Source organism: Corynebacterium sp. HMSC27B11 (assembly GCF_001815985.1).
In the GTDB taxonomy this organism is placed as follows: Bacteria; Actinomycetota; Actinomycetes; order Mycobacteriales; family Mycobacteriaceae; genus Corynebacterium.
In genome coordinates this window covers 1-57,671 of sequence record NZ_KV823564.1, presented here as the reverse complement: position 1 = coordinate 57,671, position 57,671 = coordinate 1, and the positions used below count along the sequence as shown (strand labels likewise).

The window sequence follows — 57,671 nt, the reverse complement described above, 5'->3', positions numbered from 1 at the left end:
TCCCCCACCCGGGCGATATTCGGGGTACCGGCGAGAATGAGCCGATCATTGGGTCGCTCCACCATGGTCTCCATCAGCACGGTCGCCACCGCGATGAGAGCCGGCCGTAGCTCCGCGGGTACCGTCTTCGACCTGGCTTCCTGGGCCAGGGAGGCGATCTTCGCGCAGGCCTCCTCCAGGGTGAGCCCGACGACGCTGTGGTTGACCAGGTCGCGGACGCGCGGCAGGTCAGACTCGGCGAGCGGTTCGGCGAGGTCGACGTTGCGCTGGTCGACCCGCCCGGTGTCCGTGATGAGGACGACGAGCAGACGGTGGGTGGTCAGGTGCACGAGCTCGCAGTGCTTCACCCGGCCGATGCGCATGTCCGGCAGTTGGACGACCGCCACCTGACGGGTCAGTTGGGCGAGCAGCTGAACGCTGCGGCGCAGGACGTCCTCCAGGTCCACCCCGTGCTCCAGGAAGTCCAGGATCGCCCGCCGCTCCGGCATGCTCATCGGCTTGACGGCGTGGATGCCGTCCACAAAGTGGCGGTACCCCTTCGCGGTGGGGATGCGCCCGGAGCTGGTGTGCTGCTGGGTGATGTAGCCATCCTTCTCGAGGGCGGCCATGTCGTTGCGGATCGTCGCGGAGGACACCCCCAGCTGGTGCCGGTCGAGGAGCATCTTGGAACCCACCGGCTCCTGCAGGGAGATGTAGTCCGACACGATGGCGCGCAGCACCTCGCTGCGGCGTTGCTGGGTCGACAGCGACGCGCGGTTCTTCGGCACGCGATTAGTCACGGAAAAAGCTCACCACCATCTATTCTGTTTCTCCCCCAGCCTAGGCGAAAGGCTGGATTCACTCCATGATCACTCCATGGCGAGCAGCAGATCGGTGACGATGCCGTCGACCAGGTAGCGGCCCTGCTCCGTGACCCGCAGACGCTGCGCGTTCGCGTCAACCGCGAGCAGCCCCATGCTCTGGTAACGCTCGATTTCCGCCTCGGCTCCCGCCAGCCCGGCGAGCGCGACTCCCTCTCGCAGTCGTAGCCCCAGCATCAGGTGCTCGGTGGCCAGGTCGGCTCGGCTCAGCGGCTCGAAGGTCACCGCGGGCAGGGCGTGGCGCTCCATGAGGGCCTCCCAGTAGCGGGCGGGGTACTTGACGTTGACCAGGCGGGTGATGCCAGAGAAGTCTTCCGCTCCCACGCGCTCCGCAGCCTCGGCAGGCAGGTACTGCGCCGCCACGTCCTCATGCAGTCGCACGCATCCGTGAGCTCCCGGGCCCGCGCCCCACCACTGGCCATCTCGCCAGTAAATGAGGTTGTGCTCGCACTCCCCGCCCGGCTTTGCCCAGTTGGAAACCTCGTACCACTGGAAACCAGCTTCGACGAGGCGTTCATCTATCATGCGGTAGCGGTCGGCGTAGACGTCCTCGTCCGGAGCGGGCAGCTCCCCGCGGCGGACCTTGCGGGCCATCGCGGTGCCGTCCTCGACGATGAGAGAGTAGGCGGAGACGTGGTCCACATCCGCCTCGATGACAGCGTCCACGCTGCGGGCCAGGTCCTCGTCGCGCTCGGTGGGTGTGCCGTAGATCAGATCCAGGTTCACGTGCGCGAAGCCCGCGGCCTTGGCCTCCGCCACCGCCTGCTCCGGACGGCCGGGCGTGTGCTGGCGCTCCAGGACCTTCAGCACGTGCCCAGCCGCCGACTGCATACCAAGGGAGATCCGGTTGAAGCCAGCCTCGCGGAGTTGGGAGAAGAATTCCGGGCTCGTGGACTCCGGGTTGGCCTCCGTGGTGACCTCCGCTCCCGGAGCCAGGCCGACGGTACGGCGCACCGCATTGAGGGCGCGCACCAGCCCCTCAGCGCCCAGCATGGAGGGGGTACCGCCGCCGAAGAAGACGGTGCTTACCCCGGGGTCGGAATCCCCTTCGTAGAGTCCCCGCCGGTCCCAGGCCGCTGCCGCCAGCTCGAGTTCCACCTCGAGCGCGTCGAGGTAGCCGGCCGGAGTGCGCCCCTGCGCGGAACCCATGCTGGCTGGATCGGTGGCCAGCTCTGCGGGGGTATAGGTGTTGAAGTCGCAATAGCCGCAGCGCGAGGCGCAGAACGGCACGTGAATATACAGCCCGCTGGTCATGCCCAGCTACACTACCCGGCCGCGCCGCTTCGTCAGCTTTGCGATGAGCTGCTCGATGCGGGCCCGCTCGGCGAGGAACTGCGGTGGGGCCTCCCCCCGCATGGCTTGTGCCACGGCGGGTTGCTTGGCCACGCCCTCCTGCCAATGCGCCACGATCTCCCGAGTACGCTTCTCCGCCTCGTTGAAGACCTGCGGCAACAGTACGGCTTGCGCGTTGACGGCCAGGTCGGTCTGCTGGACGACCCACTCGGCGAGCTCCTCGAGTTCACCGATGAGTTCCTCGTTGCGCTCCCGCAGCCACAGCCGCCAGCCGACGGTCGTCGCCATCTGCGGCTGGGCTCCGTCGTCCGCGTCCTGAGTTGAGGAGGTTTCCCCATTCTGAGCGCCGCTCCCCTGGGACGGCGGTGTGGGTGCACCCTTGCGCAGGAAGGACAGGGTGCGTCCGGGGTGCTGGAAGGTATTAGACATTTCGCCGCTGCGTACGCCGGAGACGAAGGCCTGACGCAGGCCGTTGAGCTCCGCGAGCCCCGGGCGGACCTCCTTGCGCCCCTGGCGGACGACGGAGGTGAACTCGAGCAGGCAGTCCTCGACCAGCTCGCCGTCCCAATCCGCAATGGCCTGGGAAATGTGCTCGATGTGCTCGGCGATTTCATCGCCGATGTCGTAGATGTTCTGGGTGAGGTCGCGCACGCGCAGCGACGCATCGTAGTGCACGTGACCTCCCTGTTTTCGCTTCGTCCACGACATCCGGCACTTCGCCTTGTAGCTTCCGGTTCCCTGTAGGGCGGCGCATAAAAGGCTGTACCCGCATCACATTATGTGAGTGATGCGGGTACGTCCGGGAGGCTTGGCCGTGTCCGGGGATTTATATGAGCTTTCGAGCCCCCGGCGCCGCCACCCCGTGGGGCGGTAATTGGGGGCCGGGCAGCTACTTCTCGGAGTAGATCCAGGCGATGTCGTCGGCGAAGTTCTTCTCCACCATGAAGCGCTTGAGCTTCATCGACGGGGTCACCTCGCCGCGATCCTCCTCGAAGTCGCGGTGAACGATGCGGAACTTCTTGATGCCCTCAGCGTGCGAAACCGACTGGTTCGCCTCGTTGATCGCGTCCTGGATCTCGCCGCGCAGGTTCGGGTTCTTCGCCAGCTCGCGGATCGAGGTATTGGCGGAGATGCCGTTTCGGGCCTTCCAGCTCTCCACCGCAGCCTCATCCAGGGAGATCAGTGCACCGATGAACTTCTGGTCATCGCCAACGACCATGGCCTGGGAGATCAGCGGGGCGGAGCGCAGGATGTCCTCCAGCGGGCCCGGGGAGACGTTCTTACCGCCCGCGGTGACGAGGATTTCCTTCTTGCGGCCCGTGATGCGCAGGTGGCCGGTCGGCAGCAGGGCACCCAGGTCGCCGGTGGCGTAGAAGCCGTCCTCGTCGAAGGCCTCCTTGGTGGCCTCCTCGTTGTTCCAGTAGCCGCCGAAGATGACGTCGCCCTTGAGCAGGATCTCGCCGTCGTCGGCGATGCGGACGGTGTTACCACCGACGGGGCGGCCCACGGTGCCGATGATGTTATCCGGCTCGAAGTTCACGGTGATGGCGGCGGTGGACTCGGTCAGCCCGTAGCCCTCGTAGATGTACACGCCGACGCCGCGGAAGAAGTGCATAAGCTCCGCGTTGAGTGCCGAGCCACCCGAGATGGCGTACTCCAGCTCCCCACCCGTGGCCTCGCGGACCTTGGAGTAGACCAGCTTGTCGAAGATGGCGTGGCTGGTCTTCAGTGCGAGGCTCGGGCCCTGCGGGGTGTCCAGCGCCTTGGAGTACTCCACGGCGATCTTCTCGGCGCGCTCGAAGAGCTTCTCGCCGATCTTGGAGCCATCGGAGGCCTTAGCGCGCACGCCCGCGTGGACCTTCTCGAAGACGCGCGGCACGCCCAGGATCATGTTCGGGTTGGAGCGCTGGAACTCGGTGACCAGGGTGCCGAAGTCAGACCAGTGGGTCTGGGTGCAGCCGGTGGTGAGCAGCAGGTAAGACACTGCGCGGGAGAGCACGTGGGCCAGCGGGAGGAAGGTCACCGCACTCTTGCCCGGCCTGCCCAGACGGCCGATCGGGTGGGTGCCCAGGCCTCGGGCCTCGCTGAGCCAGTTGGAGTGCAGCACCATGCAGCCCTTCGGGCGACCGGTGGTGCCGGAGGTGTAGACGATCGAGCAGACATCGGAGGTCCGCACATCAGCGATGCGGGCCTCGACCTCGTCCTGGGAGATCTTCTTGTCACGGCCATCGTTGATGAGGATGTCGACGGCACCGCGGTTGATCCCCAGCACGCGGGTCAGCGGCTCCTTCTCGGTGGGGGTGCCGTCCTCGGGGATGAAGTTCTCGAGGCGCTCGCAGTGCTCCTGGGTCTCACCGACAGCGAAGCTGGCGCCGGAGTCCTGCACGATCCAGGCGCACTGGGAGGTCGAGGAGGACGGGTAAATCGGCACGGAGATCGCGCCGGCCGCCTGGATCGCCAGGTCGAGCAGCGACCACTCGTAGCGGGTTTCCGACATGATGACGACGCGATCCTTGGCCTTCACCCCGTTGGCGATGAGGCCACGGGCGACGGCGTAGACCTCGTCAAGGAACTGGGTGGTGGTGACGTCTTCCCAGTCGAAATTCTTGGGGCGACTGAAGGAGACCGCGCTCGGATGTTCCTTCTGCAGGTCGCGCAGCGCGGTGAGAATCGTCTCGTTCTCGCCGATGGTATACAGCGGTTCTGAGGTGTATTCCGTCCTCATCATTCTCCTTTGTGGGCCGTAGCTCAGGAATAGTTTTCGCTACAGCTATAAAAACACACATAAGTGGTGTAGATCACTAAAACGCCAATTTTCCCGAGTCGTGCATCCCTGCGGGCCTCCCCCACCGCCGAAGGGCGAGGACCCTAAAGGACGTTAGTCACGAGCCACGCCACGAGAAGGAGCACGAGCAGCAGGGCAAGGGCCTGCCGAACCTTCGAATGGTGCTTCATGGTTTCCTAAACACTCTCCTGTTCACCGCCACGCCCATCCTCGGCGCTGGCGACGCTCTCTAGCTGAACACCCGAGGATTGCTGGGCATGCCCCGGGGGCGCAGATTTTTCAACCTGTACTGCCAGCAGCTTCACGCTCTCCGGCCCCAGGACCTCCGCCTCCTCGGCACTGCGTGGGATGATCCCCCAGAGCACCTTGTTGAGCAGCCAGGAGGCACCCCCGGCGAAGGCAAGCAGGAATGCCACAACCACCGGAGCCTGGATCCATACCGAGGCGTTGATCAGCCAATTCATGTTCTCACTACCGAGAATCTACTCGTTGCGGGCGCTTAGCCGTTAACCGCACCCGACAGACCGCGGCGGCGCAGCAGCGGTTCGACGCTGCGCTGGCGGCCACGGAACATCCAGAATGCATCCTCGTAGTCGATGGTCGCACCGCGCGAGAGGATCATGCGGCGGAAGCGTTCCCCGGCGAAGCGGACGTCGTCCAGATCGATCTCCTCGGCGTCGGCCTCGTTGCTCGTCGCTTCCCCGTCCGCATCCAACGCAGCCTCCCGGGCGGCACCGGTGTCAACGAAAGCCTGGAAGCCATCGGCGTCCAGCACCTCCGCCCAGAGGTAAGACCAGTAGTCCGCCGAGTAGCCACCGGCGAAGATGTGGTTGAAGTAGGCGGAACGGTAGCGCGGGGCGATCTTATCCGCGATATCGATGCCAGCCTCCTCGAGCGCGCGGCGTTCGAAGGCGGCGATGTCCGTAACCTGGGCGGCCTCGTCCTCAGTCAGCTGGTGCCAGGCCAGGTCCACCACGCAGGCGGCGACGTACTCGGTGGTGGCAAAGCCCTCGCCCCACTGCGCCTGCTTCTGGACGGCGGCGACCAGCTCGGCGGGCAGCACCTCGCCGGTATCCACGTGCTTGGCGTAGTTGGCCAGAATCTCCGGCTGCAGGGCCCAGTTCTCGTTGATCTGGGAGGGGAACTCCACGAAGTCGCGCGGCACAGAGGTGCCGGACAGGCTCGGGTAGCGAACCTCGGAGAGCAACCCGTGCAGGGCGTGACCGAACTCGTGGAACACGGTGGCCACCTCGTCGAGGCTGAGCAGCGCCCGGCCCAGCTCGCCCGGCGCGAGTTCGGCCGGCTTGGCGACATTGAGGACGTTGACGACGACCGGCTTGGTTCCCAGCAGGTCGGACTGGTCCACGAAGCTGCTCATCCACGCGCCTCCCCGCTTGGTGGGGCGGGCGTACATGTCCGTGATAATCAGGCCGATGCCCTCACCGGGGGTCGCTCCCGGGTAGCTGCTGTCCGCGCCCTCGCGAACCTCCCAGACCAGGGCCTCCGGGTGGTAGCCCTCGAGATCCTCGCGGCGGACAACCTCGATGCCGTAGAGGCGCTGGGCGGCGTAGAAGGCACCGTCGACGAGCACCTGATCCAGCGGGAAGTAGCTGCGCAGCTCCTCCTCGTCGACCGAGAGTTCCTCCTGCTTCAGCTGGGCGGACCAATAGGCCCAGTCTGCACCCGTGAGCTCGGAGTTTTCCTCACCGGAAGCTCCAGCGGAGACGGCCTGCTTGTCCAGCAGTCGCTTGTACTCGCCGTGGGCATTGCTCACCGCGGCGGGAATCACCTGGTTCAGCAGCCCCTTGACGGCCTCGACGGAGCCAGCGGTTTCCTCCTCCGCCACGAAGTCAGCGTGGGAGGCGTAGCCCAGCAGCTTGGCGCGGCGGGCGCGCAGGCGGGCGATCTCCTTGAGGGTCTCATCATTGGCCGTTCCGGCACGCTGCAGGGAGGCTTCGTAAACCCGGCGGCGGACCTCCGGGTTCTCGAGGGATTCCAGAATGGGCTGCACGCTGGGCAGGCCGAGCCGGATGAGCCAGCCCTCCTTGCCGGCTTCCTTCGCGTCGGTGGCCAGGACCTCGCGGGTGGGCGAGCTGAGGCCAGCGAGCTCCGATTCCTCAGTGATCAGCACGGCGGAGGCCTCGGTCTGCTCCTGCAGGACGCGGCCGAAGCGGGTGGACAGTTCGGCGAGGCGCTCGTCGATCTGCTTGAGCTCATCCCGCTGCTCCGGGGCGAGCTCCGCCCCTCCCCGGCGGAACTTGCGGCGCCAGTGGTCCATGAGCGCGGCCTCCTCGCTGCCCTCCTCGATCTGGGTGTTCTCGTCGACCCGCTTGATGCGCTCCCACAGCGCCTCATTGAGGTAGAGCTCGGAGAAGTGCTTCGCCAGTGGCGGGGACACCGCCTCCTCCACGTCGCGGATCTCCGGGGTGGCCATTGTGCCGGCGTAGTTGAAGATCACCGCGAGCACACGGTCGAGCATCCGACCGGAGGCCTCGAGGGCCTCCAGGGTGTTCTCCCAGGTCGGCTCCTCGGGGTTCGCCGCGATGGCTGCGATCTCCGCGGCGTGGTCGTCCACCGCGGTGAAGAAGGCCGGGACGAGCTCGTTGACCTCGACTTTGGCGAAGTCCGGCAGCTCGTAGGGAAGGCTGGAAGGCGTGTCGAAATCTAACATGCGCTCCAGTGTAGCGACCTGCCCGGACACGGCTGTGGGGCCGGTGGCGGGCGCTAGGAACTTCGGCGCTGGGGCTTGGCGCTAGGGGCTTTGGCGCTAGTCATCCTTGGATACTTCCTTGGCGATGATCTCCAGCGGCTCGAGGGAACGCACGGAGGGGTCCAGGCCAACGCCCGGGACGACGATGAACTTGTTCTCGCGCACCGCCTTCATGTTCTTGGTCGCGGGCTCGCGCTTGAGCTCGTCGATCTTTTCCTGCGCGGTGTCCATCGGTAGTCCACGGCCGGAGATGTCGGCGACGACGATGTAGTCCGGGTCTTTCTCGGCGAAGGCCTCCCAGCTGACCTCGTTGCGGGCTTCCTTGAGGTCCTCGAAGACGTTGGTCGAGCCGGTGAGCTTCGCGATGTCGTTGGAGATGCCGTAGCGGCCGTCGACCCACGGGGCGGCATCGTTGATGTTGAAGAGGAAGGCGAGGGACTTGCCGGAGTTCACGTCCGCCTTATCGATGGCTTCCTGGGTCTGGTCGATGAGCTTCTTGGCTTCTTCCTCCGCGCCAAGAATTTCACCCAGCTGCTCGTAGTCCTTCTGGAGATTCTCGAAGCCAGTCGTGCCGTCCTCCGGGCAATCCGTGTTGGAGACGAAGGTGCGAACACCGTTTTCTGCCCAGAACTCGCGGGCCCCGGTGAGGCTTTCAACGAAGCTGCCGCGCTGGGTGGCGACGATGAAGTCCGGGTCCACCTCGAGCACCTGCTCCGCGGTCGCGACGGTCTTGCTCAGCACGGGAATGCTGTCATAGGCCTCCTGCCACTTCGGCTGAACCTTGTCTCGCAGCGAGCTGGTGCCGACCATCTTGTCCTTCTGGCCCAGCTCGAAGAGATTTTCGGTGGTCGCCTGGCGCAGGGTGACGATGCGCTCCGGCTTCTCATCGATCGAGATCTCCGTGCCGCAGTTGTCAATGGTGCGCCCACCCTGGGCGGTGGTGTCCTCCTCCGAACACGCAACGAGCCCTGCCGCCAGGGTCAGACCAACGATGCCGGCGCCGATCCGCAGAGTTTTATTCTTCATATTGATCTTCCTTCATCAGTCACGGGAGGGATATTCACCGGGTCGCGACCGGCTGGTCCGCATCCGAGACACCCATCGCTCTGGCGTTCAATGGATACTTATCCTAGCTAAACGCTAAAAACCAGCATATAGACAGAGTTGTCTATACCCCCGACGGGGCGAGTACACTGTTGGCCATGACTAGCCACAACTCCAGCACACTCGAACTGCCCACCCTGGCGGAACTGCGACGCCGCGGTACGAAGAAGTGGCGCGGCTATCCCGATGACGTCATCCCCATGTGGGTCGCGGAGTCCGACTTTCACACCTGCCCGGCCGTTGCCCGCGCCATCCAGGACTGCGTGGACCGCGAATACTTCGGCTACTCCGCTGACGACGAGGAGCTGCGGGAAGCACTCGCCGGCTTCTACGAACGCCGCTTCGGATGGACCTTCTCCCCCGGCTGGGTTCGCTCCGTCCCCGACGTGGTCACAGGAGTGAAAATCGCCGTCGAGGAACTCACCCCCGCGGGATCCGCGATCGTGCTGCCCGTGCCCGCCTATAACCCCTTCTTCGAAATCCCGGACGTCACCGGTCGCCCCTCGATCGAGGTGCCCATGACTCCGGAGGGAGGCTTCGACCTCGCCGCCCTGGAGGAGGTCTTCGCAGCCGGCACCGCAACCACGCGCGGACGCGTCGTCGTCGATAAGGGAGCGGGAAACAACGGACAGGCGGAAGAGGGAAGCACAGCCGCGCCGGCCGGGTCGCTGATCCTATGCAGTCCCTATAACCCGCTCGGCCGGGTGTTCAGCGAGTCTGAACTGCGCGACGTCGTGGAGCTGGCGGCGAAGTACAACGTGCGGGTCATCTCCGACGAGATCCACGCCCCCATCGTCTACCCGGGGCACCAGCACACCCCGGCCGCCTCGATCAGCGAGATCGCGGCGGAGAACACCATCACGGTCACCGCCACGTCGAAGGGGTGGAATACCGCCGGCCTCCGGTGCGCCCAAATGATCCTGAGCTCCCCGCGCGACCGCGAAATCATGGCCGGAGTGCACAAGCTGCGCACCGGGGAGGCATCCACCATCGGGATCGCCGCCGCGACCGCCGCCTACAGCGACGAGTCCGGCTGGCTGGAGGAACAGATCGACTACCTTAGCGGCAACCTCGAACTGCTCGAACGCCGCCTGCCCGAGGTTCTGCCCGGCGCGACATTCCATCGCCCGGAGGGGACCTACCTGCTGTGGGTGGATGCTCGCGACGTCCCGGGGCTGGGTGCGACCACGGGCGCGGACAGTGAAACGTCGACGGACCCAGCGGGGCCAACAGACCCAGCAGAGCAGATCCTGCAGCGGGCGAAGGTGGCCTTCAACACCGGAGCCATCTACGGCGCCGGTGGGGCCGGACACCTGCGGATCAACTTCGCGACCTCGCGGGAGATTCTCACTCAAGCGTTGGATCGGATCGCTGCGGCGGGCTTCGGAGAGAGCGCTTAAGACTTGTCTGCCCTCTTGACTAGGCTTCTTGGTTGTTAGACCTCAAGCCCAACGAAGGAGCACGCGAGTACATGATTGCCGCTTTCGGCAGGATTCTACGGTCCACGAAGGAGCTCATGCCCTTCTACGTGATCGTGATGATCTCGAGCATCCTCACCGCCGGCCTGGCTCTGGCCGCACCATTCCTGGTGAAAAGCGCCACCGACACGATCGTGGCCTCGGTGCAGGGCGAGCTCTCCCGCGACGCCGCGCTGCAGACCGTGATCTGGCTGGCAGTGGCCCTGCTCGGCGTGGAGCTGGCCAGTAACCTGGTTCGCAATATCGGCGGCTGGTTCGGTGACGTGATGGCCACCCGGATGCGGCAGATCCTCTCCAACCGCTACTTTGCGAAACTGCTCAGCCTGCCTCAGAGCTACTACGACAAGCAGGTCACGGGCACCATCATCTCGCGATTGGACCGCTCGATCCTGGGGCTCACCCAGTTCCTGCAGTCCTTCGCCAATGACTTCTTCTCCATGCTGCTCACGGTCGCGCTGATCCTGGTGATCACCGCGATCTACTACTGGCCATTGGCCCTGCTGCTGGCCGTGATCTTCCCGATGTACCTGTGGCTCACCGCGCTAACGAGCCGAAAGTGGATCGTCTGGGAGAAGGAGAAAAACGAGCACATTGACACCGCCCAGGGCCGGTTCGCCGAGGTCATCGGCCAGGTGAAGGTAGTCAAGTCCTTCGTCACGGAGCTGCGCGAGCTGCGCATCTTCCAGAAGCACTTCGACGAGACCGTGCAGATCACCCGCGTGCAGTCCCGTTACTGGCACATGATGGACACCCTCCGCATGGGCGGGATGAACATCATCTTCTTCGCCATCTACCTCACCCTGTTCTGGCAGACGATCAGCGGGCGCTTCACCATCGGCGACATGGTCCTGCTCCTGCAGCTTGTGGTCATGGCCCGCCAGCCGGCCAGCATGATGAGCTGGCTGGTGGACACCGCCCAGCGCGCCGCCGCCGGTTCCCGCGAATACTTCGAAGCGATGGAGGAGCTGGAGGAGCCAACAACAGCACCCGCCTTGCAGCAAGCCTCTCGCCCAGGCGGCAGCATGCTCGTCGACCAGGAGGATGTGAACGCTGCTCTCGTCCCGCAGCTTTCAGCCCCGCAGTCGGGGCCGGTCTTCGAGTTCCGGGACGTGGACTTCGAGTACCTGCCCGGCGAGCCCGTCATTCACGATGTGAGTTTCAGCGCGCAGCGGGGCCAGACGGTGGCGCTGGTCGGCGAGTCCGGCGGCGGTAAATCCACCCTGGTGAACCTCCTGCTGGGCCTGTACCAGCCCACCGCTGGGACGCTCACCGTCTGCGGTGAGGACGTCTCGACGTTAACCAGCGCGGAACTACGTTCCTCGGTGGGCGTGGTCTTCCAGGAGCCGGCGCTGTTCTCCGGCACGATCCGCGAGAACATCGCCTACGCCACCCCGTATGCCAGCCAGGCAGATATCGAGGATGCCGCCAAGCGTGCGAATGCGCACGAGTTCATCGTGGGCTTCACCGACGGCTACGACACGGTCATCGGAGAACGGGGCCTGCGGCTGTCCGGCGGCCAGAAGCAGCGCATCGCGGTAGCCCGAGCGATGCTGAAGGACGCCCCCGTGCTGGTATTGGATGAGGCCACCTCCGCGCTGGATACCAAGGCAGAGCGCGTGGTCCAGGCGGGCCTGGAACAACTGATGGAAGGGCGCACCACACTCGTGATTGCCCACCGGCTGTCGACGATCGCAAACGTGGACACCATCGTCACCCTGGACGAGGGCCGCGTCGACGAGGTTGGCTCCCCCGCGGAGCTGGCGACCTCCGGGGGTATCTACTCCGAACTGCTGAAGCTCACGGGCTCGACCTCGGCTGCTGACCGCGAGCGGTTGAAGCGCTTCGGTTTCTGGGAGGGCGAGCCGGAGGAGGAGCCCGCGGAGGGCTAAGCCCCCGGGCTGGCCGAGGAACTCAGGCAACGTGGCAACAAGAAAGGCTCCCACCGGAAAACCGGCTGGGAGCCTCAAAAATTTTCAGCCTAAGCGCCGGGGCTTATGCCCAGGGGCTTAAACGAGGGAAAATTCTTTACTTGTCGGTCGCGTCGTTGAAGGCCTCAGCAACCTTGTCCTTGACCTCGTTAGCCTTGTCCTGCAGATCGGACTTAGCCTGATCGATCTTGCCCTCAGCCTTGGTGGACTCGTCGCCCGTTGCGTCGCCGAAAGCTTCCTTTGCCTTGCCCTTGATGTCGTCGATAGACATGTGCTTCCTCCTAGAAGTTGGAATGTTCCGTTGCCCCTCCCACGATACAGAAAAACCGCGGGCGGCGGAGATAGTTTTTAGTACTCGTAGAAGCCCTTGCCGGACTTGCGGCCGAAGTGGCCGGCCTGCACCATGCGGCGCAGCAGCGGCGGGCAGGAGTAGGTCGGGTCGCCGAACTCCTCGAACATCACGTCCGCGATGAACGCGCAGGTGTCCAGACCCACCATGTCAGCCAGGGTCAGCGGGCCCATCGGGTGCGCGGCGCCCAGCTTCATGCCGGTGTCGATGTCTTCTGCGGTGGCCACGCCCTGCTCCACCATGCGGATCGCGGAGAGCATGTACGGCACCAGCAGGAAGTTCACGATGAAGCCGGAACGGTCCTTCGCACGGATGGCGGTCTTGCCCATCTTCTCGGTCGCGAAGGTCTGCGCCTTCTCCACGGCTTCCTCAGAGGTGGTCAGCGCCGGGATGACCTCCACGAGAGGCAGAACCGGAACCGGGTTGAAGAAGTGCAGGCCGAGCACGCGCTCCGGGTTCTTCGTCGCCGAGGCGATGGTTTGGATCGGCAGCGACGAGGTGTTGGAGCACAGCGGCGCGGTCTTGTCTTCGACGATCTCGTCGAGCTGCGCGAAGACGTCCTTCTTGATCTTCTCGTTCTCGACGATGGCCTCCATGACCATCTCGCGGTCCGCGAAGTCCTCCAGGTTGGTGGTGTAGCTCAGACGGGACAGGGTCGCGTCCCGGTCCTCTGCGGAGAGCTTCCCGCGCTCCACCGCCTTATCCAGGGACTTCTCGATTCGCGCCTGGCCGGCGTCGACGGCCTCCTGCTTCAGCTCCCAGACGAGGACGTCCGCGCCAGACTTCGCAGCAACCTCTGCGATTCCAGCTCCCATGAGTCCTGCTCCGACGATGCCTACTCGCTGCACCATGTGAAACCTCCGTTTTGTCGGTAGATAGTTATATTTTTCAGCATAGTGACGCAGGCTACATTTCGCCGTCTTTTCCTCCTCTCCGCTGCCGCTCCCCTCGCCTCATTTCGCGCGATCTTCCGACACGGGCGTTGCTAGGATGATCGGCGTGAATATCGGCGGCCAAGAAGTCACGGTCCAACGCATCGATTCGCTCATTGACGGGCTCATCGACGTGCGTTTCCACTGGGAGGCCACCACCGAGCGGGTCAACCGGCTCCGCGAGGGCGGCCCCGCCCCCACTCTTTGTTCCGAGAACTCCGCCCGCCTCTTCGGCTTTGGCCAGAATCTCAGCACGGCCGCCTTCCTGCGAACCCTCGCACCAGGCCAAGCCCCGAGCATTCCCTGGAACGAGCTCAACTCCTCGCTGCAGTCCGTCGGCACGATCCCGAGCCGCGACGAGCTTGAAGCGCAGCGTCCTGAGCTGAAGAAGCTCGCCGAGTACCGGGGCCTGCGCCGCCTCTTCCGGTCCCGCCCACAGGCCCAGATCGACACCTACCGCAGGTACGCCGCCATCGACGGCGCCACGGTGCACTCGGTGCTGACTGGCGTGGACGCCGCCCTGGGTTCCACGGACCGCGGCCAGTTCCTGGGGATCGATCTGGCGGCGATGCGCCCGGCGATCACCGCCGAGCTGGAGCGCCTCACGGGCTGGGATGTGCACTGGCACCAGCCCGCGGAGCTCGATGTCCACCGGCAAGCACTCGCGCGGCTGGCCGAGGTCGACGCCACCGAGAAGTCCCTGCTGGCGGAGGTCGAGAGCCAGCAGCGTTCTCTGAAGAGCACGCTGGCGGACGCGGAGCTGAGGCAGACCGACATCCAGATCCTCGACCAGCTCACGCCGTCGACCTCCCTGCGCCTAGGCCCCCTGCATCACCTGAACCTGCTGGATATCGAGGCCGCCACTGTCAGCGACCTCACCCGCTACGACGGCGTGGGCGAGCAGACCGCTCGGCAGGCGATCGCCGCGGCGAAGCGCTACGCCGCCGAGATGCGCGCGGACCAGCCCGCGATCATCGACTACCGGGATAAGGGCCCCTCCACCGCCTACGTCCGGGCGCTGGCTGATCTCCTCCAGTTCCGCGAGCAGCAACGTGAAGCGCAGCTCGAAGGCCCATTCCTGGCGCTGCCGGAAGGCTTCGATGCCTACGCGCAGGGTTTCAGCGAATTCGCGCTGGCCCGCCCGGCCGATGGTTCGCGGCTGATCACACAGCCGGAACTGGCGAAAATCCCGACCCGTAGAGCCCCACTGTCCGCAGAGCAGGCGTGGCACCTTTACGCCATCCGCGCGGCAGAGTTCCATGCCTTCGGCGACGACAAGTCCGCCACCGCCGTGCCGGAGGATATCGCCAAGTCCATCGAGGAGATCACCCTCCGTGGCGTGCTGCACGCGAGCTTGCGCGGCTACCAGGACTTCGGGGCGAGGTACGCGCTTGCCCAGCGCAAGGTCCTGATCGGCGATGAGATGGGCCTGGGAAAAACCATGCAGGCTTTGGCTGTGTTCGCCCATCTCGCTGCCCGCGGCGAGAAGCACTTTCTGGTGGTCTGCCCTCCCAGCCTGCGCATCAACTGGGAGCGAGAGATCAAAAAGTTCACGGATCTTGAGCCCCACATCATCGCCGGACCGTACAAGGACGCCGCCTACGAGGCCTTCAGCAACCGGGGCGGGGTCGCCATCGTGGGCTTCCCCGAGGTTCGCGGAGACTCCACAGTCATGACCGGTGACCTGGAATTCGGCGCGCTCGTCGTCGACGAAGCGCACCGGGCAAAGAACCCCAAATCCAAGCAAGCCCAGGGGGTGCAGCAACTCACCGCACGGACGGAGGTCGTCACCTACCTTTCCGGCACCCCGCTGGAAAACCGGGTGTCGGAGATGGAAACGCTGCTGGGCTACCTCGACCCAGAGCTCGAACCCAAGCTCGAGAAGGCACGCAGGAGCGCGCGTGAGTTCCGCACCGTCGTCGCGCGCCGCTACCTGCGCCGCAACCAGAGCGACGTCCTCGCCGAGCTGCCCCCGCTGACCGAAACAGAGGAATGGATCGAGGCCTTCGAGTCGGACCGTGAGAAGTACAACGAGGCCGTCGAGGCGGGCAACTTCATGCAGATGCGGCAGAGCTTCAGCGGGCCGGGGTCCGCGAAGATGGAGCGCTTCGCCGAGCTGCTCACCGACGGCCTGGATGATGATAAGACGATCGTGTTCACGTACTTCCGCGGCGTGCTCGATCACCTCATGAATAGCCTCGGCGACCGGGCATTCGGCCCGATCGCGGGTGGGGTGAGCCACCAGGAACGCCAGCAAGCGGTGGATGATTTCACGGCAGCTGAACCCGGCGCGGTGCTCGTCGCTCAGATCAATGCCGCCAGCGAAGGGCTGAATATCCAGGCGGCGAACCACGTGGTGCTCATCGAGCCCCAGCTCAACCCGGCGGTTGAGGCGCAGGCCATCGCGCGCGCCCACCGCATGGGCCAGATCAACCCGGTAGAGGTGCACCGGCTGCTCACCCCGGATTCCGTGGAGGAGCGGCTGCATCTCCTGCTGGCAACCAAGCGGGAGCTCTTTGATTCCTATGCCCGCGACTCGGTGGCCGCCCAGCAGAACCCGGAGGCCATGGACATCACGGACCAGCAGGTCATGAGTGAGGTGCTCGCCGCCGAGAAGGAGCGGATCAAGGAGCGTCGCGGCGAGACCCCGACCCTCTAGGTTGTCCTAAGGCGCTCTGGGCGACTCTCACCTTCTTAAGCGTGCCCAGGGGGGCGCGCCGCAACGCCCCGCCGGCAGGCGCCGGATACTAGCCCAGCTGGTTGAGCAGATCGTCGGCGCGGTTGCGCAGGTCCTGCTCGAGTTGGTCGGTGTCGGGCAACTCGATGCCGCCGGTGCCGTTGCCCGGGTTATTTCCCTCCGGCGCGGGGTTGGTGTCCCCTCCCGGCTGGCCACCCGGGTCCTGGTTATCGCGACCGCCGAGGCGGTTGCGCAGGTCATCCAGGTTCGGACCGCGGCTGGGCTCCTCCTGCGTCTCCGGCGCTTCGGTGCTCGGCTCGGTGGTGACGGTGGTGGTGGACGTCGTGGAGGTCGAGGATTCGGCGTCCGCCGACTCGTCGGAACGGTTATTCCACCACATGAACCCGCCGATCAGCAGGGCGATGACCAGTAGGATTCCCAAGATGGGGCCCACTGGGGTGCGCCGCTTGCCCTGACCATTCTGCCCAGGGGTACCGCCGCTGAACTGGGGATTGCCGTGCTGCTGTGGCTGGCGCGACGGGTAGCCATTCGGCGGCTGCCGGTAGCCCTGCTGTGGGCCTGGCCCTTGCGGCCCCGGGTAGCTGGCACCGTAGCCCGGTGGCGGGCCCTGCTGGTACTGGGGCGGGCCCTGCTGGTACTGGGGCTGATCATGGCGATACTGGGGAGGTTGCCCGTTCTGGTAGTCCGGCTGCCCGGCCGCCCCGTGCGGCGGGTACTGCGCGGCCCCGTGGTCGGGGTAGTCACCGAACCCATCCGGGAGGTACTGGGTGTCGAACTGATCGGCGGCAGCGTGATTTGACCCGTGATCCGGCCCCTGCTCCGGGCGGATGACGCGCGTCGCATCGTCGTTTCCGTCGAAACCGCCGTCGGCCTGGTCAAAGCCCTCGTCGTTGACGCGGGGGAAGAACGAGGTCTCGGCGTCGTCGTCCTCGTAGTTCCAGTTCGGACGGCCGCTTGCGTTGTCGCGGTTGTTATTCACAGTCTGTTTCCTCCTTCAAGGGAAGAACCCTTTTCTTGAGGAACCAGTCTAGGTGACTTAAGCGACTACCAGGAGTGTGGGCGGGCGGATTTCACATCTTCCGTCTGCTTGGCAGGCCCACCCCAGGTGAAGGCGGCGGCGGTGTAATTCGCGCCGTAGCTGGCGGAGCTCACCGCGGTCTGGCCGTAATCGGACCAGCCCCACTTGGTGCCTTCGGCGCCCGGCAGCTGCGCGGTGCCCCAGTTTTGGCGGGTGCCGTCGCTGGCCACAGGGGCCGCCGTGCCCATCCAGAACAACACCGGGGAGTTGGGGGTGTGCTTGCGCAGATTATCGAGGAAGACCGCGGCGTCCGTCGCGCTCGTCAGCGAGGTGCCCCACTTATCCCCCGCCACGGTGCTCCACAGGCCATAGCGCTGGGCGGTCTTGGTGATCGCCTCCGGGTACTTCTTATAGAGCTGATTAGCGGCATCGTCGTCGGAGATCCGCAGCATCTTCTGCGTGAGGTACCAGTCCCGGCCGGACTTGTCCCCGGACTTCAGGACGTAGTCCGCGATATACATCTTCATCACGGACAGGCCGGGGCGCGGTTCGTCGGCATTGCCGGTCTTCGCGATCCCCTTCGGGGTGACGACGGCCATCGTCGTCTCGGCTGGCACGTTGGCGATGTACTTGCCCAGATCTTCGGACGTCGCGGGCCACGCTGCAAGCGCTTCCTGCTTCGCCGCGTTCGTTGCACCAACCGGGCCAGCGACGGCGGAGACAGTAAGGCCCGCACCGAGGAGTACGGCAGCGAGCGAGCGCGCCGGTGTCGCGGCAGTGCGAATATTGAACTTCACGGTCTTCCCACCTTTCAACGTCCAGGGGCGCCCGCAGCAGGAGAAATGCAGCTGAGGGCACGAGGTTTTCGGATTAACCCTACCTTAGAGGCTTCTCAGAGCAATGCAGCCTGTCCGATTTTTCTCAGCGCAAACCCTCGAGCAGCTCAGTGCTTAGTCCCTCCCGGAGGCCATGAGGGTTTCCATGAGCTCCTCCTTGACCACCGGCTTCAGCCCCCAGGGGTCCACACCCACGTCGACCTGGCCGGCCCCGGTGATGGGGGTCGGCGAGTGAAGGTGGCCGTGCAGCATCCAGGGCACGTCCAGGCGCAGCTCGTCGTGGCGGGAACCACCCGGGATATGGTCCTGGCCGGGGCGCGGGAAATGGTTGAGCCACACCGTGTGTCCCTCCCAGAGGAGGTTTTGCATCGATTGCACAGAATCGAAGACCTCCAGGAAGCGGGGCTGGCGCAGGTAGGCGTGCGTGTGCAGTGGATGGGTCGAGTCGTGGTTTCCGCTCACCAGGTGGAGGTAGACCCGCGGCATGTCATCCGCCTTCAGTGCCGCCTGGATCTTGTCGAGTGCTGCCTCTTCTTGTGGTTCCCAGCCGCTGGAGATATCTCCAAGGATCCACAGGTGATCCCCCTCTTGCAGGGCTTCGCGAAGGTTGCCTAGCAGCGTGGCGTCGTGCCGGGCGACCCCGGCCTCGTCCTCGCCGAAACCCCTAATGCCGGACACCAAGGGGTGCCCAAGATGCAGATCGCTCGTGAACCAGGTCGTGGATCCTTCTCCGCCGGTCAACATCGCGCACACCTCCCTTAATCCTCACGCGCGCTGCGCCCGCCGGGCTGACGGCCGCGCTCTGTTGAACACTTTCGCTCCAGCTTAGCCATACTCAGCACAAAACCGCCCCGTTTCACACTTTGGGAACTTAATCCCATATAGTGGGTTTATGACACAGCACGACAACACCACGAACACCACCACCGTGGACGCCGAAGAGCGCTCGGCACGTATCGCCGTCTTCGCTTTCCCGGCGTTCATCTTGGCTGGCTCTGCCCTGGCCTTCTTCTCCCCGGGCACCTTCACCCCGCTGGCCCCGCACGTCTCCACGATGATCGCCATCATCATGCTGTGCATGGGGCTCACGCTGACCCTGCCGGACTTCAAGGAGATCCTGCGCCGCCCCTGGCCGATCTTCATCGGCGTCGTCGCCCAGTTCATCATCATGCCGCTGGGCGCGGTCGCGGTCGCCAAGCTGCTGGGGCTCAACCCGATGCTCGCCATCGGCCTGCTGATGCTGGGCTCCGTCCCCGGCGGCACCACCTCCAACGTGGTCGCCTACCTCGCGAAGGGCGACGTCGCCCTCTCCGTCGCCATGACTTCCGTGTCGACGATCCTGTCCCCCATCGCCACCCCGATCATCATGCTGCTGCTCGCCGGTGAGGAGACCCCGGTCGACGGCGCGAACATGGCCTGGTCCCTGGTCCAGACGGTGCTGCTGCCCGTCGTCGGCGGCCTGGTCATCCGCGTGATCTTCGACCGCTTCGTCACCGCGCTGCTGCCGATCCTGCCGTGGCTGTCCATCATCGCCATCGGTGGAGTGGTCTTCCCCGCTGTCGCGAAGTCCTCCGACACCCTCGCCCAGGTCGGCCTGCTCACCCTCATCGCGGTGATCCTGCACAACGCCATCGGCTACGGCCTGGGCTTCCTGGCAGCCAAGGTCTTCGGTTACCCACAGGCCGTCGCCCGCACCACCTCCATCGAGGTCGCCACCCAGTCCGCAGGCCTGTCCTCCGCGATGGCAGGCAAGTACTGGAGCCCCGAGGCTGCTATCCCGGGCGCGATCGCCGCGGTCTGGCACAACATTTCCGGCGCGATCTTCGCCTTCCTGGCCCGCCGCATCGACGCCAAGCGCGCCGCACAGCCCGCACAGCAGGAAACCAAGCAGGCAAACCCAGAGGAGGTCCCGACCCCGGTCGCGGACTAAAAGCTCACAGAGCTTGCTCACCCTCCCGGCGCGTGAGCCCACGGGTTCACGCGCACAACCCAGAGACAGCTTCAATACACAACGATCCGGCGACGCCAAGTTTGGCGGCCGGGTCGTCGTCATAATCGAGGTCGCCACCCAATCCGCAGGCCTGTCCTCCGCGATGGCGGGCACGTACTGGAGCTCCGAGGCTGCTATCCCGGGCGCGATCGCCGCGGTCTGGCACAACATCTCCGGGGCTCTGTTCGCTTTCCCCATGCGCCGCTTCGCCAAGAACTAGCGGACCCCTACCATGGGGTTCATGCGCATCTTCGGCTTTGAATCCTTCGGCGGCCCCGATGTCACCCGCTTCCTCGACGTCGCCGACCTCACCTGGCAGCCCGGCAGCGTGCTGATCCGCCCCACGGCGATCAGCTTGAACCCCGGCGACATTAAAGTGCGGAATGGCCAGCGCCAGGGTTCCTTCCCGGTCTCTTTCCCCATGGCCATGGGCCGCGAGGCCGCCGGCACCGTCGTGCAGGCCGACCCTTCTACCGGTTTCTCACCAGGTGATCGCGTCTTCGGCTCGGCTTTCTCCGGCACTGGTGCTGCGAGCGATGCTCTTGTTCTTTTGGACGCCACCTCGACCGCAGCTATCCCCAGCGGTGTAGAGGCCACGGATGCCACCTGCCTCCCCGCGGCTGCCGGGACCGCCTACGACGCTTTGGCAGAACTGCACGACCTGGAGACTTGGCCGGATGAGGGCGCCCGTCTGCTGGTGATCGGCGCAGGTGGCGGTGTGGGCACGCATGCCCTGCAGTTAGCGCGGCATTTCGACATTGAGGTCATCGGCATTGCCAGTGCTCGCAAGAAGGCGCTGGTAGAGCGCCTGGGGGCGCGGTTTATGGACACCGCGGAGCTAGGCAAGACCGGTTCCCACGTCACCGTTCCACCAGTGGACGGCATCCTGGATCTAGTCGGCGGCGAGGTCTTGGAGGGGCTGGCGCACCTTGCACCAGAGGGCGCGATCCGCAGCGCCGCAGACAAGCAGCTGGCCGCCCGCCTGGGTGGCAGTGGCATCACTCGAATCCGCACCCAAGAGCGTTTCGCGGAGCTCGCCCGCTTGGTCGCGGACGGCGCGATGCGCCCGGTGATCGGCAGAGAGCTACCTTTCAGCGCCGCCGCCGAGGGCTACCAGGAGGTCGAGTCGGGCCACGCGCTGGGAAAGGTTGTTCTCACTGTGAATGACTAGCGGAAGCGCTAGGCTTCTTCATTAATACGAATCTTTGCTTTGCTTAAGGGCATTTTCATGAAGCGCATGCCTGCCCTAGTCCTACTCACCGTCGCCGCGATGGGATTAAGCGCCTGCGGATCTGAAGATTCCAACGATGCCGCCGACTCAGGCAGTGCCGCCAACGCCTCTGCACAGCAGGATTCGGCAGCTAAGGATCACAAAGCCCGCTTGCCCTCCCGCCGCGTGAGCCCACGGGTTCACGCGCACAACCCAGAGCAGCTGAAATACACAACGACCCGGCGACGCCAAATTTGGCGGCCGGTCGTCGTCATAAAGGAAGGAAGTTAGTCCTCGCCCCCGGTGGACAGGGCAGCGACGAAGGCCTCCTGCGGCACCGAGACGGTACCGATGTTCTTCATGCGCTTCTTACCTTCCTTCTGCTTCTCCAGCAGCTTGCGCTTACGCGAAATGTCACCGCCGTAGCACTTCGCGAGGACGTCCTTGCGCAGCGCGCGGATGTTCTCACGCGCGATGATCTTCGAACCGATGGCAGCCTGGATCGGCACCTCGAACTGCTGGCGCGGAATCAGATCCTTGAGCTTCACGGCCATCTTGTTGCCGTAGTAGTGAGCATTCTCGCGGTGCACGATCGCACTGAACGCATCCACCGGCTCACCCTGCAGCAGGATATCCACCTTCACCAGGTCCGCCTGCTCCTCGCCGGCCTCCTCGTAGTTCAGGGAGGCATAACCCTTGGTGCGGGACTTCAAGGAATCGAAGAAGTCGAAGATGATCTCGCCCAGCGGGATGCGGTAGCGCAGCTCCACGCGGTCCTGGGAGAGGAAGTCCATGTTCTTCATCTGGCCGCGCTTGGACTGACACAGCTCCATGGTCCCACCCAGGAAAGCTTCCGGCACGATGATCGTCATATCCACCATCGGCTCGTAGACCGCCTGCAGCTTGCCGCCCGGCCAGTCGGACGGGTTGCGCACGAAGGTCTCCGTGCCGTCCTCCTGGATCACGCGGTAGACCACGGACGGGGCGGTGGAGATTAGATCCAGGCCGAACTCCCGCTCCAGGCGGGTGCGGGTGATCTCCATGTGCAGCAGGCCCAGGAAGCCGCAGCGGAAACCGAAGCCCAGGGCGACGGAGGTCTCCGGCTCGAAGCTCAGGGAGGCGTCGTTGAGCTGCAGCTTCTCGATGGCCTCGCGCAGCTCCGGGTACTGGTCCGCGGAGATCGGGAACAGACCCGAGTAGACCATCGGCTTCGGCTCCGCGTAGCCCTGCAGCGGCTCGGTCGCGCCGTTGTGCGCCAGGGTGACGGTATCGCCGACCTTGGACTGGCGGACGTCCTTCACACCGGTGATGAGGTAGCCCACCTCGCCCACGCCAAGGCCCTTAGTCTTCGTCGGCCCCGGGGAGACAACACCGATCTCCAGGGTGTCGTGCTCCGTCCCGGTGGACATCATCTTGTTCTTCTCGCGGTCATTCAGGCGACCGTCCATCATGCGGACGTAGGTCACCACGCCGCGGTAAGTGTCGTAGACCGAGTCGAAGATCAGCGCGCGGGCCGGGGCATCCGGGTCACCCACCGGGTGCGGGACAAGCTCGCAGACCCGGTCCAGCAGCTCCGGCACGCCCTCACCCGTCTTACCCGAGACGCGCAGAACCTCCTCCGGCTCGCAGCCGATGATGTTCGCCAGCTCCTGGGAGTACTTCTCCGGATCGGCGGCCGGGAGGTCGATCTTGTTCAGGACCGGGATGATCTCCAGGTCCTTATCCATCGCGAGGTAGAGGTTCGCCAGGGTCTGGGCCTCAATACCCTGGGCTGCGTCGACCAGCAGGATCGCGCCCTCACATGCCTCGAGGGCGCGGGAGACCTCGTAGGTGAAGTCCACGTGGCCCGGGGTATCAATGAGCTGGAGAACCAGCTCCTCGCCCTCGTGCTCACCGGACTTCGGCACCCACGGGATGCGCACGTTCTGCGCCTTAATGGTGATGCCGCGCTCCCGCTCCAGCTCCATGTTGTCCAGGTAGCGGTCGCGCATATCGCGGTGTTCGATGACGCCGGAGAGGTCGAGGATGCGGTCCGCCAGCGTCGACTTCCCGTGGTCGATGTGCGCGATGATGCAGAAGTTTCGGATCCGCTCGGGCTCCGTAAACGTCTCGATGGCGTAGTTCTTCTGCTTGGCGCTCATGCCGTACTCCTCGACTCTCCTTCAAGCCACTTCTCCCCAGCACCGTGCGGGGGTAAATCGCTATCCAAACCCTACTATGTTCCGCGGATTGTGCACTATCGTCGCGCCTCGTTCCGCACGCCCCGCCTACCGGGCGCGATAAGATCAGCGCTATGCCCCTTTTCGACAGGACGCCACCGCAACCGAAGCAGCAGGACCGGCCCGGCCGGATCACCCGGCTGCTCAACCGGCACTTCCGGCACTACGGGAACCTGGCCGAGGGGCTCGAGCTATTGAACTCCGAGCTGGGGCTCACGGAATCCGCGAGCGTGCGCTACGTGCCGCCCGAGCCCACCGTCAAAACACCAACGCATGTGCACGCGCGCGCCACGATCTACGCACCAGACATGGACGGCCAGGCGGACCCCGGTGAGGTGGTGTGGGCAGACATTCGCCCCAACCGCGGGGCAGAGATCCAACGACGCGCCGTCCTCATCGTCGGACGTAACCACCACACGCTGCTGACCCTGCTGATCTCGTCGAACGAAGAGCACCGCAATCACGACAACTGGACCGCGATCGGGCCGGGCGCGTGGGACATGAACCGCAGCGAAAGCTGGGTGCGCCTCGACAAGATCCTCGAAATCCCGGAGTCGCAGATCCTGCGGCGCGGGCTGCACATGCCGGAACGGCGCTACGACCGCATCGCCCAGCGGCTCCGCGAGGACTACGGCTGGCACTAGGCCGGTTAGGTTTCGCGCCACGCAGCTGCTAAAATTCCTCGAGTTCCCCATGGCGGATTCGGGCCACCGGCCGCACGGCGCAGGACCTTGGGCATCGTGTGAGAGAACGTCGTTGGACACACTCGGCCACCATGGTTGTCACGAACACTGATTTTTAAGGAAGAGGTAGCCAGCACATGGCAAACATCAAGCAGACTAAGAAGCGCGTTCTCACCAACGAGATCGCACGTCAGCGCAACAAGGCAGTCCGCTCCCGTCTGCGCACCGAGTCCCGCAAGTTCCACGCACTCGTGGAGGCCGGCGACAAGGATGCAGCCGAGAAGCAGATGCGCGTTGCTGCTCGTCTGTACGACAAGGCCGTCACCAAGGGCGTTCTGCACCGCAACAACGCGGCGAACAAGAAGTCCCGCATGGCCGCACACCTGAACGGCATGAAGTAAAGTACGCCGTTTCAGGGGGACCGCGCAGCGCGGGGGTTTCTCCGCCGCGGGGTTCCACTAGAGTACGAAGGGATCGGTTCTCCGGTCCCTTTTTGCTTTCCTGCGAAACCGCAATTTCGCACTCCTCTTTTTGAGAATCCAAGGAGCCACAAGTTCTATGAAGGAACGCTTCCGTTCGGCACTGTTCGGCACCGCGTTGGGGGACGCATGGGGCTTTCCTTATAACGCCGAGCCCCAGTCGGACAGCACCCCGCTGCCGGATCAGCTGAAGATCAGCGACGACACGCAGATGACGCTGGCGCTGACCGCCGCGATGCGGGCGATCGACGAGGGCGACATGGACCGCGACGAGGGCATGGAGACCATCGCCAGCCAGTTCATCGCGTACCGCCGGGACCCGGACTACCAGCGCTACCCGGGCGCGTCGAACACCGAGTCCCTGGACCGCCTGCTGGAACACGGCCCCAAGGAGTGGGACAAGGTATCGACCCACTCCCCTGGTTCGGGCGCGGTGCTGCGTTCCTCGGCCTCCGCGTTCCTCGGCCAGGGCGGCACCGGCGTGGGTTGGAGCGTGCTGCAGACCACGCTGACCCACGACTCCTGCCCGGCACGTGCGGCGGCAGCGGTCGTGGCGTGCGCGCTGCTCGCGGATCCGGGTTCGGATCTGCTCGACGTGGCCTCCGGGCTGGCGGGCGACCGGCATTTCGATGAGGACACGATCCTCACCGACCAGGAGAAGTCGGACATCATCGAGGACCTGGAGAACGCGCTCATCACGGACCTGCCGGGCCCGGATGTGCCGCTCATCGAGCTGGTCAACCGCGTGATCGAGGTACGCAAGGTGATCAGCCCCATGCTGGCCAACGGCGACTTCGAGGAGCTCTACCGCGATGCCCACAAGTTCCTGAAGATCCTGGGGCGCGGCTGGGGCGCGGGTTCCGCGACGGCCTCCGCGCTGCTCCTGGCGCAGCTTTACCTGGACAACGCCGAGCGCTACGCCCCGCAGGACTTCCTGCACGTCGCCGTGAGCTGGGAGGGCAACCGCAACTCCCGCGCCGCGCTGACGGGCGCGCTGATCGGCGCGCACCTGGGGGATACCCGCTGGGAGGCGACCCGCAATTACGACTTCGGATCCCGCTACGACCAGGCGATCCACTCCGGGGTCTGGGCCGGCTTCGGCGTCTAGTTCCCCGGTCGGGGGAGGCTATGGGGTGGTCGCCGGATTACACCGCCACCAGGCGACAGCACTAACGGCGGGCGATGAGCCCCGCGAGCTGTCGCACCGTGTCCTCCACCGCATATTCCGGGGCGGGCAGCTGCCCCTTCACCCCAGCATCCAGCTGCGCGACCAGCTGCACGCCCCGGGACACCGCCGCCGGGGGCCACTGCCTGGCCACCCGCAGCGTCTTCTCTAGCTTCCAGGGCGCCATCCCGAAGGCCGACGCATCCCTCCGTGGATCGATCCGTCCAGCACCGGCCACGCGCGCCACGTCTCGCATCGCGGTAGACAGCGCCGAGGCGATGAGCACCAGTGGCACCCCCAGCTGAATCGCCCGACGCGCCGCGGCCACGGCCTCCCCCTGGCGGCCAGCCAGCACCAGGTCCGCGATATCGAAACCGGTGACCTCCGCCTGCCCCTGGTAGTAGCGCTGCACCGCAGCCGGGGTGACGTTCGCATCGGTGTCCGCGACCAGCTGGCTCACCGCACTCGCCAGTTCCCGCAGATCGGAGCCCACCGAGTCGAGCATCCGGTCCACGACTTCCGGCCCCACGCTCACCCCATAGGAGCGGAACTCCTGCTCCACGAAGGACCGCCGCTCCCGGGGCCGGAGTGGTTCTGCTGGGAAGATCCGGACCCCGAGCTTCTGCCATTCATTGACCAGCCGCTTATTGCGCCCCTTCCCGCTGTGCAGCAGGATCAGTACCACGCCATCAGCCGGGGTTTCGATGGCGGACTTCAGCAGCGCCACCGTCTCCTTCCCGCAGTCCGCGACCCCGGAGATCACCACGATCCGGTCCTCTGCGAACAGCGAGGGGCTCAGCAGCTCGATGAGCTGCGGCTCGCTCAGGTTGGTGGCCTTGTGCAGCTCCACGGGTAGGTCTGGATTGCCCGCGTTCTTGCGAGCCGCGTGGACGATGGCGAAGCGTTGCCGCTCGGCGAGGAATTCCTCCGCGCCCACGATCATGTTGACCGCGGAGATCGCCGGGGGTTTCTTGCTCGCCTGTTCGCCACGTGCCATGCCCAAAATCATGCCAGATCATCGCGGGCCACCGGAAACAACCAGCCCCTTCGGTGTGAGCAGCCCCGCCCCATCGGCGCAGGGATAGTGCACGGGCACCCCACCCGGCGTCTGGCTTGGCCGCCCGTGGCTGCGCCTCCCCGTGCCCTCGGCGGGCCCTTCGCAGTCCAGCACGACGATGAGCGCTGCCTCCCGGACGCTTAAGGCCTGCGCATCGCTGTTCACCGTCACTACCTTCGGCTCTCCGGCCGCTGCCTGTTCCCCTTTCTTTTCGACGACGCCGCCCGCTTGCAGTGTGAGCTTCCCCCGCGGCGTCTGGCAGGGCTGGCGCGTGCCGGTGGGATAGCGAAGCTGCCAGCCGGTTGTCTCGCCACCCTTACCGCAGACCGCGACCGTCCAGCGTGGCTCGGCACCGAGGTCGCTGCCCCAGCCCGGCGCGGGTGCCGCTGCCTCGTAGGGCCCAAGCTGCCAGGTGCCGATGCGTACGAGGAGCATCGCGCAGGCGATGAGCGCGGGGATGGTCTGCCACCACAGCACACCCATGGCCGCGAGGATCATCGCCCCGAGCATCGCTGCCCAGACCAGCGCCCACCCGGGGCCGCCAGGGGTGTGCAGCACCCAGGTGCGCGAGCAGCGCTCGGCCACGGCGTGGATCCACCACGCCGCCGGGGCCGCGGGGACGAGTAGCCAGGCAGCCAGGCCCGCAGGCATACCGAGGAGCAAGGCAGCGCTGCCGACGAGGCAGGCAGCGAGCGCCAGCACCATCAGCGGGGCGACCGCCCACCCCACCGCAAGGTTGGCGGGCACCGCCGCGGGCGAGACGATGCCCGTCATCATGACGATCGCCGGCTGGGTCGCCACATCGGCGACGAAGGAGACCGCAAGAGCACGCAGGATCATCCCCTCGACCACCCGTGGCTCGCGAGCCCAGCGGCGCTGGGTGAACCGGCCCCAACCCACGATGAGCCAGCGGCCAATCCGGGGTCCGGCAGTCACGATCGCCACGGTCGCCAGCACCGAGAGCAGCAGGCCGTACTCCACCGCCATGCCGGGGCGGATCAGCACCAGAGCCAGAACCGCCCCGCCAAGGGCTGCCAGCGAGTCGCTCCAGCGGGAGCTCAACACCGCCACCGCCCCGACGATTCCCATGAACCCGGCGCGCAGGATGCTCGGCAGCGGACCCACCACTATCGCGAAGGCCACGAGGGTGCCCATCACGATGATCCACCTGCCCCGCCGGGACACCCCGCACGCGGTGGCGGCGATGGTCACCGCGCTGATGAGCACGGCGACGTGCAGCCCGGAGACGGCGGTCAGGTGGGAAAGCCCGCTGACGATGTAGTGCTGCCGAATGTCCTGGGGCATCTGTGAGATATCCCCGATGAGCATGCCGGGGATCAGCGCCTCCGCACCGGAAAACCACGCCTGGTTGGCCAGCGCGGCCATCGGCCCGGCGCTGGCCAGCTCGTTGATGTTCCGGCGCAGCCGTGCGGAGATCCCCATGAGACCCCGTGGTTCTGCCGTGATGGTGGGCTCCCTGGTTGCGGATAGTCTGGCGGGCACCAGCCCAGGGCGTTCATCGGCCCGCACCGTCGCCGCGAGCTCGAGGGTGGTGCCGGGCTGAGCATTAAGCAGCTCCGGGCTTCGGTGGCGGTCGTTCACAAATAGCGGCAGCTCGCCCAGCCCAGTGATCCGTACCGGGATCTTCAGGCTGCCGCCGTTGAGCACCCGTGCCCCACCGGCGATGGTGACCTCTCCCCGGTAGTGGCCCCTCGGTTCCCTCTCGCTGCTCTCGCCTTGCTGGCCGCCCGATCCGCTGGCGCTGAGTTCGCGCACCATCGGGTGATTATCCACCCGGCTGACCTGCAGGGCTGTGCCCGCCGCGGCCAGGCTGGCGATGGCCAGTGCGACCACGAGGTTCCACCCGGCCGCCCGAAGCAGCCCGCGCCAACGCAGGTAGCTGCGCACTCGTGATGAGCCCAGCACCGCGGCCGCAACGACCGCAAGGACCACCGCAGCGACCGCCACCCACGGGCCCCGAAGCAGAATCGTCGCTGCCGTTGCCGCCCACGCGGCCGCGGCGGGAAGCAGCAGCCTGAGGTCCGGGCCACGGCGGGCACGCTGCGCATCGGGTGAGCGCGGATCTCGGGCCGCCTCCGGGGGCCTACGGCCCGCAACTGAGGCCACGGCCTGGGTCTTCTCACCCGGGTGGCTCCGCACGCTCACAAGCTGACCCCGTCCTTCATCGCAGCGAGTTTGCCCGGCCCGATGCCACGGACCTCCATGAGCTGCTCCACGGAGCGGAATGGCCCGTTGGCCTCCCGCCATTCGACGATCGCCTTGGCCGTGGCAGGTCCCACCCCGTCCAACGTTTCAAGCTGTGTGGCGTCCGCGGAGTTGATGTTGACCTTCCCGCCAGCTGCACCTCCCCCGGCCCCGCTACCACCAGACCCGCCAGCCGACGTACCGCCCGCTGCACCGCCCGACGGGCCACCAGCACCAGCCGGCCCGGCCTCACCCGGCCGCAGCACATAGGAACCGTGCTGGTCCACGACGACCTGCAGGCCGTCGGAAACCTTCTCGGCCAGGTTCACGTTATTGAGATTCGCCCCAGGCAATGCCCCGCCGGCCTTATTGATCGCATCGCCCAGCCGCTGTTTTCCGGTCATCTCCAGCAGCCCCGGGGTGCGGACCTTGCCCTGCACGGATACGACGACCGCCGCGTCGTCGTCCTGCTTCCCGTCGCCCGCCGCCGCACCGGAGCCACCGCCCTGGCTGGTGGCGTCGGCTCCAGCGTCCCCGTCACCGGCGGCACCATCCTTCGCCGCCGCACCGCCGGCCCCGTCCCCATCCGCGGAAAGCACCCTCTCGGCATCCTCGCTATGAACGTTCCTGCCCGCCGGGTTGATGACGTCCTCTGCCTCGTCACCTGTCCGGGTGAGCAATCCGATGCCACCCACCGCGATCACCACAGCGGCGACGATCCCCACCAGCACTTTCGCCGACGCAGCACTCAACCAGGAGCGCTTCTCGAAGTCCACAAGCGCTGTCTCGTGCCCCGGCATCGGCTGGGTCAGCGCGGCGATCCGTTCCTGGAGCGCGCTGTGATCCTGCTTGCGTTGAAAACTGCCTCCCATGCCGCCCAGCGAATCACGGTTGCCGGGCACTCCCACCGAAGCAGAAGGTAACCCCACGCCAAAAACCCTGGGGCCTGTGGACAACCCCGACCTGTGGATGGGGCAGGTTAGTCGCAGACCACGGCCACACCGATCGCACCCGGACCCGTGTGAACCGCGATTCCTTCGGAGACCTCGTAGAGCTCGACGTCGACCTCGGGCAGAGTCGGCGGCGTCGGCTCGGCCGAAGCACCCCCATCGGCAGTCTCCGCCGCGGCATCCTGCGCAGCCTTCGCCGCCTTGTCGGCTTTATCAGCCTTCTCGGACTTCTTCGACTTTTCCGGCTTCAGGGCCCGTTCCACCAGCTGCGCTGGAAGCTCAGCCAACTGTTCCTCGAGCATCTGCTTCAGGTGCTTGGCGGGCTCCACCGCCTCCGACTGCATAATCCCGATCTTCATGCGGCGGGGCTTGCGCCCCTCCTCGGCCGCGGCATCAGCCTCGGCGACGACGACCTCGCTGGCCATCTCCACCAGCTTCGCCATCGCCTTGGCCTGGGTGCGGGTCTTCGCCGCCAGCTGCAGCTCCCCGTCCGCAAGCTTGAGGATCGGCTTGATCGCCAGAGCGGTAGTCAGCAGCGTGCGCGCGGTGGACAGGCGCCCACCCCGGCGCAGGCTATCGATCTTGTGCACATACAGCCACAGGGTCGCGGTGCTCAGCACCCGGTCCGCGGCGTCGGCCACCTCGTCGAGGCTGCCGCCGGCGCGAGCCACCCGGGCGGCCTCCAGCGCGGCGTAACCGAGCGTCATGCCCGCCGTGTTCGTGTCCACGACGCGCACTTTGCTCTCCAACACCCCGGCTGCGGTCACCGCGTTGGACCAGGTGGAGGACAGCTCCTTGGATAGATGCAGTGCGACCACGCCATCGTCCCCACTGCGTTCCAGCAGGCGGGCATAATTAGCGGTCAACTCCAACGCCCCCAGCCCGGCGGTGGTCTTCTCTGCCCCCTGCCCCGAGGTATACAGATCCACCACCGTCACGCCCGCAGCGTCGGCGAGCTCGCGGGGCAGGCAGCTGGAGGAATCCGTGATCACATGAACGGTCACCGTGCTGCGCCCCCTTCATCCGGGTTGTCCAGCTGCTGGCCCGGAACCTCTACTCCGACGTTCCAGCCCTCCAGGTACCAGCGCGGGCTCAGCCACCACTCGGCCGCGGCCTCCGGCACTTCAGGAACGGTCGAACCGTCCACCGCGGGCGCGGTCTGCGGCCCGTCCCCCTGCCCAGACACCGGGAAGTGCGGACGCGCCACCAGCTCGGCCCAGCGCGCGTTGCCGAGCCGGGCGAATACCGGGTAGTGCTCCGCCGGCACGTCCAGCAAGCGCGAGGTCAGCGCCGCAATCGACCCACCATGCGCCACCACCAGCACGGTGCCATCGAAGGCATCGGAGGCCATGAGGTCCGCGATCCCGGCCGCGGTGCGTTCGGCCACATCCAGCCGGGTCTCCCCACGGGGCGGTGACCAGCGCGGATCGTGGCGCCAATACGCCCGCTGGCCGGGGTATTGCTCGTCGATCTCGATGTGGGATCCGCCCTGCCAGTCCCCCAGGTGCGTTTCCCGGAACCGGGGGTCGATCTCGACGTCCAGCCCCCAGGCCTCGGCGACGATACTCGCTGTCTCCACCGCGCGCTCCAGGTCGGAGGCGACCACCTTGGTGACGTTCCAGTCGCGGGCCACCGCGGCGACGTCGCGGGCTTGCTGCCGGCCAACCTCCGATAGCGGGGTGTCCAGCTGGCCCTGCATGCGCCCTGCGGAGTTGTACTCCGTCTCTCCGTGGCGCATCAGGATGAGCCTGCGCTGGCTCGCGTTAGCAGTCATGGCGGTGTTCTTCTCGGTCGTTTTGATCGTGGCCGGGTTTTAGAGCTCGTCGGCGTCGGGCTCTGGGCCAGCCAGCGGCAGGTCGTCGATGGTCTGGACGTCGAGGACATCCACCTCAGCATCCGGATCCCAGTTGGCGCCGCGATCGACCTGCTCCACGCCCTCGACCTCGATCTGTGGGGCGTCGAGGAAGAGACGGTCCAGCGCGTAGTACTCGCGCTCCGCGCGGCGCTGCACGTGGACGACGACGTCGCCGTAGTCCAGCAGCACCCACAGTCCCTCGCCGCGACCCTCGCGGCGCAGGGGCTTCGTGCCATTTTCGGCCAGGTGATCCTCGACTTCGTCAACGATGGACTGCACGTGGCGCTCGTTATCGCCGGTGACGATCACGAAGCAGTCGATGATGGCCAGGCGGTTGGAGACGTCGATGACGAGGATGTCTTCGCCCTTCTTCTCATCTGCCGCCTGGGCAGCGAGACTGGCGAGGGCGATGGATTCTGGTTGTGCGGTCAAGCGAAACCTTTCTAAAGAAGTATGCTCTGGCCCCCATGATAGCGGGGCATCCGCGAGGGCTCCGCCTGTTCCCGGCGCGTCGGGCAGTGCGGGGCGCCGTAGGTTGCTGAATGTCGCCTAATCGGCGTACATGCGGTGCTTGGCGATGTACTGCACCACCCCGTCGGGGACGAGGTACCAGACTGGCCGGCCGCTCATCGCGCGCTCCCGGCAGTCCGTGGAGGAGATCGCCATCGCGGGGATCTCCACCAGGCTCAACCTCCCGGCTTCCACTTCCCGGGCCAACGGGGAGTCCAGCATCGAGAGCTCGTAACCAGGCCGGGTCACCCCGACGAAGTTCGCCAAGTCGAACATGGATTCCCAGTCCCGCCAGGTGATGATCTGGTTCAACGCGTCCGCGCCGGTGATGAAGAACAGCTCCGCGTCCGGGTAGATCTTGCGCATATCCGCCAGCGTGTCGACCGTGTAGGTGTTTCCTCCGCGGTCGATGTCCACCCGGGAGACCCGGAAGCTCGGATTCGCGGCGGTCGCAATGACGGTCATCAGGTAGCGGTCTTCCGCCGGGGAGACCCGCTTACCCTTCTTTTGCCAGGGTTGCCCGGTGGGGACGAAGACGACAACGTCCAGGTCGAAACGGTCCGCAACCTCACTCGCGGCGACCAGGTGGCCATTGTGGATGGGATCGAAGGTTCCACCCATGACGCCGACGCGGCGCGGCGGGTCGGGGTTCGCGGGAGCCTCCGTGGCCGGGGACGGGGGGTTAGTCATGCTGCTTAGGCTAGCGCACCGGGGTCGCGGGGCCGGTGCGCGCTGTGTCGCCTAGGGGCGGGTCTGACCCTCGCCAGTGAGCACCCACTTGGTGCTCGTGAGCTCCGGAAGGCCCATCGGCCCGCGGGCGTGCAGCTTCTGGGTGGAGATGCCGATCTCCGCGCCGAAGCCGAACTCCTCGCCGTCCGTCCAGGCGGTGGAGGTATTCAGGGAGAGCGCGGCGGCATCCACGTGCTTCTCGAAGTAGCGCAGCACCTCGTAGTCCCGTGCGGAGATCCCCTCGGTGTGGCCAGAACTGTAGGTGGTGATGTGCTCCACCGCGCCGCGCACCCCATCGACGATCGCGGCGGCGATATCGAAGCTCAGGTACTCGTCGGTCCAGTCCTCCTCGGTGGCCTCCACCACGTCCTCGGCCAGGCTATCCAGTTCGGCCTTCACGCCGTGGACGCGCACGCCGGCAGCAGCCAGTTCTGCGAAGACACGCTTCTTGGCGTCATCAGAAAGAGCCGCATCCAGCAGGACGGTCTCGGTCGCATTGCACACCGAGCAGCGGCGGGTCTTGCCGTTGAGCAGCAGCTGGATCGCCTCGTCCAGGTCGGCGGAGGCGTCGATGTAGAAGTGGCACTTGCCCGTGCCCGTCTCGATCGCGGGAACGGTCGCGTTCAGAACAACCGCCTCGATCAGTCGCGCCCCACCGCGCGGGATGACGACGTCGACCAGGCCACGAGCGGTGACCAAGTCCTGGACGGAGTCGTGGCTATCGCACGGCAGCAGCTGGACGATGTCGCGGGTAAGACCCTGCTCGGCGGCGACGTCCTGCAGCAGCTCCACCAGCTTCTCGTTGGTCTGGCGGGCGGAGCGGGAGCCGCGCAGCAGCGGGACGTTGCCGGACTTGATGGCCAGGCCGAAGGCGTCGACGGTGACGTTCGGGCGAGCCTCGTAGACCATGCCCATCACGCCGAGCGGAGTGCGGACCTGCTTGAGGTCGATGCCGTTCGGGCGGGTGTGGCCTCGGACGACCTCTCCCACCGGATCCGGCAGGCCGACGATCTGGCGCAGACCGCCGGCGATGCCCTCGATGCGACCAGCGTCCAGGGCGAGGCGGTCGATCAGGGCGTCGTCGAAACCGGCCTCGCGGCCCGCGGCGACGTCCTTGGCATTGGCCTCGAGGATCGCGTCGGTGTTGGAGATCAGCGCGTCGGCGGCGGCGAGCAGCAGATCATTCTTCTGCTGGGTGGTGAGCACGACCCGGCTGGCCTGCTTCGCCTTGGCGGCCTTGGCGAGCACTTCTTCGCGCTCGGCTTGACGCTGTGGGGAAAGGTTATCGTTCTTTTCGCTCATCGTGCCTCTTTCATCGTTGGGAAAATTTGGGTCTGCCCTGGCGGGCCAAAGGAATCGTGGGGCTAAATTGGCAGCTGCTGGCGGCGGGGTGGCTGCCGGTTGGCGTAATAAGAGAGGTAATCGGTGTGGATCACAGGGCGCTGCGCGTCGCCCGGAAGCTCCGATGTGTGGCGTCCCAGCATCGGGACCAGGTCGGTGGCGTCGTAGTTCACCTCACCGCGGCCGAAGATCTTTCCGTCGCTGCCCACGAGATCCACGATGTCGCCACGGTTGAAGTCACCCATGACCTGGGTGACGCCGACTGCGAGGAGGGACTTGTTGCCGTCGACCACGGCCTTCTTCGCGCCGTCGTCGAGCTGCAGTGCGCCGCGGGACTCGGCGGCGTAGAGCACCCAGAACTTCCACGCGGACAGGCGATCTTCCTCGGGCCAGAAGCAGGTGCCCACGGACGCGCTTTCCAGGGCTGGGGCGATGTTCTCGGTGGAGGTCAGCAGCACCGGAACGCCCGCTCGGGAGGCCAGGCGGGCAGCGGTGACCTTCGCGGCCATGCCGCCGGTGCCGAGGCGACCGCCGTCGCCCGCTGCGACGCCCGAGAGGTCGTTGCTGCTGCGCACCTCGGAGACGAACTGCGCATCCGGCTCGTTCGGGTTGCGGTCGTAGAGACCATCCACGTCGGAGAGCAGGACGAGGGCGTCCGCGAAGACGAGGTGGGAGACGATGGCGGCGAGGCGGTCGTTATCGCCGAAGCGCATCTCGGAGGTCGCGACCGTATCGTTTTCGTTGACAATCGGTACGGCGGAGAGCTGGCGCAGGCGGTCGATGGTGCGCTGCGCGTTGCGGGCGCGGTCGCGGCGGCCGGCGTCGGCGGCGGTCAGAAGCACCTGGCCGATGGTGCGGCCATAGCGGGCGAAGCTCCTCCCCCACTCCTGGGCGAGCAGCACCTGGCCCACCGAGGCGGCCGCCTGCTTGGTGGCCAGGTCGCTGGGGCGCTGGCGCAGGCCCAGCGGGTCCATGCCCGAGGCCACTGCACCGGAGGAGACGACGATGAGGTCCGTGTCATCCGACATGCGGGCTTCCAGAGCATCGGCGATGGTGTCGATGCGGGCGGGGTCCACGCGGCCGGACTCGTCGGTGAGGGACGAGGATCCAATTTTCACCACCAGCCGCTTGGCATTGGCGATGCGGTGACGCACGGTGCCGGGTTCCGGCATCGTGGTGGCATCTAGCTGCTGTGTGGGCATTGAATTTTCGTTGCTCGCTGCAGACATGCCCACCAGTATGCCAAATTACTTATGAATTCTGAGGCTTTTGAGTTATCTAAACGTTATCTAATTCGCTACTCAACGTCGCGCTAACCCTGCCAGCGCTCGGTGTCCGCGACCTCGCCGTCGCCGTAATCATATTCGTCGATCAGGCCGCGTCGTGCCTGGGAGGCACGCTTACGCTGCTCTGCGGTCACGCGGTCCGTCTGCTCCAGTCGGCGGTCCTTGCCGCGGCCGTACGCTGGGGTCTGGTCCACGCCCGCCACGGTCTGCGGATCCCACTCGAAGGTGATCCCGCCGATGGTGACATCGGAACCGTCCACGGCACCGGCCTGCCACAGGGCTTCCTCGACGCCTGCCTTGGCCAGGCGGTCAGCGAGGAAGCCGATGGCCTCGTCGTTCTCGAAGTCGGTCTGCAGGATCCAGCGGTCGATCTTGTGCCCGGTGACGATGAACGCGCCCGGGTTCTGCTTATCCTCGTGGACCTCGAAGTCCGCGAAGCGGCCCTTGCGCTTCGGCCCCACCGACTGCGGGCGGATGACCTGCTGTGGCGCTGGGGTGTCCTCGACCTTCTTGCGGTGCTCCCGGACGATGTCCATCAGGGCAAACCGCAGCTCGTTGAGCCCGGTGCGCGCGACCGTGGAGATGCGGAAGATCGGCCAGCCGAACTTCTTCAACTCCTCTTCCTGCAGGTCCGCCATGTCCTCGGCGTCCGGGACGTCCATCTTGTTCAGGATGATGACGCGGGGACGTTCCCGGAGGTCGCCCAGGCCCGCATCGGCGCTGAGCTCACTCTGGTAGCTATCCAGTTCGTGCTCGAGGGCGCGGATATCGTCCAGCGGATTGCGCTCGGATTCCAGCGCGGCTGCGTCCACGACATGCGCCAGGACGGCGGTGCGCTCGATGTGGCGGAGGAAGTCCAGGCCGAGGCCGCGGCCCTCGCTGGCGCCGGGGATGAGGCCCGGGACGTCGGCGATAGTGAAGGTATCGTGATCCACGCTGACCACGCCGAGGTTCGGTGCGAGCGTGGTGAAGGGGTAGTCCGCGATCTTGGGCTTGGCCGCGGAGAGCACGGAAATCAGGGAGGACTTACCCGCCGAGGGGAAGCCCACGAGGCCGACGTCGGCCATGGACTTCAGTTCGAGGGTGACGTCCTTCTGCTCGCCGGGCTCACCGAGCAGCGCGAAGCCCGGAGCCTTGCGCGTCTTGGAGGCCAGGGAGGCGTTGCCCAACCCACCGAAGCCGCCCTGGGCGACGATGACCTTCTGCCCGGGGCTGACGAGGTCGGCGAGGACCTCGCCATCTTCGTCGATAACGACGGTTCCCTGCGGGACGTGGAGGGTCAGGTCCTTACCACGAGCGCCGTGCCGGTCGTCGCCGGCGCCGTTGTTGCCACGCTCGGCCCGCACGTGCGGGGAGAAGCGGAAGTCCAGGAGGGTGTGCACCTGGGGGTCAACTTCGAGGATGATGTCTCCGCCGTGGCCGCCGTTGCCACCGTCCGGCCCGCCCAGGGGCATGAACTTCTCGCGGCGCACGGAGTTACAGCCATTGCCGCCATCGCCGGCTTTGAGGTGCAGAACGACCCGGTCAACGAATTGCGACATGGATGTAAGTCCTTCCTTCGATCGGATTCAAATTTTAGCGAATAATGCAAAGAAGCTCCCGCCCTCGCCCCGGTGGGGCGGAAAGTGCGGGAGCTTCGTGCTCGTGGGGTTTGAAAACCGCGGGCTTTAAGCCTCGACGGCCTCGTCCTCCACGATGTTCACCAGGCGGCGGTTACGCTTGGTGGAGAACTGGACGGCGCCAGCCTTCAGTGCGAACAGCGTGTCATCGCCGCCGCGACCAACGTTCACACCTGGGTGGAACTTGGTGCCGCGCTGACGGATGAGGATCTCGCCCGCCTTGACCTGCTGGCCGCCGAAGCGCTTAACACCGAGACGCTTTGCCTCGGAGTCGCGACCGTTACTGGAGCTAGAAGCACCCTTCTTAGTTGCCATGAGTCTCCCTCCTCGGGAAGAAGTAAGAGCACCCGCGCACTCAGCACGGACGCGTCTCGGTTATTACTTGATGCCGGTGATCTTCAGCACGGTCAGGGCCTGACGGTGGCCCCAGCGGCGCTTGTAACCGGTCTTGTTCTTGTAGTGCATTCCGCGGATCTTCGGGCCACGAACGTGCTCGACGATCTCTGCGTTCACGGCGACGTTTTCCAGCTTGTCGCCGGAGGTCAGATCCGCGCCATCGACGACGAGAACCGGGGTGAGAGCCACGGCGGAACCTGGCTCACCCTCGATCTTCTCGACCTTGACGAGGTCACCTTCGGCAACCTTGTACTGCTTGCCGCCGGTCTTGACGATCGCGTACATGGTAGGGCTACCCCTTATAAATCTCTTCGACTCAGGCAGCTCTCGACGACGATCCCACGTGCGACGCGAGCATCCTGACTGGACAATATGCAAAATTAAGTGTGTTCATTTCGGCATAACAAGCCGGGCCCGGTTAGGGGCAATGAACAGCGACTGCTCAATACTACCCAGCAGGGGCTGGAAAACCAAAATCTTTTTCCAGCCCATCGCAGGTAGCGCCCGGCGAAACCGCCAGGCTGTGAAGGGTGAGGCTGATGTGGCGAAACAGGATCGCTCCCCTCCCTTCCCCGCCCGCAGCCGAACGCGCAACGGTGGCTCAGGCATGACCGCGGGCTGAGCGCCCACCCGTGAAGGGAGAGCGCTGCCCTGGGGCTAGCGCCGCGGGCTACTGCGCACCACCCGGCGGCGACGGCCCCGCGCCCTGCCCTGGGATTCACCCTTCGCCGACTGCTCGGACTTCCCGGCGCCCCGGCCCTCCCGCTTGGGCTCATCCTTGGCCTGGCCAGCCTCGGCCTGCTGACCGAAGTCCTCCGGCTGCGGACGGCGATCCGACACGGAATTGCCGCGGGTGCGGCGGCGACGGCGTGGCGAGTTCTCGAACTCCGTTACCGCCTCCTCGTAGGTGTTGGCACCGTACTTCCCCGCACCCCGGGTCCCAGAGCGTCGCGCCCCGGCGTTGCGACGATCTCCCGCCGAACCTCGATTCTGCCCGGAACGCTGCTGCTCGCCCTGCTCCCCGTGAGACTTGAGCGAACCAGCCTGACCCGCACCCGACTGGCGAGCACGCGGCGTCGAGCGCACCACCCGACGGCCCCGGCGTCGCGCCCCCTGGGAACCCCGCTCGGACTTCTTCTGCTCATCCCGCTGCTCAGAGCCACGGTCCTCGCGGGAGGAAATCTTCAGCTCCGGGGCATCCGCATTCGCCGCAGACCGTCGCTGGCCAGAGCCATCACGCTGCTGGCTAGGTGCCGTGCGCCGCACGATGCGGCGACGAACCACCCGACGCGGAGCGCGCCCCTGGCTGGCCTGGGACTCATCGCCCGATCGACCGGCTGGCTGCTTCTTCTCCGCGGACCCCTGCTCGGCGCGGCCGGTGGCGTCCTTGGCTGCGGAGCTGGTGCGGCGCTGAACCGAACGGCGACCGCCCCGGCGCGACGTCCTCGTCTCCTGCTTCTGCTCCCCGCCGCGCTCTGCAGCGGACTCAGAACCGGAGCGGCGTTCCTGCCCATCGGAGTTGCGGTGGTCCTGGGAGTCCTCGCGGCCCTTGCCGTGGGAGGCCTTGGACTTGGAGCCCTTGTCCGCGTGGCGCTTCACATTCTCACGGCGCTGGTCGCCCTGCTCGTCACGGCCGTGGTTCTTGGACCCCTGGCCTCCGCGTCCGTCCTGACGCTGCTGCGCGCCCTGGCTGTTGCGCTGCTCCTTCGAGCCCTGCTCGTCACGGCCACGACCATTGCCGCGGGAGGAACGGCGGCGGCGCTCCGGCTCCTCGCTAAAGTCCTGCTCGACTGGGTCCGGATGCACGATCACGCCACGGCCGTCGCAGCACTCACAGGTGGTGGAGAAAGTCTCCAGCAGGCCGGCGCCCAGACGCTTGCGGGTGATCTGCACCAGGCCCAGCGAGGTGACCTCGCTGACCTTGTGGTGGGTGCGGTCCCGACCCAAGTACTCGATGAGGCGGCGCAGCACCAGGTCCTGGTTCTCCTCCAGCACCATGTCGATGAAGTCGACGACGATCATGCCGCCGATATCGCGCAGCCGCATCTGGCGCACGATCTCCTCGGCCGCCTCGAGGTTATTCTCGGTGACCGTCTCCTCGAGGTTGCCGCCGGACCCCACGAAGGAGCCGGTGTTGACGTCGATGACGGTCATCGCCTCGGTGTGGTCGATGACCAGGTGACCACCGGAAGGCAGCCAGACCTTCCTGCTTAGCGCCTTGGCGAGCTGGTCGTCGAGGCGGTGCGCGGCGAAGACGTCCTCGTCGGCATGCTGCTCGGGGTGCCACTTGTGCACCCGATCCATCAGCTCCGGGGCCATGCGACCCATGTAATCGCGGACCATGCGCCAGGACTTATCGCCCTCGACGAGCAGCTCGGAGAAGTCCTCGTTGAACAGGTCGCGGATGACCGTGATCAGCATGTTCGGCTCTTCGTAGAGCGTGACGGGCTTCGCGCCCTTGGACTTGCGCTCCTTAGCCTCAGTCTTCTCGATGTTCAGCCACTGCTTGTGGAGGCGGTTGACGTCCTCCTCGATGAGCTCCTCGGCCACGTTTTCTGCGGCGGTGCGGATGATCGCTCCGCCCTGCCCCGGCACGACGCGCTGCAGAATCTCCTTCAGGCGCTTGCGTTCGGCCTCCGGCAGCTTGCGGGAGATACCCGCGGTGGTGCCGCCCGGGAAGTACACGAGGTAGCGACCCGCGAAGCTGATGCGGTTGGTCAGGCGGGCGCCCTTGTGGCCGACCGGGTCCTTGATGACCTGGACCATCACCTGGTCGCCAGAGCGCAGCGCCTGGTCGATGCGGCGGGACTTGGAGTGCAGGTGCGGGGAGTGCCAGTTGACCTCGCTGGCGTAGAGCACGGCATTGCGGCCGGTGCCGATGTCGATGAAGGCCGCCTCCATGGAGGCTAGAACGTTTTGCACCCGGCCCAGGTAGATATTGCCGATCATCGACTGCTGGGTGTCGCTGGTGACGAAGTGCTCCACCAGCTGGCCATCTTCTACGACGCCCACCTGGGTCGTCAGGCCGGTGTGGTCGTGTCGCTCGGCGTCGCGCACCATCATCTGGCGGTGCACGGACTCCCGGCGCGCGAGGAACTCGGAGCGGCTGATGGCCTTGTGGCGGCCGCGCTCGCGGTTCTCCTCACGCCAGCGGCGCTTGGATTCCAGGCGGGTGGAGCCCTTCAGGCGCACCGGCTCGTCGACGATGTCCGCTTCCTCGCGCTCGCCCGGGTGCAGCTGGTCGGCCGGGGTCTCCTCCTCGGCCGCGGGCTGAAGCTCGGCGGGGCGCTGCTCGGCCTTCTGTTCCTTCTTCTTGGGCTCAGCCTTCTTCGGCTCGGCCTTCTTCGGCTGCTCCCGCTTCTCGGCCATCTCCTCGGACGAGGCCTCCGCCTTTTTCGCTGCGGTGTCCTGCTGGATGGCGCGGCTGCCCACGCGGCGCACGATTCGGCGCACGCGGCGGCGAGCGGGCTGTGGAGCCTCCTCGCTTGTAGAAGCCTGCTGCTCCGGGGTCGTGGACGCCGCTTCTTCAGCCTGGGATTGTGGCGCCTCAGCGGCCTGGTGCTGCTGTGCGTTCTCCGCCTCGGCGTTCTTGGCTTCCGCCTTCTTGCTGGCTGTGCGCTTGGTCGTCTTCTTCGCGGCAGCCTTCTTGCTAGCCTTCTGTGCACTCTTTTGGGCACTCTTTTGGGCAGTCGTGCGGGAGGCCTTCTTGGGCTCAGCCTGCTTCTGCTGTTCCTGCTGCTCAGCCACCTCAGGTGCGGCATCCTGCTCCGGGAGCTCCTGCGCGGGTGCCGCCTCCTTGGCAGCGGCCTTCTTGGTGCTCTTCTTGGTCGCAGCCTTCTTAGCCGTGGACTTCTTCGCGCTCTTCTTGGCAGCGGCCTTCTTGGCTCCCGCCTTCTTGGCAGTGCTCTTCGTGTCCCCGGCCTTGTCGGCAGCGGGCTCGGCGGCGTCCGCCTCGTCCTTCACCGCTGGCTGCTCAGACTGGGTTAGCCCTCCCCCGCCAGCCAGACGAGAGACCACGTCGGTGGCCTCCTCGTTCGACAGCGTCGAGGAAGGCACCTTGCCGGTGATCCCGTACTCCCCCAGCACGGCGATGAACTCCTTGCTGGTGATCCCCAGTTCCTTGGCCACCGAGTGCACGCGCACCCTGCGACCGAAGCTTTCAGTATTAATTTTTCCGGCCGATTCAATCAGCGCTGGTTCCGGCGTAAAAGCCACGTTTCTCCTTGAAAGTTTTTCTCGCGCTAGCTGGCGGCGTCCTAAAGAAAAAGATCGAGAACAGCAGCGGACCTGTGGAAACGACGGCCGCTGCGCCAGCCAGGCGCCAGAGCGACACCGAGGCCGGGCGCCTCAAAGGAGGCCTGGCAATGGGGTGTGCTCGCAAACGATGTTTAAGTGTGATGGATTAGCCCTGACCTGACCGCATCGTCGTTGTGGGTGATGGTGAAGGAAAATCCTGTTCCCCATCTTGTCATAACTTCCCCCGCGATGAGGGAGCCGGCATCGCGAGAGGTCGTGTGTGGGGAGGTTGCTACGCTGATGGAATGTTCCAGATCAGCGAAAAGCAGCTTCGAGAGCACTACGGGAAGAATCAACCTTCCACGATGCTCGGGTGGACCCTCGGCGTTGTGTGGACTCTCGTCGTCATCGCTTGTTCCGCCCTCCCACACGTGTGGATGGGATTCGTGGCGATCGCCTTCCTGCTGGGGCTGATGGTCTTCGGCTATACGAAGTTCTTCAACCGGCATGGCTACCGAGGAAACGATTACGATCCTCTCAAGCCGGATGTGAAGCTGCAGCGGAGCGAGTTCAACTGGCGCGAAGTGCTGCGCTTCGTTGTCCCTTATTCCGCGTCCTACGTGGCGCTGAGCATCGCGCAGTCCACGGCACCATGGGTGGTTGTTGTTCCAGTGGCGATCGCTACGGGCCTGGGGATGGCGTGGTACTTCACTTCAGGGGCGCACCAACCAACGCATTACGCGACACCACCGCAACTCTTCGGCGATGCAGGCGATGTTTCCGCACCGGTGGGGCCCGGCAAGATCTTCGAGGGGCCGGATGCCATCGTAGCCTTCATGCATGCCGATGAGCTCGTGCCCGGCATCTATCAGCGCCTAGAAAGCGAACTCGTGGCGGAGCTGGTCGCGGACGGGGCTGTCGAGCACGAAGTCAAGGCCGCTCTCAACGAGGCCGATGCGCACGGGCAGGTGGTGCGGATCCGCGAGGTGCGCCACCGCGGCAGCACCGACCAATGGCTGACGCTGACCGAGGAAGCCAGCCAGACGTACCAGGACAGCGTCCGCGGCGCCGGTGATCTAGCGAGCCAGTAGCGGCACCGCTGACCTGCAGCACAAGGAAACGTCCCGGCAAACCCACATGGGCCTGCCGGGACGTTGTGCTGTGAAAGGTATTAGAGGTTCGGGAACCAGATAGCGATCTCGCGCTCAGCGGACTCCGGGGAGTCGGAGCCGTGGACGACGTTCTCGCCGACGGTCAGTGCAAAGTCACCGCGGATGGTGCCCGGGGTGGCTGCCTCGACCGGGTGGGTGCCGCCAGCCAGCTGACGCCAAGCAGCGATGGCGGACTCGCCCTCGACGATGCCGGCGACCAGCGGTGCGGAGGTGATGAAGTCCACGAGCTCGCCGAAGAACGGCTTGTCCTTGTGCTCCTCGTAGTGCTTCTCTGCGGTTGCGCGGTCTGCGGTGCGCAGGTCCATCTCGACGAGCTTCAGGCCCTTGCGCTCGATGCGGGAGATGATCTCTCCGACGTGGCCGTTCTTAACGCCGTCCGGCTTAATGAGAATGAGAGTGCGTTCAGTCATGCTCTAAGAATAGCGAATCCTTATGCCCCTCGCCCACCCTGAACCTCCCTGTGTCCCCTTGCCTTTTGATCTCTTTCGCTAGCGCAACGCAAATAGCGAAATAATTTTGAAAACGAGCACTACCATCGGCGAGACACAGATCACATAACACTGAAGGAGGCGGGCATGGCCTCCAAGATCTACACCAGCCCATACCCGAGTTTGGACTACCCCGACACCGACGTTAAATCTTCTCCATGGAGCTCGCGGCCCTGCAAGACGCCCCGAAACCAGCTTCCGAGGTGACCATCGAAGCTCACTCGGTTACCGCTGTCCCATTCTCTTCCGGCACCACCGGGTTGCCGAAGGGCGTGCAGTTGACCCACCGGAACCTCACCAGCAACTTGATGCATGTCCGGGAAATGATTGAGCGTTCCGGAATTGAAGCGCGCACAAACACCCTGAGCGTGCTGCCGTTCTCCCATATCTACGGCATGACGGTCCTGCTTCTCGGCCCGCTGCTACACCGCCACCACATCTTCACCATGCCGAAGTTCGACATCGAACAGTTCCTGCGTGCCCACGCTGAACGCGCGATCGAATTCACGTTCATCGCCCCTCCGATGGCCATCGCGATGGCCAAAAGCCCGGAAATCGACCCGGCATGGTTTTCCGCTTCGAAGCTCATGGTTTCCTCTGCGGCGCCAATCGACGCTCCGATTATGCGCGCGGTCGAAGAACGCCTCGATACAAAGGTCGTGCAGGGATGGGGCATGACAGAGGCCTCACCGCTGGTCGCCCTAAACCTCCATGGCGACGCCGATCACTCCAGCGTTGGCAAGCCGGTGGCAGACACAGAAATCCGGCTGGTGGATATCGACACCCCTGAAGACGTTCCCGAGGGCGAGGCCGGCGCGGAGCGCGATGGCCTAGAGATCCCGCGCGCGTTCGTCGTAACTCGCGAAGGTTTCGAGCTGGGGGCACAGGAACTCATGGACTGGGTCGCTGACCGTGTGACCCCATACAAGAAGATCCGCGCCGTGGAGTTCGTCGATGCCATCCCGAAAAACGCAACCGGCAAGATCCTGCGCCGCGAGCTGGCGAAGGTCCCCTTCGAGAGCTAGCAGGGCCGCGCTGCACACGCCATAAAACCTAAGCCTCCCCGACCCGCCCGACGTTGGGCTGGTGGGGAGGCTTCACGCTCAATGGCGCTCGCGGAGCAAGTTAGACGTGCTGGCTCGGCAGCAGGCCGCGCCGCATGCGCTCCTGAACCACCTTGCGAAGGTGGTAGATGTACCACCACACGCCGATGAAGATCAGAGCCATCACACCGATCACCAGGTTGGCGAAAACCCCGATCAGAGCCAGGACCTGCAGACCCCAGTTGATCTTGTCCGCCGCCGGAGCCTTCTGCATGAAGCCCGCCGCAAACATCAGCACCGCCACGGCCAGGACGTAGCCGAACTGCAACCAGACAGGACCCAGCCCCGAATCCACGCGGCCGACCACGGTCAGCCCCAGCAACATGACGATCCCCTCCAGGACCAGGGTGCCCGCCATGACTCCGCGAATGCCCTTCATCGGGTCATTAGCTGGGGCATGCCCGGGACCGAGGGGGCCCATCTCCAGTTCTTCAGCCGGCTTGCGCGCCATCTGCTTCCACTCCTCCTGTGTACTCGAGCGTTCTACTCGGGCTTCTTGGCGAACAGCGTTCGCGCCTCACCTGCGGTGACCACCGAGCCGGTGACCAGCACTCCGGCCCCGGCCAGCATGCCATCGCTATCGTCCTCAGCCAACTGGATGGCGGTCTCCACCGCAGTCGGGAGCTGCTCGGCGACGTGGACCCGCTCCTCCCCGAAGGCATCCCGGGCATACTCGGCGAGCACGTCCACCGGCAGCGCGCGCGGGGACTGCACCTCCGTGATGACGACGTCGTCGAGGACAGGCTCGAGCGCGGCGAGGATGCCGCGGGCGTCCTTGTCCCCCAGGACCGCAACCACGCCGATGAGGCGGCGGAAGTCGAAGTCCCGGTCCACGGCCTTGGCCAAGGCTGCCGCACCGTGCGGGTTGTGGGAGGCGTCGATGAACACGCTCGGGGTGGCGCGCACACGCTCCAACCGGCCGGGAGATGTCACGGTAGCGAAGCCCTCGCGCACCTTATCGACGTCCAGCTGGCGGTCGCCGCCAGCTCCGAAGAAGGCCTCCACCGCGGCCAGGGCGGTGGCGGCATTGCGGGCCTGGTGTTCGCCGGACAGCGGCAGGAAGATGTCGTCGTAGGTCCCGGCCAGTCCCTTGATCGTCAGACGCTGGCCACCGACTGCGACGGTGGATTCCACGGCGCCGAACTCGGCTCCGGCGCGAGCGACCGCGGCGTCGACCTCGACCGCACGCTCCAGCAGCACGCGCATCGCCTCGGGCTCCTGCTCGGAGATGATCGCGATATTTTCCGGCGGAGTGAGCAGATCCTCGCGATCCCAGCGGGACTTGATGATGCCTGCCTTCTCGCCAGCGATCTCGGTGAGGGTATCGCCGAGGAAGTCCGTGTGGTCCATGCCGATGGGCGTAATCACGGAAACGTCGGAGTTCACGACATTCGTCGCATCCCAAGTTCCGCCCATGCCGGTTTCGATGACGGCTACGTCCACCGGAGCGTCCGCAAAAGCGCTGTACGCGAGCGCGACCAGCACCTCAAACTTGCTCATCTGCGGGCCGCCCTCGGCGGTGGACTTCGCATCCACCATCTCCACCATCGGCTGGATCTCCCGCCACATGCGGATGTAATCCTGCGGGTGGATCGGCTCGCCGTCAACGGCGATACGCTCGGTGACCAGCTGCAGGTGCGGGGAGGTCGTTCGCCCTGTGCGACGATGGAATGCCCGCAGCAAGGACTCGATCATCCGCACCACGGAGGTCTTGCCGTTGGTGCCAGCGACCTGGATGGTGGCAAAGGAGCGCTCCGGGTTGCCCAGCAGGTCCATGAGCATCTCGATGCGTTCCAGGGAGGGGTCGATCTTCGTCTCCGGCCAGCGCTGATTCAGCTCGGCCTCGACGGCGGCGAGGTCCGCCAGATCCTCCTCGGTGATGGGCCGCGGCGGCAGGGCGTCGTCGCCGCTCAGCTGGCCGTCATCCTCGCCCGGCTTCGCACCGGCCGCGTCGATAGGAAGCGCCAAGCCGTGCTCGTCGAGGCGCACTCCCCCGACGGCGGACCCGGCAACGGCCTCCTCCTGGCCGGTCAGCTCAACGGCACCGGTGTCCCCGGCCTGGCCTTGGCCCTGGTCCTCGCCCGGCGCGGTGTTCAAGTCACGATCCGTCGAATCGGTCATTTCTTTGGCAGCCCCTCCAGACGGCGGGTGATGCGGTCAAACTCCTCCTGGGCCACGACCTGGCGTTCCTTAATATCCGCCACGACGTGCTCCGGAGCCTTGTTCAGGAAGTTCTCGTTGCTGAGCTTCTTCGCCGCGTTATCCAGCTCCTTCTGTGCGTTGGCGAGATCCTTCTCCAGGCGCTTGCGCTCGGCCTCAATATCCACCGCGTCGGAGGTGTCCAGCTCCACGGTGATCGTGGCCTGGCTGAGGCGCAGCTCGATGGAGGCGGTGGTCTCCCAGTCATCGCCCGGATCCTCGAGGCGTGCCAGGGAGCGGATGGCTGCCTCTTCCTCCTCGAGGTCCACGGCCGCGAAGTCCAGGCGGCCCGGGACGCGCTGCTTGGGCTTGACGCCCTGGTCGGCGCGGAAGCGGCGCAGCTCGGTGACGAGCTTCTCCAGGTCCGCCATGCGGCGGGCGGCCAGCTCGTCCGGCTCAGCGCCATTGTTGGTCATGGACTGGTCCGGCCACTCGGCGATGACCAGGGACTCCGGGTAGCCCTCGACGTCCTTGGTCAGGGCGGTCCACAGGGTCTCCGTGACGAAAGGCATCGCCGGGTGCAGCAGGCGCAGCACCGCGTCGAGGACGCGGCCAAGCACCACCTGGGTATTCACGCCGCGGGCGTACTCCTCCTCGGTGGCGGAATCCCAATCGCGCGGGATCTGTACCTTCGCGATCTCGAGGTACCAATCGCAGAACTCGCCCCAGGCGAACTTGTAGAGGTTCTCGTTAGCCAGGGAGAACTCGTAGCGCTCCAGGGCATCGTCGACGAGGGCGCGGGTGGCCTCCAGCCGGTCGAGAATCCAGCGGTCCGCATCGGTCAGCTCCTCGCGCGGTGGCAGCTCGCCGATCTGAGCGCCGTTCATGAGCGCGAACTTGGTGGCGTTGTATAGCTTCGTCGCGAAGTTACGGGAAGACTGCGCGGAGTGTTCGCCAACCGGCAGGTCCGCACCAGGGTTGGCACCACGAGCCAGGGTGAAGCGCAGCGCGTCAGCGCCGTAATCGCGCACCCAGTCCATCGGATCGATGCCGTTGCCCAGGGACTTGGACATCTTGCGGCCGTGCTCGTCGCGGACGAGGCCGTGGAGGAAGACATCCTTGAAAGGCACCTGCGGGCGCCCATCACGAGCAGCCGGGTCCTCGCCATTGGCCTTACCGTGCAGCGGGGAGCCCTCGAGAGTGTCCGCGAAGGTGGCGAACATCATCATGCGGGCGACCCAGAAGAACAGAATGTCGTAGCCGGTGACCAGCACAGAGGTCGGGTAGAACTTCTGCAGGTCCGGGGTGTTCTCCGGCCAGCCCATCGTGGAGAACGGCCACAAAGCGGAGCTGAACCAGGTGTCCAGCACGTCCTCGTCCTGGCGCCAGCCCTCGCCTGTCGGCGGCTCATCATCCGGGCCGCAGCACACGACCTCGCCTTCCGGCCCGTACCAGATTGGGATGCGGTGGCCCCACCACAACTGGCGGGAGATGGTCCAGTCGTGCATGTTGTCCACCCAGTCGAACCAGCGCGGTTCCTGGGAGGCCGGGTAGATGGTCGTATCGCCCTCACGGACGGCGTCGCCGGACATCTTCGCCAGCTTCTTCACGTCCACCCACCACTGCAGGGAAAGCCGCGGCTCGATCGGCTCGCCGGAGCGCTCGGAGTGGCCGACGGAGTGCACGTAGGGGTGCTTGCGGGCCACGACGCGGCCCTGCTCCTCGAGGGCCAAGCGGATCTTCTCGCGGGCCTCGAAGCGGTCCATGCCGTCGAACTGCGTGCCGGTGCCGGACACGTGGCCGGTCTCGTCGAGCACCACCGGCATCGGCAGGTCGTGGCGCTGCCCCATCGCGAAGTCGTTCGGGTCGTGCGCCGGGGTGATCTTCACCGCACCGGTGCCGAACTCCGGGTCCACGTAGTCATCCGCGATGATGACCATCTCGCGGTCCGGCAGGAATGGGTGCGGCAGCGTGGTGCCGACGAGGTCGGCGTAGCGCTCGTCCTCCGGGTGCACCGCGACGGCCACGTCGCCCAGCATCGTTTCCACACGGGTGGTCGCGACGATGACGTGGGGCTCGTCGTCGTTAAGGGAACCGTAACGGAGGCTGACCAGCTCGCCCTCGACGTCCTCGTAGTTGACCTCGATGTCGGAGATGGCGGTCTGCAGCACCGGCGACCAGTTGACCATCCGGTTGGCCTGGTAGATCATGCCCTGGTCGAACAGGGCCTTGAAGATGGTCTGGACGGCGCGGGACAGCCCCTCGTCCAGAGTGAAGCGCTCGCGGGACCAGTCCACCGAGTCGCCGATGGCGCGCATCTGCTGCTGGATCAGGCCACCGTATTCGTCCTTCCACTCCCAGACGCGCTCGACGAACTCCTCGCGGCCGTAATCAAAGCGGTCCTTCGATTCGCGCTTCTTCAGGTCGGATTCCACGCGGGTCTGGGTGGCGATGCCTGCGTGGTCGGAGCCCGGCAGCCACAGGACCTCGTAGCCCTGCATGCGACGGCGGCGGGACATCGCGTCGATCAGAGTGTGATCCAGCGCGTGGCCCATGTGCAGCCGACCGGTGACGTTCGGCGGCGGCAGGACGATGGAGAACGGCGGCTTATCGCTCGTCGCGTCGGCCTTGAAGTAGCCGGCCGAAACCCAGCCTTCGTAGAGCTCCGATTCCACATCGGATGGGTTCCACTGATTGGGCAGCAGCTGCGAACGATCCTCGCCGCGCTGGACACCCTGGGACGTTGCAGGAGTATTGCTGGTCATCGCACCCTGATCACTTACTCGGGGACAAATTCTGTTGAACTCATCCCAGTGTAGTAGACGGGGCGGACACGGCTGGCAGCTCGTCGGCTAACCCGAGCCACCAGCCGGAACAGCGGTGTGTGGCTAGTCGATGAAGCCGGCCTCGCGCACCGCGGCCAGCTCCTCTTCCAGCTCTTGCTGGGTGCGCGCGATGCGCTGCTTCTGCTCCTCACCCAGCTCCAAGCCCTGGACGATCTCCCACTCGCCGTTCACGCTACGGCACGGGAAGCCGAAGACCAGTCCCTCCGGAACACCGTAGGAACCGTCGGAAGGCAGCGCGACGGAGACCCACTCATCGCCCTCGGTGCCGAGCAGCCAATCCCGCATGTGGTCGATGGCAGCGGACGCCGCGGAAGCTGCAGAGGAGTGACCACGAACCTCGATGATCTCAGCACCACGCTTGGCCACGCGCGGGATGAACTCCTCGCTGACCCACTCCGCGCCCAGCTTCTCGAAGACAGGCTCGCCGCCCGCGCGCAGGGCGGTGGCATCCGGGAACTGGGAGGCCGAGTGGTTGCCCCACACCACCATGCCCGAGAGCTCGGAGACCGGGACGTCCAGGCGGTCGGCGGCCTGGGACAGCGCGCGGTTGTGGTCCAGGCGCATCATCGCGGTAATACGGTTCGGCGCGATGCCCTTGGCGTGGGCGGCGAGAATGGCGGCGTTGGTGTTCGCCGGGTTGCCGACCACCAGCACGCGGGCGTTCGGGGCGACCTCGCCCAGCGCCTCACCTTGCGGGCCGAAGATGGCCCCGTTGGCGGCGAGCAGGTCCGCGCGCTCCTGCCCCTTCTGGCGCGGCTTCGCACCGACCAGGAAGACGACGTCAGCGTCCTGGAAGCCCTCCCGGGCGTCGGTGTGGACGGTGACGTCCCCGAGCAGCGGGAACGCGGCGTCCTTCAGCTCCATGGTCACACCCTCCGCGGCGCGCTTGGCGGGCTCGATCTCGATGAGGCGGAGGTTCACCTTCCGCCCCGGGGAGATCTCGCCTGCCGCCAGACGGAACAGCAGGGAGTACGCGATCTGCCCTGCTGCGCCGGTGACCGCCACGTTCAAGGCATCGGAGGTGTTCTGCGAAGTGTTATCAACCATGAGTGAAACCGCCTTTAATCAGGATCGGGGGCACCAACCGGGGGCGATATCCCCCAATTGATCTTTCCGACCCCAGCCTACCCGCGAACAGTCATTACGATGAGGAGAGAAAGTTTTGACTGGAGAGGAACAATGACCGACGACTCAGCTCGCCATCTTCCTCACTCGGCGCACCGGTACGACCTCGACCCGGTCGACTACGCCCGAGCGATGGAGTGCGCCCTGCCGATCGCCGTGGAATACGGGACGGATATCCCGAAGGCCCAGCTGGTGGCGATCCAACGCGCCGGTAACCTCCCCACCAAGCACGCCCTGCTGAGCAATAACCAAGAGCTCTACGAGGAGGCCCTGCGCTACGCACTGGCAACCCTCTGGCCGGCTGAACCGAAGAAGTTCGAGGACGACATCGCCAGCCTTACCCCGGTGCAGGCAGTGCGGCGCCTCGTGCGCGAAACGCTCGCTCGGGCGCAGCGCAATCCGGACTCCATGCGCCTGATCGCCGCGGAGAACCTCTACAACCGAGCGGACGTGCCGAACCGTATCGACGTGCTCGAGCAGTCCCCCGTCATTCTCCAGATCGACCGCGCTCTCCTGCGCGGCCACGACCTCGGTGCCTTCCGCACCGGGGTGTCCGCGGAGGACGTCTACATCCTCATCCTGGGGCTATCCGGTTTCGCCACCCTGCACCGCAACACCTTCTACGCGCTCTACGGGATGGACGTCCGCGAGCCGCACAACGAGTCCGGTGTCACCGAACTTGCCTGCGACGCCGTCGTCGCCTTCCTCACCACGCCGATGCGGACCAGACAGGATAATTCCTATACCCACTCCTCCCCCTCCGAGATTGTGGGCGAGTCGGTTGCCGCGAGCCTCTACGACTCTGAGGAGTTCTGGCAGGAGTAACCCTCCGCCAACCGACCGCCCGCCCCCGCGCGGCGCACAGTGTGGGGCGCGGTTCACTCCCCCTAGTGGACCGCGCTCCCCTCGTCGCCTTGCTCCCCCATTGCGCCCCGCCTAAGCGGAGCGCTTATCCCGCTCGGCGACCTCCTCGTGGGTCAGGCGGGTCGGCTCGGATTCACCCTTCGCGGCAGCCTCGGTGATCAACACCTCGGCGATATCCTCCTCTTCAGGGATGGAGTACATGATCGGCAGCAGGATCCGCTCCATGATGGAGCGCAGCCCGCGCGCACCGGTCTCCCGCGCGAGCGCCTGGCGGGCCACCTCGCGCAGCGCACCATCCTCGAAGGCCAGCTGCACGTTATCCATCTCAAACAGCCGCTGGTACTGGCGCACCAGGGCGTTCTTCGGCTCGGTGAGCACCTGCACCAGCGCGTCCTCGTCCAGGTGACCGACGTGGGTGACCACCGGCAGGCGGCCGATGACCTCCGGGATCAACCCGAACTTCACCAGGTCCTCCGGCTCCACGTACTGGAACGGGTCCTTGACCTGGTCGTTCTTGGAGGTGACCTCCGCGCCGAAGCCCAGACCCTTCTTGCCGCGGCGATCCTCGATAACCTTCTCCAGGCCCGCGAACGCACCCGCGACGATGAAGAGCACGTTCTTCGTGTCGAACTGGATGAATTCCTGGTTCGGGTGCTTGCGCCCACCCTGAGGCGGGACGGCAGCGACCGTGCCCTCCAGGATCTTCAGCAGTGCCTGCTGCACGCCCTCACCGGAGACGTCGCGCGTGATGGACGGGTTCTCGGACTTCCGGCCGATCTTGTCCACCTCGTCGATGTAGATGATGCCGCGCTGTGCCTTCTCGACGTCGAAGTCGGCGCTCTGCAGCAGCTTCAGCAGGATGTTCTCGACGTCCTCGCCCACGTAACCAGCCTCGGTCAGCGAGGTCGCGTCCGCGATGGCGAAGGGGACGTCCAACATGCGTGCCAGCGATTGCGCCAGGTACGTCTTACCGGAGCCGGTGGGCCCCAGCATGAGGATATTGGACTTAGAGAGCTCGACCTCGTCGTCGTTGCGGCGGGCCAGCGCGTTGGCCTCTTCAACCTGGATGCGCTTGTAGTGGTTGTAGACAGCCACCGCGAGGGTGCGCTTCGCTTCATCCTGACCAATGACGTACTTGTCCAGGAAAGCGGAAATCTCGGACGGGGTCGGCAGCTTGCCCTGTGGCTCCTGCGCGCTGGTGGCTACCAGCTCTTCCTCGATGATCTCGTTGCAGAGTTCAATGCATTCATCGCAGATGTAGACCCCGGGGCCGGCGATGAGTTTGCGGACTTGTTTTTGGCTCTTGCCGCAAAACGAGCACTTCAGCAGCTCTGCGCTTTCTTGCATCTGTGAGAACCAGTCTTTCTGAGAAATTGGTGGTGCTACGGCGGGTATCCAACACTACCCAAAAACCCCGCTGCGCTGACTGAGCAACACTGCGGGGCTTGAGGGGCTGGGATCACCAGCCCCGGTAGCGGGAACCGTGAGGCCACGCCCCACGGAAACTATCGACCGCTACTCCTGAGCGGAGAGCTTCCGGTACTCGAAGACCTGGTCGATGATGCCGTATTCCTTAGCGGCCTCGGCGTCCAGGATCTTGTCGCGGTCGGTGTCGATACGGATCTGCTCCGCGGACTTACCGGTGTGGCGAGCCAGGGTGGTCTCCATCAGCTGGCGCATACGCTCGATCTCGTTGGCCTGGATCTCCAGGTCGGAGACCTGCCCCTGCACACCACCGGAGGCCGGCTGGTGGATCAGCACGCGGGCATTCGGCAGCGCGGCGCGCTTACCCGGGGTGCCTGCGGCGAGCAGCACGGCGGCGGCAGAGGCTGCCTGGCCGAGGCACACGGTCTGCACGTCCGGGCGGACGTACTGCATCGTGTCGTAGATGGCCATCAGGCTGGTGAAGGAACCACCCGGCGAGTTGATGTACATCGTGATGTCGCGGTCCGGGTCGAGCCCCTCCAGGACGAGCAGCTGGGCCATGATGTCGTTGGCCGCGGCGTCGTCCACCTGGGTGCCCAGGAAGATGATCCGCTCTTCGAAGAGCTTGTTGTACGGGTTGGATTCCTTCGCCCCGTAGCTGGAGTGCTCAACGAAGGATGGCAGGATGTAGCGCGATTCTGGCATCTTCATTCTTTACTTCTCCTTCGCAGAGCTGATGACGTGGTCGACGAATCCGTAGTCCTTGGCCTGCTCGGCGGTGAACCAGCGGTCGCGGTCGGAGTCCTTCGTAATCTGCTCGACGGTCTGGCCGGTGAATCCAGCGATCAGCTCCGCCATCTCACGCTTGGTGTGTGCAAACTGCTCCGCCTGGATGGCGATGTCGGCCGCGGTGCCGCCCACGCCGGCGGAAGGCTGGTGCATCATGATGCGGGCGTGCGGCAGAGCGTAGCGCTTGCCCTTCGTGCCCGCGGAGAGCAGGAACTGGCCCATGGACGCGGCCAGGCCCATGCCGTAGGTGGCGATGTCGCAGGGCGCGTACTGCATGGTGTCGAAGATGGCCATACCCGCGGTGACGGAGCCACCTGGCGAGTTGATGTACAGGGAGATGTCCTTCTCCGGGTCCTCGGCTGCCAGCAGCAGGATCTGAGCGCAGAGCTTGTTCGCGATTTCGTCGTCGACCTGGCTACCCAGGAAGATGATGCGCTCGCGCAGCAGACGCTCGAAGACCGAGTCGTTGAGGTTCATCCCAGCCGTGTCGGCGGACATGAGGCTGCTCGAAAGACTGCTCATTGTGCCCCTTTTCGTTCATTGGTTTATTCTTTGTGGCTTCCACAGTAGCGACTAACCCTCGGGTCGTGCCCTATGAAAAGCCCCTGTTCGCTTTAAGCGCACAGCACCCCCGGAGTATTCCTCCAGGGGTGCTGGGTCAAAGCCGTCGGTCAAAGCCGTTGCTTTAGTGTCACGACGCCACCGGCGCTCACCGAGCCGAGTCAGGCGAGGCAGGCCGGGTGGCTAGCGTGCGCGAGGCTTATTTGTCCTCGCTCTTCTTGGCTGCAGCCTTCTTCGTGGTCTTCTTCGCTGCGGCCTTCTTGGTCGTCTTCTTGGCGGTCGACTTCTTGGTGGTCTTCTTCGCCGTGGACTTCTTGGCGGTCGACTTCTTGGTCGTCTTCTTCGCCGTGGACTTCTTAGCAGCCTTCTTGGTGGTCTTCTTCGCGGAAGACTTCTTAGCGGCCTTCTTCGGCTTCTCGTCCTTCTTGGCCTCCTCGGCCTTCTCGGACTCCTCCTCGGTGCCGAAGAACTGCTTCGGGTCGATCTCGTTGCCCTCGGAGTCCTTCACGGAGCTCTTGGAGATGTTGATCGCCAGAGCCTTGCCGCGGCGGACGTCGGCGAACAGGCTGCCGATCTGGCCGGCCTGCTGCAGCTGCATGATGAACTGGTTCGGGTCCATGCCGTACTGGGCAGCGGTGAAGCCGATGTGGTCCATCAGCTCCTCCTGGGAGACCTCCGGCTGCTCAACGTCAGCCAGGGCGTCCAGGAACAGCTGGGTGCGGACGGAGCCCTCGGCGGCCTCGCGGGCATCTTCCTCGAACTTCTCGCGGGTGATGTCCTGGGCTGCGAGCATCTGCTCGAAGACCTTCTCGTCGCCACCGAACTGGCCGATGAGCTGCTGGATCTGGCCCTGCACCTGCTCGTCAACCACGGACTGCGGCAGTGGAACCTCAACCTTTTCGAGCGCGGCCTCGAGGACCTTGTCGCGGATCTGGCCGGCCTGGCCGTTCTTCAGCTGCTCCTCGACCTGGGTTGCCAGGGAGTCCTTGAGCTCGTCCAGGGTGTCGAACTCGGATGCCAGCTGTGCGAAGTCGTCGTCCAGCTCCGGCAGCTCGCGCTCCTTGACGGAGCCGACCTTGACGGTGACCTCTGCCTCTTCGTCGGCGTGCTCGCCGGCAACCAGCTTGGAGGTGAAGGTGGACTCCTCGCCGGCCTTCATGCCGACCAGGGCGTCGTCCAGGCCCTCGATGAGGGAGTCGTTACCGACCTCGTGGGACAGGCCCTCGGTGGTGGCCTCGTCCACGGTCTCGCCGTCAACGGTGGCGGACAGGTCGATGGAGACGAAGTCGCCCTTCTTGACCTTGCGGTCGACGGACTTCAGGGTGCCGAAGCGAGCCTGCAGGTTCTTCAGCTCGCCCTCGACGGCCTCGTCGTCGGCCTTGATGGCGTCGACCTCAACGGAGATGTCGGAGAAGTCTGGGACCTCGATCTCCGGACGGACGTCGACCTCGGCGGTGAAGGTGACGGACTCGCCGTCCTTCAGCTCGGTGATGTCGATCTCCGGCTGGCCGAGAGCCTTGACGTCGTGCTCCTCGACAGCCTGGCTGTAGCGGGACGGCAGCATTTCGTTGATCACCTGGTCGAGGACCACGCCGCGGCCGAGACGGGTCTCGATGATCTTCGCCGGGACCTTGCCCTTGCGGAAGCCGGGGATGCTGACCTGCTGGCTCAGGGAGGCATACGCCTTGTCGAACTCCGGCTTGAGCTCGTCGAAGGGTACCTCGACGGTGATCTTGGTGCGGGTAGCGCTGAGCTTTTCAACAGAGCTCTTCACGAGTGCACTCTCCTGTGTATTCATGGTTGCTGACGGCCTGTGTCGCCAGTCAGCGTTGGACATCGACCAAGTTTATAGGGTCTTGATTTTCCGTGTCACCACACCCCCACCTAGTTTTGGCCAAGGTCGCCCCACCAGGCGAGTTTCGGCCAAGCGGAAATCACGCAATTTCGGTTCACCCGTCCGATCATGCAGCGGCGATGAGGTGCCCTCTCCTCCGCGCCAAGTCGTGCCAGATTCGTGGGTTAAGTAGCAAAAGGGGACGCGGACATTTTGTTGGACAGTTTCGGGTCACGCTACATGAAGTTTTCGGTAGGCGGTGATACTCACACCGCCTAGACTGGTTTTGATCCGGTGGTTGTTATAGAATGAAGCGTCCTGGGTTTAGTTCCGCTTCTTTTACGCCCCTGTGTTGATGGGCTGGGTGAGATAGTACTCGGTTTCTACTTCCTGTGGGGTGGCGTAGTCCAAAGCTTCGTGAAGCCGCTTAGTGTTCCACCAATGCACCCACCGCAAGGTGGCCAGTTCGACTTCTCCGACCGACGTCCACGGGCCTTGGGCATGAATCAGTTCCGCCTTGTAGAGACCGTTGACGGCCTCAGCTAGAGCATTGTCATAAGAATCGCCGACTGTTCCCACACTCGGCCGGATTCCTGAATCCGCGAGAGCGGTGGAATACTTCAGTGACACGTACTGGCTGCCCCGATCACTGTGGTGAATCAGCTGGTTTCCATGGATTCGCCCTGCAGTCGTTAACGCATGCTCCAAGGCCTCCATAGGCAGCGCATCGGTGCGCATCGTCGAGCGTGTAGCAACACCAACAATCTTTCGACTGTAGACATCCACGACAAACGCGGTGTAGGCGAATCCTGACAGGGTGCGAACGTAAGTAATGTCGGCAACCCACAACCTTCCTGGTGCTTGTGCACGAAAGTTTCGCTGCACTAGGTCCGGGCGATGATCCGGTGCCTTCGGGCTAGTCGTTGTCACGGGGGTTCGTCCACGTCTGCGGCCGGAAACACCAGCTAGCTTCATCAGACGTGCAGTCTTGTCGCGGCCGATATGAAAGCCTTCACGGTTCATCGCGTGCCACATTTTGCGGATACCGTAAACCGAGAAATTCTGCGCATGCACACGCTGTATCTCTGGGATGAGAAGGCTATCGCTTAAGGTCCTTGCACTGGGAACACGTGTGGTGGCTTTGCGGTAGCCGCGTGAAGTAATGAATCCACGATCTGCTTGTTTAAGGACTCGGCAGATGGCCTCGACCCCAAACTGATCCTTATACGCGTCGATGTAAGAGATCATTTGGTCGTGGGTCGGTCGAGTTCCGCTGCGAAAAAAGCCGAAGCAGTCTTAAGAATCCCGTTTGCTCGCTTCAGCTCACGGTTTTCGCGGCGCAAACGCTTGAGCTCTTCTTCCATCGTTTCGCCGGAGAGTGTCCGATTGTTTGTGTGCGGGGGC

Annotated in this window: 46 protein-coding genes and 1 pseudogene (1 of these 47 running past the window's edge); 11 read left to right on the top strand and 36 right to left on the bottom strand. The window is 65.4% G+C overall.

All coding sequences use genetic code 11. From position 1 onward, the window contains the following. From hrcA to HMPREF3097_RS06530, 7 genes are all read right to left on the bottom strand, one after another. Positions 1–779, bottom strand: partial view of a heat-inducible transcriptional repressor HrcA gene (gene hrcA / locus HMPREF3097_RS06560; protein ID WP_246821311.1) — the 5' portion only. 274 nt of this gene lie to the left of the window's left edge; only the first 779 of its 1,053 coding nucleotides appear in the window; its start codon is at positions 777–779; the stop codon falls past the left edge of the window. A 69-nt stretch (positions 780–848) separates the two neighbouring features. Next, a complete protein-coding gene (hemW, locus tag HMPREF3097_RS06555; protein ID WP_070761606.1) occupies positions 849–2,114 on the bottom strand; it encodes a radical SAM family heme chaperone HemW in 1,266 nt (421 codons plus the stop codon). 6 nt (positions 2,115–2,120) lie between these two features. Further along, positions 2,121–2,828, bottom strand: a complete 708-nt coding sequence (locus HMPREF3097_RS06550; protein WP_070761605.1) for a hypothetical protein — start codon at positions 2,826–2,828, stop codon at positions 2,121–2,123. A 214-nt stretch (positions 2,829–3,042) separates the two neighbouring features. Further along, a complete protein-coding gene (locus HMPREF3097_RS06545) occupies positions 3,043–4,878 on the bottom strand; it encodes an AMP-dependent synthetase/ligase (RefSeq protein ID WP_070761604.1) in 1,836 nt (611 codons plus the stop codon). Between the two features lie 236 nt (positions 4,879–5,114). Beyond that, the gene (locus HMPREF3097_RS06540) at positions 5,115–5,402 is read right to left on the bottom strand and encodes a hypothetical protein (protein ID WP_070761603.1); all 288 of its coding nucleotides are present in this window, start codon (positions 5,400–5,402) and stop codon (positions 5,115–5,117) included. A gap of 35 nt (positions 5,403–5,437) precedes the next feature. After that, positions 5,438–7,609: a M3 family metallopeptidase gene (locus HMPREF3097_RS06535; RefSeq protein WP_070761602.1), complete on the bottom strand. Its 2,172-nt coding sequence runs from the start codon at positions 7,607–7,609 to the stop codon at positions 5,438–5,440. Between the two features lie 96 nt (positions 7,610–7,705). Next, positions 7,706–8,674, bottom strand: a complete 969-nt coding sequence (locus HMPREF3097_RS06530) for an ABC transporter substrate-binding protein (RefSeq protein WP_246821310.1) — start codon at positions 8,672–8,674, stop codon at positions 7,706–7,708. A 176-nt stretch (positions 8,675–8,850) separates the two neighbouring features. On the opposite strand from HMPREF3097_RS06530, the gene HMPREF3097_RS06525 reads away from it, so the two are divergent. Together HMPREF3097_RS06525 and HMPREF3097_RS06520 are read left to right on the top strand one after the other, a co-directional pair. Next, entirely contained in the window at positions 8,851–10,152 is a 1,302-nt protein-coding gene (locus tag HMPREF3097_RS06525; protein WP_070761601.1) for a MalY/PatB family protein, read from the top strand. A 71-nt stretch (positions 10,153–10,223) separates the two neighbouring features. Next, entirely contained in the window at positions 10,224–12,119 is a 1,896-nt protein-coding gene (locus HMPREF3097_RS06520) for an ABC transporter ATP-binding protein (RefSeq protein ID WP_070761600.1), read from the top strand. A 136-nt stretch (positions 12,120–12,255) separates the two neighbouring features. Here HMPREF3097_RS06520 and HMPREF3097_RS09545 read toward each other — a convergent pair whose 3' ends face one another. Next, complete coding sequence (locus HMPREF3097_RS09545) at positions 12,256–12,429, bottom strand: CsbD family protein (protein WP_083317970.1); 174 nt, start codon at positions 12,427–12,429, stop codon at positions 12,256–12,258. Between the two features lie 77 nt (positions 12,430–12,506). Further along, positions 12,507–13,358 (bottom strand): 3-hydroxybutyryl-CoA dehydrogenase, encoded by an 852-nt coding sequence (locus HMPREF3097_RS06515; RefSeq protein ID WP_070757628.1) that lies wholly within the window; start codon positions 13,356–13,358, stop codon positions 12,507–12,509. 148 nt (positions 13,359–13,506) lie between these two features. Here HMPREF3097_RS06515 and HMPREF3097_RS06510 point away from each other — a divergent pair, with 148 nt between their 5' ends. Continuing rightward, on the top strand, positions 13,507–16,098 hold the full coding sequence (locus HMPREF3097_RS06510) for a DEAD/DEAH box helicase (protein ID WP_070761599.1): 2,592 nt from the start codon (positions 13,507–13,509) through the stop codon (positions 16,096–16,098). Between the two features lie 88 nt (positions 16,099–16,186). Here HMPREF3097_RS06510 and HMPREF3097_RS06505 read toward each other — a convergent pair whose 3' ends face one another. From HMPREF3097_RS06505 to HMPREF3097_RS06495, 3 genes are all read right to left on the bottom strand, one after another. After that, positions 16,187–17,116, bottom strand: coding sequence for a hypothetical protein (locus HMPREF3097_RS06505; RefSeq protein ID WP_070761598.1), 930 nt, complete (start codon positions 17,114–17,116; stop codon positions 16,187–16,189). A 65-nt stretch (positions 17,117–17,181) separates the two neighbouring features. Then, positions 17,182–17,952 (bottom strand): serine hydrolase, encoded by a 771-nt coding sequence (locus tag HMPREF3097_RS06500; protein ID WP_070761597.1) that lies wholly within the window; start codon positions 17,950–17,952, stop codon positions 17,182–17,184. A gap of 153 nt (positions 17,953–18,105) precedes the next feature. Beyond that, complete coding sequence (locus HMPREF3097_RS06495; RefSeq protein ID WP_070761596.1) at positions 18,106–18,735, bottom strand: phosphoprotein phosphatase; 630 nt, start codon at positions 18,733–18,735, stop codon at positions 18,106–18,108. A 148-nt stretch (positions 18,736–18,883) separates the two neighbouring features. Here HMPREF3097_RS06495 and HMPREF3097_RS06490 point away from each other — a divergent pair, with 148 nt between their 5' ends. Together HMPREF3097_RS06490 and HMPREF3097_RS06485 are read left to right on the top strand one after the other, a co-directional pair. After that, positions 18,884–19,921, top strand: a complete 1,038-nt coding sequence (locus tag HMPREF3097_RS06490; protein WP_070761595.1) for a bile acid:sodium symporter family protein — start codon at positions 18,884–18,886, stop codon at positions 19,919–19,921. Between the two features lie 301 nt (positions 19,922–20,222). Beyond that, positions 20,223–21,152 carry an NADP-dependent oxidoreductase gene (locus HMPREF3097_RS06485; RefSeq protein WP_246817964.1) on the top strand — a complete coding sequence of 310 codons (930 nt, stop codon included), beginning with the start codon at positions 20,223–20,225 and terminating at the stop codon, positions 21,150–21,152. Between the two features lie 326 nt (positions 21,153–21,478). Here the strand turns inward: HMPREF3097_RS06485 and lepA are convergent, their stop codons facing one another. Beyond that, positions 21,479–23,332, bottom strand: a complete 1,854-nt coding sequence (gene lepA, locus HMPREF3097_RS06480; RefSeq protein WP_070761594.1) for a translation elongation factor 4 — start codon at positions 23,330–23,332, stop codon at positions 21,479–21,481. Positions 23,333–23,484: 152 nt separating this feature from the next. On the opposite strand from lepA, the gene HMPREF3097_RS06475 reads away from it, so the two are divergent. From HMPREF3097_RS06475 to HMPREF3097_RS06465, 3 genes are all read left to right on the top strand, one after another. Further along, entirely contained in the window at positions 23,485–24,054 is a 570-nt protein-coding gene (locus HMPREF3097_RS06475) for a type II toxin-antitoxin system PemK/MazF family toxin (RefSeq protein ID WP_070757614.1), read from the top strand. Between the two features lie 176 nt (positions 24,055–24,230). Then, positions 24,231–24,494: a 30S ribosomal protein S20 gene (gene rpsT / locus HMPREF3097_RS06470; RefSeq protein ID WP_012360603.1), complete on the top strand. Its 264-nt coding sequence runs from the start codon at positions 24,231–24,233 to the stop codon at positions 24,492–24,494. 157 nt (positions 24,495–24,651) lie between these two features. Beyond that, on the top strand, positions 24,652–25,680 hold the full coding sequence (locus tag HMPREF3097_RS06465) for an ADP-ribosylglycohydrolase family protein (protein WP_070761593.1): 1,029 nt from the start codon (positions 24,652–24,654) through the stop codon (positions 25,678–25,680). 61 nt (positions 25,681–25,741) lie between these two features. On the opposite strand, the gene holA is transcribed toward HMPREF3097_RS06465, so the two are convergent. The 13 genes from holA to HMPREF3097_RS06400 form a co-directional block, all read right to left on the bottom strand. Then, positions 25,742–26,746: a DNA polymerase III subunit delta gene (gene holA, locus HMPREF3097_RS06460; protein WP_070761592.1), complete on the bottom strand. Its 1,005-nt coding sequence runs from the start codon at positions 26,744–26,746 to the stop codon at positions 25,742–25,744. A 6-nt stretch (positions 26,747–26,752) separates the two neighbouring features. Further along, entirely contained in the window at positions 26,753–28,960 is a 2,208-nt protein-coding gene (locus HMPREF3097_RS06455; protein ID WP_070761591.1) for a ComEC/Rec2 family competence protein, read from the bottom strand. Continuing rightward, positions 28,957–29,928, bottom strand: a complete 972-nt coding sequence (locus tag HMPREF3097_RS06450) for a ComEA family DNA-binding protein (protein WP_246821309.1) — start codon at positions 29,926–29,928, stop codon at positions 28,957–28,959. Before HMPREF3097_RS06450 ends, HMPREF3097_RS06455 begins: the two co-directional genes overlap by 4 nt. Positions 29,929–29,978: 50 nt before the next feature. Beyond that, positions 29,979–30,953: a DegV family protein gene (locus HMPREF3097_RS06445; RefSeq protein ID WP_070761589.1), complete on the bottom strand. Its 975-nt coding sequence runs from the start codon at positions 30,951–30,953 to the stop codon at positions 29,979–29,981. Beyond that, entirely contained in the window at positions 30,950–31,723 is a 774-nt protein-coding gene (locus HMPREF3097_RS06440) for a histidine phosphatase family protein (RefSeq protein ID WP_070761588.1), read from the bottom strand. The genes HMPREF3097_RS06445 and HMPREF3097_RS06440 overlap by 4 nt, the downstream gene beginning before the upstream one ends. A gap of 39 nt (positions 31,724–31,762) precedes the next feature. Continuing rightward, a complete protein-coding gene (gene rsfS, locus HMPREF3097_RS06435; RefSeq protein ID WP_070761587.1) occupies positions 31,763–32,236 on the bottom strand; it encodes a ribosome silencing factor in 474 nt (157 codons plus the stop codon). Positions 32,237–32,353: 117 nt separating this feature from the next. Further along, on the bottom strand, positions 32,354–33,004 hold the full coding sequence (gene nadD / locus HMPREF3097_RS06430) for a nicotinate-nucleotide adenylyltransferase (RefSeq protein ID WP_070761586.1): 651 nt from the start codon (positions 33,002–33,004) through the stop codon (positions 32,354–32,356). A 51-nt stretch (positions 33,005–33,055) separates the two neighbouring features. Continuing rightward, positions 33,056–34,345 (bottom strand): glutamate-5-semialdehyde dehydrogenase, encoded by a 1,290-nt coding sequence (locus HMPREF3097_RS06425; RefSeq protein WP_070761585.1) that lies wholly within the window; start codon positions 34,343–34,345, stop codon positions 33,056–33,058. A 62-nt stretch (positions 34,346–34,407) separates the two neighbouring features. Next, a complete protein-coding gene (proB, locus tag HMPREF3097_RS06420; RefSeq protein WP_371260090.1) occupies positions 34,408–35,586 on the bottom strand; it encodes a glutamate 5-kinase in 1,179 nt (392 codons plus the stop codon). A 110-nt stretch (positions 35,587–35,696) separates the two neighbouring features. Beyond that, positions 35,697–37,211, bottom strand: coding sequence for a GTPase ObgE (gene obgE / locus HMPREF3097_RS06415; protein ID WP_070761584.1), 1,515 nt, complete (start codon positions 37,209–37,211; stop codon positions 35,697–35,699). A gap of 126 nt (positions 37,212–37,337) precedes the next feature. Then, on the bottom strand, positions 37,338–37,604 hold the full coding sequence (gene rpmA / locus HMPREF3097_RS06410) for a 50S ribosomal protein L27 (RefSeq protein ID WP_012360615.1): 267 nt from the start codon (positions 37,602–37,604) through the stop codon (positions 37,338–37,340). A 63-nt stretch (positions 37,605–37,667) separates the two neighbouring features. Next, positions 37,668–37,970, bottom strand: a complete 303-nt coding sequence (gene rplU / locus HMPREF3097_RS06405) for a 50S ribosomal protein L21 (RefSeq protein WP_012360616.1) — start codon at positions 37,968–37,970, stop codon at positions 37,668–37,670. Between the two features lie 372 nt (positions 37,971–38,342). Continuing rightward, the gene (locus tag HMPREF3097_RS06400) at positions 38,343–41,900 is read right to left on the bottom strand and encodes a translation initiation factor IF-2 N-terminal domain-containing protein (RefSeq protein ID WP_070761583.1); all 3,558 of its coding nucleotides are present in this window, start codon (positions 41,898–41,900) and stop codon (positions 38,343–38,345) included. 326 nt (positions 41,901–42,226) lie between these two features. Here HMPREF3097_RS06400 and HMPREF3097_RS06395 point away from each other — a divergent pair, with 326 nt between their 5' ends. Continuing rightward, positions 42,227–43,012 carry a hypothetical protein gene (locus tag HMPREF3097_RS06395; protein WP_070761582.1) on the top strand — a complete coding sequence of 262 codons (786 nt, stop codon included), beginning with the start codon at positions 42,227–42,229 and terminating at the stop codon, positions 43,010–43,012. Between the two features lie 80 nt (positions 43,013–43,092). Here the strand turns inward: HMPREF3097_RS06395 and ndk are convergent, their stop codons facing one another. Further along, on the bottom strand, positions 43,093–43,503 hold the full coding sequence (ndk, locus tag HMPREF3097_RS06390) for a nucleoside-diphosphate kinase (protein ID WP_015381795.1): 411 nt from the start codon (positions 43,501–43,503) through the stop codon (positions 43,093–43,095). Between the two features lie 236 nt (positions 43,504–43,739). Here ndk and HMPREF3097_RS06385 point away from each other — a divergent pair, with 236 nt between their 5' ends. Further along, complete coding sequence (locus tag HMPREF3097_RS06385; RefSeq protein WP_070761581.1) at positions 43,740–44,606, top strand: AMP-binding protein; 867 nt, start codon at positions 43,740–43,742, stop codon at positions 44,604–44,606. Between the two features lie 100 nt (positions 44,607–44,706). Here HMPREF3097_RS06385 and HMPREF3097_RS06380 read toward each other — a convergent pair whose 3' ends face one another. From HMPREF3097_RS06380 to HMPREF3097_RS06365, 4 genes are all read right to left on the bottom strand, one after another. After that, positions 44,707–45,135 carry a DUF4233 domain-containing protein gene (locus HMPREF3097_RS06380; RefSeq protein WP_015381796.1) on the bottom strand — a complete coding sequence of 143 codons (429 nt, stop codon included), beginning with the start codon at positions 45,133–45,135 and terminating at the stop codon, positions 44,707–44,709. 32 nt (positions 45,136–45,167) lie between these two features. Further along, positions 45,168–46,805 (bottom strand): bifunctional tetrahydrofolate synthase/dihydrofolate synthase, encoded by a 1,638-nt coding sequence (locus tag HMPREF3097_RS06375; protein WP_141759494.1) that lies wholly within the window; start codon positions 46,803–46,805, stop codon positions 45,168–45,170. Then, positions 46,802–49,588, bottom strand: a complete 2,787-nt coding sequence (locus HMPREF3097_RS06370; RefSeq protein WP_070761580.1) for a valine--tRNA ligase — start codon at positions 49,586–49,588, stop codon at positions 46,802–46,804. Before HMPREF3097_RS06370 ends, HMPREF3097_RS06375 begins: the two co-directional genes overlap by 4 nt. Before the next feature lie 123 nt (positions 49,589–49,711). Continuing rightward, entirely contained in the window at positions 49,712–50,716 is a 1,005-nt protein-coding gene (locus HMPREF3097_RS06365; protein WP_070761579.1) for a malate dehydrogenase, read from the bottom strand. 132 nt (positions 50,717–50,848) lie between these two features. On the opposite strand from HMPREF3097_RS06365, the gene HMPREF3097_RS06360 reads away from it, so the two are divergent. Beyond that, on the top strand, positions 50,849–51,619 hold the full coding sequence (locus HMPREF3097_RS06360; RefSeq protein ID WP_070761578.1) for a hypothetical protein: 771 nt from the start codon (positions 50,849–50,851) through the stop codon (positions 51,617–51,619). Positions 51,620–51,730: 111 nt separating this feature from the next. On the opposite strand, the gene clpX is transcribed toward HMPREF3097_RS06360, so the two are convergent. From clpX to HMPREF3097_RS06335, 5 genes and pseudogenes are all read right to left on the bottom strand, one after another. Then, positions 51,731–53,005 (bottom strand): ATP-dependent Clp protease ATP-binding subunit ClpX, encoded by a 1,275-nt coding sequence (gene clpX / locus HMPREF3097_RS06355; protein ID WP_070757578.1) that lies wholly within the window; start codon positions 53,003–53,005, stop codon positions 51,731–51,733. A 168-nt stretch (positions 53,006–53,173) separates the two neighbouring features. Beyond that, positions 53,174–53,794, bottom strand: a complete 621-nt coding sequence (locus HMPREF3097_RS06350; protein WP_070757576.1) for an ATP-dependent Clp protease proteolytic subunit — start codon at positions 53,792–53,794, stop codon at positions 53,174–53,176. A 3-nt stretch (positions 53,795–53,797) separates the two neighbouring features. Beyond that, positions 53,798–54,370: an ATP-dependent Clp protease proteolytic subunit gene (locus HMPREF3097_RS06345; RefSeq protein ID WP_210398556.1), complete on the bottom strand. Its 573-nt coding sequence runs from the start codon at positions 54,368–54,370 to the stop codon at positions 53,798–53,800. Between the two features lie 262 nt (positions 54,371–54,632). Then, positions 54,633–56,207: a trigger factor gene (gene tig / locus HMPREF3097_RS06340; RefSeq protein ID WP_070761577.1), complete on the bottom strand. Its 1,575-nt coding sequence runs from the start codon at positions 56,205–56,207 to the stop codon at positions 54,633–54,635. Positions 56,208–56,606: 399 nt separating this feature from the next. After that, positions 56,607–57,671, bottom strand: a pseudogene (locus HMPREF3097_RS06335) (IS3 family transposase); the annotation flags it as partial.

Bases quoted from the DNA above. Each gene is read 5' to 3' on its own strand.
- hemW (WP_070761606.1), bottom strand. From the start codon at position 2,114: ATGACCAGCGGGCTGTATATTCACGTGCCGTTCTGCGCCTCGCGCTGC.
- HMPREF3097_RS06545 (WP_070761604.1), bottom strand. From the start codon at position 4,878: ATGAGGACGGAATACACCTCAGAACCGCTGTATACCATCGGCGAGAAC.
- HMPREF3097_RS06540 (WP_070761603.1), bottom strand. From the start codon at position 5,402: ATGAATTGGCTGATCAACGCCTCGGTATGGATCCAGGCTCCGGTGGTT.
- HMPREF3097_RS06535 (WP_070761602.1), bottom strand. From the start codon at position 7,609: ATGTTAGATTTCGACACGCCTTCCAGCCTTCCCTACGAGCTGCCGGAC.
- HMPREF3097_RS06530 (WP_246821310.1), bottom strand. From the start codon at position 8,674: ATGAAGAATAAAACTCTGCGGATCGGCGCCGGCATCGTTGGTCTGACC.
- HMPREF3097_RS06525 (WP_070761601.1), top strand. From the start codon at position 8,851: ATGACTAGCCACAACTCCAGCACACTCGAACTGCCCACCCTGGCGGAA.
- HMPREF3097_RS06520 (WP_070761600.1), top strand. From the start codon at position 10,224: ATGATTGCCGCTTTCGGCAGGATTCTACGGTCCACGAAGGAGCTCATG.
- HMPREF3097_RS09545 (WP_083317970.1), bottom strand. From the start codon at position 12,429: ATGTCTATCGACGACATCAAGGGCAAGGCAAAGGAAGCTTTCGGCGAC.
- HMPREF3097_RS06515 (WP_070757628.1), bottom strand. From the start codon at position 13,358: ATGGTGCAGCGAGTAGGCATCGTCGGAGCAGGACTCATGGGAGCTGGA.
- HMPREF3097_RS06495 (WP_070761596.1), bottom strand. From the start codon at position 18,735: ATGTTGACCGGCGGAGAAGGATCCACGACCTGGTTCACGAGCGATCTG.
- HMPREF3097_RS06490 (WP_070761595.1), top strand. From the start codon at position 18,884: ATGACACAGCACGACAACACCACGAACACCACCACCGTGGACGCCGAA.
- HMPREF3097_RS06485 (WP_246817964.1), top strand. From the start codon at position 20,223: ATGCGCATCTTCGGCTTTGAATCCTTCGGCGGCCCCGATGTCACCCGC.
- lepA (WP_070761594.1), bottom strand. From the start codon at position 23,332: ATGAGCGCCAAGCAGAAGAACTACGCCATCGAGACGTTTACGGAGCCC.
- HMPREF3097_RS06475 (WP_070757614.1), top strand. From the start codon at position 23,485: ATGCCCCTTTTCGACAGGACGCCACCGCAACCGAAGCAGCAGGACCGG.
- rpsT (WP_012360603.1), top strand. From the start codon at position 24,231: ATGGCAAACATCAAGCAGACTAAGAAGCGCGTTCTCACCAACGAGATC.
- HMPREF3097_RS06465 (WP_070761593.1), top strand. From the start codon at position 24,652: ATGAAGGAACGCTTCCGTTCGGCACTGTTCGGCACCGCGTTGGGGGAC.
- holA (WP_070761592.1), bottom strand. From the start codon at position 26,746: ATGATTTTGGGCATGGCACGTGGCGAACAGGCGAGCAAGAAACCCCCG.
- HMPREF3097_RS06440 (WP_070761588.1), bottom strand. From the start codon at position 31,723: ATGACTGCTAACGCGAGCCAGCGCAGGCTCATCCTGATGCGCCACGGA.
- nadD (WP_070761586.1), bottom strand. From the start codon at position 33,004: ATGACTAACCCCCCGTCCCCGGCCACGGAGGCTCCCGCGAACCCCGAC.
- HMPREF3097_RS06425 (WP_070761585.1), bottom strand. From the start codon at position 34,345: ATGAGCGAAAAGAACGATAACCTTTCCCCACAGCGTCAAGCCGAGCGC.
- proB (WP_371260090.1), bottom strand. From the start codon at position 35,586: ATGCCCACACAGCAGCTAGATGCCACCACGATGCCGGAACCCGGCACC.
- obgE (WP_070761584.1), bottom strand. From the start codon at position 37,211: ATGTCGCAATTCGTTGACCGGGTCGTTCTGCACCTCAAAGCCGGCGAT.
- rpmA (WP_012360615.1), bottom strand. From the start codon at position 37,604: ATGGCAACTAAGAAGGGTGCTTCTAGCTCCAGTAACGGTCGCGACTCC.
- rplU (WP_012360616.1), bottom strand. From the start codon at position 37,970: ATGTACGCGATCGTCAAGACCGGCGGCAAGCAGTACAAGGTTGCCGAA.
- HMPREF3097_RS06395 (WP_070761582.1), top strand. From the start codon at position 42,227: ATGTTCCAGATCAGCGAAAAGCAGCTTCGAGAGCACTACGGGAAGAAT.
- ndk (WP_015381795.1), bottom strand. From the start codon at position 43,503: ATGACTGAACGCACTCTCATTCTCATTAAGCCGGACGGCGTTAAGAAC.
- HMPREF3097_RS06385 (WP_070761581.1), top strand. From the start codon at position 43,740: ATGGAGCTCGCGGCCCTGCAAGACGCCCCGAAACCAGCTTCCGAGGTG.
- HMPREF3097_RS06380 (WP_015381796.1), bottom strand. From the start codon at position 45,135: ATGGCGCGCAAGCCGGCTGAAGAACTGGAGATGGGCCCCCTCGGTCCC.
- HMPREF3097_RS06375 (WP_141759494.1), bottom strand. From the start codon at position 46,805: ATGACCGATTCGACGGATCGTGACTTGAACACCGCGCCGGGCGAGGAC.
- HMPREF3097_RS06370 (WP_070761580.1), bottom strand. From the start codon at position 49,588: ATGACCAGCAATACTCCTGCAACGTCCCAGGGTGTCCAGCGCGGCGAG.
- HMPREF3097_RS06365 (WP_070761579.1), bottom strand. From the start codon at position 50,716: ATGGTTGATAACACTTCGCAGAACACCTCCGATGCCTTGAACGTGGCG.
- HMPREF3097_RS06360 (WP_070761578.1), top strand. From the start codon at position 50,849: ATGACCGACGACTCAGCTCGCCATCTTCCTCACTCGGCGCACCGGTAC.
- clpX (WP_070757578.1), bottom strand. From the start codon at position 53,005: ATGCAAGAAAGCGCAGAGCTGCTGAAGTGCTCGTTTTGCGGCAAGAGC.
- HMPREF3097_RS06350 (WP_070757576.1), bottom strand. From the start codon at position 53,794: ATGAAGATGCCAGAATCGCGCTACATCCTGCCATCCTTCGTTGAGCAC.
- HMPREF3097_RS06345 (WP_210398556.1), bottom strand. From the start codon at position 54,370: ATGTCCGCCGACACGGCTGGGATGAACCTCAACGACTCGGTCTTCGAG.